The 57,671-nt window shown below is 41.2% G+C and carries 44 protein-coding genes, 9 tRNA genes, 1 rRNA gene, 1 pseudogene and 1 riboswitch (1 of these 56 running past the window's edge); of the genes and pseudogenes, 15 read left to right on the top strand and 40 right to left on the bottom strand.

The annotated features are described in order from the left end of the window. The 6 genes from trpA to thiD all read left to right on the top strand — a co-directional run. On the top strand, window positions 1-572 hold the 3' portion of the coding sequence (gene trpA, locus EFT72_RS10510) for a tryptophan synthase subunit alpha (protein WP_124066865.1). 202 nt of this gene lie to the left of the window's left edge; the window shows 572 of its 774 coding nt (coding positions 203-774); the start codon falls outside the window, past its left edge; the stop codon is at window positions 570-572. 42 nt (window positions 573-614) lie between these two features. Continuing rightward, window positions 615-723, top strand: a riboswitch (TPP riboswitch). A 112-nt stretch (window positions 724-835) separates the two neighbouring features. Beyond that, on the top strand, window positions 836-2,143 hold the full coding sequence (gene thiC / locus EFT72_RS10505) for a phosphomethylpyrimidine synthase ThiC (protein WP_124066864.1): 1,308 nt from the start codon (window positions 836-838) through the stop codon (window positions 2,141-2,143). Between the two features lie 16 nt (window positions 2,144-2,159). After that, window positions 2,160-2,690: an energy coupling factor transporter S component ThiW gene (gene thiW / locus EFT72_RS10500; protein WP_206426638.1), complete on the top strand. Its 531-nt coding sequence runs from the start codon at window positions 2,160-2,162 to the stop codon at window positions 2,688-2,690. A gap of 12 nt (window positions 2,691-2,702) precedes the next feature. Next, window positions 2,703-3,569 carry a hydroxyethylthiazole kinase gene (locus EFT72_RS10495; protein WP_124066862.1) on the top strand — a complete coding sequence of 289 codons (867 nt, stop codon included), beginning with the start codon at window positions 2,703-2,705 and terminating at the stop codon, window positions 3,567-3,569. Continuing rightward, complete coding sequence (gene thiE / locus EFT72_RS10490) at window positions 3,556-4,197, top strand: thiamine phosphate synthase (RefSeq protein ID WP_347561875.1); 642 nt, start codon at window positions 3,556-3,558, stop codon at window positions 4,195-4,197. Before EFT72_RS10495 ends, thiE begins: the two co-directional genes overlap by 14 nt. After that, complete coding sequence (gene thiD, locus EFT72_RS10485; protein WP_124066861.1) at window positions 4,194-5,003, top strand: bifunctional hydroxymethylpyrimidine kinase/phosphomethylpyrimidine kinase; 810 nt, start codon at window positions 4,194-4,196, stop codon at window positions 5,001-5,003. Before thiE ends, thiD begins: the two co-directional genes overlap by 4 nt. A gap of 73 nt (window positions 5,004-5,076) precedes the next feature. On the opposite strand, the gene EFT72_RS10480 is transcribed toward thiD, so the two are convergent. From EFT72_RS10480 to EFT72_RS10470, 3 genes and pseudogenes are all read right to left on the bottom strand, one after another. Then, window positions 5,077-8,142 carry a glycoside hydrolase family 2 TIM barrel-domain containing protein gene (locus EFT72_RS10480; protein ID WP_124066860.1) on the bottom strand — a complete coding sequence of 1,022 codons (3,066 nt, stop codon included), beginning with the start codon at window positions 8,140-8,142 and terminating at the stop codon, window positions 5,077-5,079. A gap of 294 nt (window positions 8,143-8,436) precedes the next feature. Further along, a pseudogene (gene tnpA / locus EFT72_RS10475) lies at window positions 8,437-8,899 on the bottom strand (IS200/IS605 family transposase). 199 nt (window positions 8,900-9,098) lie between these two features. Continuing rightward, complete coding sequence (locus EFT72_RS10470) at window positions 9,099-9,503, bottom strand: hypothetical protein (RefSeq protein ID WP_124066859.1); 405 nt, start codon at window positions 9,501-9,503, stop codon at window positions 9,099-9,101. Window positions 9,504-10,380: 877 nt separating this feature from the next. On the opposite strand from EFT72_RS10470, the gene EFT72_RS10465 reads away from it, so the two are divergent. Together EFT72_RS10465 and EFT72_RS10460 are read left to right on the top strand one after the other, a co-directional pair. Further along, on the top strand, window positions 10,381-10,782 hold the full coding sequence (locus EFT72_RS10465) for a hypothetical protein (RefSeq protein ID WP_124066858.1): 402 nt from the start codon (window positions 10,381-10,383) through the stop codon (window positions 10,780-10,782). Between the two features lie 137 nt (window positions 10,783-10,919). Next, window positions 10,920-11,765, top strand: coding sequence for an AraC family transcriptional regulator (locus EFT72_RS10460; protein ID WP_124066857.1), 846 nt, complete (start codon window positions 10,920-10,922; stop codon window positions 11,763-11,765). On the opposite strand, the gene EFT72_RS10455 is transcribed toward EFT72_RS10460, so the two are convergent. The 14 genes from EFT72_RS10455 to EFT72_RS10390 all read right to left on the bottom strand — a co-directional run bounded on the left by EFT72_RS10455 (window position 11,766) and on the right by EFT72_RS10390 (window position 29,980). Beyond that, complete coding sequence (locus EFT72_RS10455; protein WP_124066856.1) at window positions 11,766-12,902, bottom strand: GntR family transcriptional regulator; 1,137 nt, start codon at window positions 12,900-12,902, stop codon at window positions 11,766-11,768. Window positions 12,903-12,911: 9 nt separating this feature from the next. Next, entirely contained in the window at window positions 12,912-13,607 is a 696-nt protein-coding gene (locus EFT72_RS10450) for an L-ribulose-5-phosphate 4-epimerase (RefSeq protein ID WP_124066855.1), read from the bottom strand. Window positions 13,608-13,631: 24 nt separating this feature from the next. After that, window positions 13,632-15,224: an FGGY-family carbohydrate kinase gene (locus EFT72_RS10445; protein ID WP_124066854.1), complete on the bottom strand. Its 1,593-nt coding sequence runs from the start codon at window positions 15,222-15,224 to the stop codon at window positions 13,632-13,634. Window positions 15,225-15,253: 29 nt separating this feature from the next. Further along, window positions 15,254-16,747 (bottom strand): L-arabinose isomerase, encoded by a 1,494-nt coding sequence (araA, locus tag EFT72_RS10440; protein WP_124066853.1) that lies wholly within the window; start codon window positions 16,745-16,747, stop codon window positions 15,254-15,256. 17 nt (window positions 16,748-16,764) lie between these two features. Next, entirely contained in the window at window positions 16,765-18,282 is a 1,518-nt protein-coding gene (locus EFT72_RS10435; protein WP_243109994.1) for an alpha-N-arabinofuranosidase, read from the bottom strand. 435 nt (window positions 18,283-18,717) lie between these two features. After that, window positions 18,718-20,178, bottom strand: coding sequence for a D-alanyl-D-alanine carboxypeptidase family protein (locus EFT72_RS10430; protein ID WP_124066852.1), 1,461 nt, complete (start codon window positions 20,176-20,178; stop codon window positions 18,718-18,720). Window positions 20,179-20,291: 113 nt separating this feature from the next. After that, window positions 20,292-21,833 (bottom strand): ribonuclease Y, encoded by a 1,542-nt coding sequence (rny, locus tag EFT72_RS10425; protein WP_124066952.1) that lies wholly within the window; start codon window positions 21,831-21,833, stop codon window positions 20,292-20,294. Between the two features lie 140 nt (window positions 21,834-21,973). Next, window positions 21,974-22,582: a regulatory protein RecX gene (locus EFT72_RS10420; protein ID WP_124066851.1), complete on the bottom strand. Its 609-nt coding sequence runs from the start codon at window positions 22,580-22,582 to the stop codon at window positions 21,974-21,976. Window positions 22,583-22,650: 68 nt separating this feature from the next. After that, on the bottom strand, window positions 22,651-23,742 hold the full coding sequence (gene recA, locus EFT72_RS10415; RefSeq protein WP_124066850.1) for a recombinase RecA: 1,092 nt from the start codon (window positions 23,740-23,742) through the stop codon (window positions 22,651-22,653). Window positions 23,743-24,038: 296 nt separating this feature from the next. Beyond that, window positions 24,039-24,929, bottom strand: coding sequence for a S8 family peptidase (locus EFT72_RS10410; RefSeq protein WP_124066849.1), 891 nt, complete (start codon window positions 24,927-24,929; stop codon window positions 24,039-24,041). A gap of 346 nt (window positions 24,930-25,275) precedes the next feature. Further along, a complete protein-coding gene (locus tag EFT72_RS10405; RefSeq protein WP_124066848.1) occupies window positions 25,276-26,544 on the bottom strand; it encodes a diaminopimelate decarboxylase in 1,269 nt (422 codons plus the stop codon). A gap of 142 nt (window positions 26,545-26,686) precedes the next feature. Then, a complete protein-coding gene (gene pyk / locus EFT72_RS10400) occupies window positions 26,687-28,123 on the bottom strand; it encodes a pyruvate kinase (RefSeq protein ID WP_124066847.1) in 1,437 nt (478 codons plus the stop codon). Window positions 28,124-28,138: 15 nt separating this feature from the next. Continuing rightward, window positions 28,139-28,984 carry a rhomboid family intramembrane serine protease gene (locus EFT72_RS10395; RefSeq protein ID WP_124066846.1) on the bottom strand — a complete coding sequence of 282 codons (846 nt, stop codon included), beginning with the start codon at window positions 28,982-28,984 and terminating at the stop codon, window positions 28,139-28,141. A gap of 54 nt (window positions 28,985-29,038) precedes the next feature. Next, window positions 29,039-29,980, bottom strand: coding sequence for a magnesium transporter CorA family protein (locus EFT72_RS10390; protein ID WP_124066845.1), 942 nt, complete (start codon window positions 29,978-29,980; stop codon window positions 29,039-29,041). 242 nt (window positions 29,981-30,222) lie between these two features. Here EFT72_RS10390 and EFT72_RS10385 point away from each other — a divergent pair, with 242 nt between their 5' ends. Continuing rightward, window positions 30,223-34,491: a 2-hydroxyacyl-CoA dehydratase gene (locus tag EFT72_RS10385; protein ID WP_206426642.1), complete on the top strand. Its 4,269-nt coding sequence runs from the start codon at window positions 30,223-30,225 to the stop codon at window positions 34,489-34,491. A gap of 75 nt (window positions 34,492-34,566) precedes the next feature. Here EFT72_RS10385 and yicI read toward each other — a convergent pair whose 3' ends face one another. The 5 genes from yicI to EFT72_RS10360 are packed head-to-tail and all read right to left on the bottom strand — an operon-like array spanning window position 34,567 to window position 42,038. Further along, the gene (gene yicI / locus EFT72_RS10380) at window positions 34,567-36,819 is read right to left on the bottom strand and encodes an alpha-xylosidase (RefSeq protein ID WP_124066843.1); all 2,253 of its coding nucleotides are present in this window, start codon (window positions 36,817-36,819) and stop codon (window positions 34,567-34,569) included. A gap of 35 nt (window positions 36,820-36,854) precedes the next feature. After that, window positions 36,855-38,993, bottom strand: a complete 2,139-nt coding sequence (locus EFT72_RS10375; protein ID WP_124066842.1) for a glycoside hydrolase family 3 C-terminal domain-containing protein — start codon at window positions 38,991-38,993, stop codon at window positions 36,855-36,857. 16 nt (window positions 38,994-39,009) lie between these two features. Continuing rightward, window positions 39,010-39,837, bottom strand: coding sequence for a carbohydrate ABC transporter permease (locus tag EFT72_RS10370; RefSeq protein WP_124066951.1), 828 nt, complete (start codon window positions 39,835-39,837; stop codon window positions 39,010-39,012). Further along, the gene (locus EFT72_RS10365; protein ID WP_124066841.1) at window positions 39,837-40,715 is read right to left on the bottom strand and encodes a sugar ABC transporter permease; all 879 of its coding nucleotides are present in this window, start codon (window positions 40,713-40,715) and stop codon (window positions 39,837-39,839) included. The genes EFT72_RS10370 and EFT72_RS10365 overlap by 1 nt, the downstream gene beginning before the upstream one ends. 3 nt (window positions 40,716-40,718) lie before the next feature. Continuing rightward, the gene (locus tag EFT72_RS10360) at window positions 40,719-42,038 is read right to left on the bottom strand and encodes an ABC transporter substrate-binding protein (RefSeq protein WP_124066840.1); all 1,320 of its coding nucleotides are present in this window, start codon (window positions 42,036-42,038) and stop codon (window positions 40,719-40,721) included. Between the two features lie 184 nt (window positions 42,039-42,222). On the opposite strand from EFT72_RS10360, the gene EFT72_RS10355 reads away from it, so the two are divergent. Continuing rightward, window positions 42,223-44,100: a sensor histidine kinase gene (locus EFT72_RS10355; protein WP_243109993.1), complete on the top strand. Its 1,878-nt coding sequence runs from the start codon at window positions 42,223-42,225 to the stop codon at window positions 44,098-44,100. Then, window positions 44,075-44,869, top strand: coding sequence for a response regulator (locus tag EFT72_RS10350; protein WP_347561874.1), 795 nt, complete (start codon window positions 44,075-44,077; stop codon window positions 44,867-44,869). Before EFT72_RS10355 ends, EFT72_RS10350 begins: the two co-directional genes overlap by 26 nt. Before the next feature lie 9 nt (window positions 44,870-44,878). Here the strand turns inward: EFT72_RS10350 and EFT72_RS10345 are convergent, their stop codons facing one another. Further along, the gene (locus tag EFT72_RS10345) at window positions 44,879-45,730 is read right to left on the bottom strand and encodes a DUF6179 domain-containing protein (RefSeq protein ID WP_124066839.1); all 852 of its coding nucleotides are present in this window, start codon (window positions 45,728-45,730) and stop codon (window positions 44,879-44,881) included. After that, window positions 45,714-46,193, bottom strand: a complete 480-nt coding sequence (locus EFT72_RS10340; protein ID WP_124066838.1) for a DUF6323 family protein — start codon at window positions 46,191-46,193, stop codon at window positions 45,714-45,716. The genes EFT72_RS10345 and EFT72_RS10340 overlap by 17 nt, the downstream gene beginning before the upstream one ends. Before the next feature lie 324 nt (window positions 46,194-46,517). Between EFT72_RS10340 and EFT72_RS10335 the strand changes: the two genes are divergently transcribed. Then, the gene (locus tag EFT72_RS10335) at window positions 46,518-47,948 is read left to right on the top strand and encodes a cell wall-binding protein (RefSeq protein WP_124066837.1); all 1,431 of its coding nucleotides are present in this window, start codon (window positions 46,518-46,520) and stop codon (window positions 47,946-47,948) included. A 99-nt stretch (window positions 47,949-48,047) separates the two neighbouring features. After that, on the top strand, window positions 48,048-48,218 hold the full coding sequence (locus tag EFT72_RS10330; RefSeq protein ID WP_124066836.1) for a DUF1540 domain-containing protein: 171 nt from the start codon (window positions 48,048-48,050) through the stop codon (window positions 48,216-48,218). Window positions 48,219-48,288: 70 nt separating this feature from the next. On the opposite strand, the gene glyA is transcribed toward EFT72_RS10330, so the two are convergent. From glyA to EFT72_RS10305, 5 genes are all read right to left on the bottom strand, one after another. Further along, window positions 48,289-49,533, bottom strand: a complete 1,245-nt coding sequence (gene glyA, locus EFT72_RS10325; protein WP_124066948.1) for a serine hydroxymethyltransferase — start codon at window positions 49,531-49,533, stop codon at window positions 48,289-48,291. Window positions 49,534-49,664: 131 nt separating this feature from the next. Continuing rightward, the gene (gene recJ, locus EFT72_RS10320) at window positions 49,665-51,377 is read right to left on the bottom strand and encodes a single-stranded-DNA-specific exonuclease RecJ (RefSeq protein WP_124066835.1); all 1,713 of its coding nucleotides are present in this window, start codon (window positions 51,375-51,377) and stop codon (window positions 49,665-49,667) included. Then, window positions 51,337-52,446: an MCP four helix bundle domain-containing protein gene (locus tag EFT72_RS10315; protein WP_124066834.1), complete on the bottom strand. Its 1,110-nt coding sequence runs from the start codon at window positions 52,444-52,446 to the stop codon at window positions 51,337-51,339. The genes recJ and EFT72_RS10315 overlap by 41 nt, the downstream gene beginning before the upstream one ends. Beyond that, window positions 52,418-53,194, bottom strand: coding sequence for a SprT family zinc-dependent metalloprotease (locus tag EFT72_RS10310; protein ID WP_243109992.1), 777 nt, complete (start codon window positions 53,192-53,194; stop codon window positions 52,418-52,420). The genes EFT72_RS10315 and EFT72_RS10310 overlap by 29 nt, the downstream gene beginning before the upstream one ends. A 104-nt stretch (window positions 53,195-53,298) precedes the next feature. Next, window positions 53,299-53,922 (bottom strand): cyclic nucleotide-binding domain-containing protein, encoded by a 624-nt coding sequence (locus tag EFT72_RS10305; RefSeq protein ID WP_124066833.1) that lies wholly within the window; start codon window positions 53,920-53,922, stop codon window positions 53,299-53,301. Between the two features lie 76 nt (window positions 53,923-53,998). Here EFT72_RS10305 and EFT72_RS10300 point away from each other — a divergent pair, with 76 nt between their 5' ends. Both EFT72_RS10300 and EFT72_RS10295 read left to right on the top strand, forming a co-directional pair. After that, the gene (locus tag EFT72_RS10300) at window positions 53,999-54,637 is read left to right on the top strand and encodes a hypothetical protein (RefSeq protein WP_124066832.1); all 639 of its coding nucleotides are present in this window, start codon (window positions 53,999-54,001) and stop codon (window positions 54,635-54,637) included. Between the two features lie 2 nt (window positions 54,638-54,639). After that, window positions 54,640-55,326 (top strand): YjjG family noncanonical pyrimidine nucleotidase, encoded by a 687-nt coding sequence (locus EFT72_RS10295; protein WP_124066831.1) that lies wholly within the window; start codon window positions 54,640-54,642, stop codon window positions 55,324-55,326. A 75-nt stretch (window positions 55,327-55,401) separates the two neighbouring features. Here the strand turns inward: EFT72_RS10295 and EFT72_RS10290 are convergent, their stop codons facing one another. The 11 genes from EFT72_RS10290 to EFT72_RS10240 form a co-directional block, all read right to left on the bottom strand. Next, window positions 55,402-56,286, bottom strand: coding sequence for an SH3 domain-containing C40 family peptidase (locus EFT72_RS10290; RefSeq protein ID WP_124066830.1), 885 nt, complete (start codon window positions 56,284-56,286; stop codon window positions 55,402-55,404). A 138-nt stretch (window positions 56,287-56,424) separates the two neighbouring features. Then, window positions 56,425-56,498: transfer RNA gene (locus EFT72_RS10285), tRNA-Arg, on the bottom strand. Window positions 56,499-56,684: 186 nt separating this feature from the next. Continuing rightward, window positions 56,685-56,758 (bottom strand) — tRNA-Arg (locus EFT72_RS10280). A gap of 26 nt (window positions 56,759-56,784) precedes the next feature. Next, window positions 56,785-56,870: transfer RNA gene (locus EFT72_RS10275), tRNA-Leu, on the bottom strand. A 23-nt stretch (window positions 56,871-56,893) separates the two neighbouring features. Further along, window positions 56,894-56,966: transfer RNA gene (locus EFT72_RS10270), tRNA-Val, on the bottom strand. A gap of 67 nt (window positions 56,967-57,033) precedes the next feature. Next, window positions 57,034-57,107: transfer RNA gene (locus tag EFT72_RS10265), tRNA-Asp, on the bottom strand. A gap of 30 nt (window positions 57,108-57,137) precedes the next feature. Further along, window positions 57,138-57,211 (bottom strand) — tRNA-Ile (locus EFT72_RS10260). A gap of 35 nt (window positions 57,212-57,246) precedes the next feature. Then, window positions 57,247-57,319: transfer RNA gene (locus EFT72_RS10255), tRNA-Thr, on the bottom strand. Between the two features lie 6 nt (window positions 57,320-57,325). Continuing rightward, window positions 57,326-57,397, bottom strand: a tRNA-Glu gene (locus tag EFT72_RS10250). A gap of 4 nt (window positions 57,398-57,401) precedes the next feature. Further along, window positions 57,402-57,474 (bottom strand) — tRNA-Asn (locus tag EFT72_RS10245). Between the two features lie 88 nt (window positions 57,475-57,562). Beyond that, window positions 57,563-57,671, bottom strand: a 23S ribosomal RNA gene (locus tag EFT72_RS10240); the annotation flags it as partial.

Genomic DNA, 57,671 nt, shown 5'->3' with positions numbered 1-57,671 from the left:
TTATGGGCACAACAACGGATAAGATTTTTGAATCCATCAAACGCATTCGGGAAAAAACCGATGTTCCTCTTGCCTTTATGACTTATATGAATCCTGTGTTTGTATATGGAAGCCAGCGCTTTATCGAGAAAATGGCAGAATGCGGCATGGATGCCCTTATTGTTCCAGATCTTCCTTATGAGGAAAAAGACGAACTTTTGCCTATCTGCCACAAGTACAAAATCCAGTTAATTTCTCTAATCGCCCCTACCTCAAGCGATCGAATCCACACCATTGCCGCTGAGGCGGAAGGATTTGTCTACTGTGTATCTTCCATGGGAGTAACCGGAGTCAGAAATGAAATCACCACCGACATTGGAGAGATGGTTTCCTGCGTAAAAGAAGTAAGCGACATCCCCTGTGCCATTGGTTTTGGGATCTCCACCCCGGAACAGGCAAAGGAACTCAGTCAGAAAGCAGATGGTATCATCGTCGGCAGTGCCATAGTAAAAATAGCTGCCAAATATGGACATGAATGCATCCCACCGATCTGCGATTATATTCGGAATATGAAGGCTGCTATCGTTCGTTGATCGGTAAAATTCCTTGACAGTCCTAAATTCCAGTGCTACACTTATGCCACAAGAGGGAGCTCGTAGGCGGGCTGAGAGGAAGGAATCAAACTTCGACCTTTATAACCTGATTTGGGTAATGCCAACGTAGGGATTCATATGAGCGGAAGTTTTTTTATGAGCCTGTACCTGTTGGTACTGGCTCTTTTTTGTATGACAAATCATTCCCAATGAATCAACATGCAAGCCCACACGTGATCAGGCAATCATGAGGAGGATACACAATGAATTACACAACACAAATGGATGCCGCAAGAAAAGGAATCCGGACAAAGGAAATGGAACTAGTTGCAAAAAAAGAAGGCTGGGATGTGGAAAAACTGATGGAGCAAATGGCAAAAGGTACCATTGTCATTCCGGCGAACAAACAGCACACTTGTTTAAGTCCCAATGGCATTGGCTCCATGCTAAAGACAAAGATTAATGTCAATCTTGGAACTTCCAGAGACTTAAATGATATGGAAATGGAACTTAATAAAGTAAACGATGCCGTTTTAATGGGTGCAGAATCCATTATGGATTTAAGTTCCTTTGGGGATACCCAGAAATTCAGAAGGAAGCTGACCGAGGAATGCCCTGCTATGATTGGGACTGTTCCAATCTATGATGCCGTTGTTTATTATCATAAACCTTTGAAAGAAATCACATCCGAAGAATGGATTCAGATTGTGGAAATGCACGCCAAAGACGGAGTGGATTTTATGACCATACACGTTGGGATCAACAAACAAACGGCCCATCGATTCAAAGAAGCCAAACGTCTGACTAACATCGTATCGAGAGGAGGGTCAATCATCTTTGCCTGGATGGAGATGACTGGAAATGAAAATCCTTTTTATGAAAACTTTGACCGAATCCTTACAATCTGTCAGGAATATGATGTCACGTTAAGTCTTGGCGATGCCTGCCGTCCTGGCTGTATATCAGATGCTTCCGATATTTCTCAAATCGAAGAGCTTGTTACATTAAGCGAACTGACTCGCCGTGCCTGGGAAAAAGACGTACAAGTCATCATCGAAGGCCCTGGACATATGCCTCTTGACCAAATTGCTGCAAATATGAAAATCCAGCAAACACTTTGTAATGGTGCTCCTTTTTATGTTTTAGGTCCACTGGTTACCGATATTGCCCCTGGATATGATCATATCACTTCTGCCATCGGCGGTGCTGTTGCTGCGGCGGCGGGTGCTTCCTTTTTGTGTTACGTTACACCTGCGGAGCATTTAAGGTTACCAGATTCTAATGATGTAAAGGAAGGGATCATTGCAACAAAGATTGCTGCTCATGCCGCTGACATAGCAAAAGGCATTCCCAATGCAAAAGAATGGGACCGGGACATGAGTGAAGCGAGAAAGCGACTGGACTGGGAATCCATGTTTCAACTTGCCATTGACCCAGAAAAAGCCAGACGGTACCGGGCATCCTCTCAACCGGAAAAGGAAGATACCTGTTCTATGTGCGGTAATTTCTGTGCAGTAAAAAACATGAACCGGATACTCGATGGGCAAATTGTCAATATCTACGAAGAATAAAAAAAGGAGTGCAACTATGTTACACGTATCTGAACAAGTGAAAAGCATCCATCTTCGGAAGCTGACAGCAGGAAGTCTCCTTGTAGCACTTACCGTATCCCTTTCCGGTTTTTCCATACCCGTAGGTGCTTCAAAATGCTTTCCCATACAGCATTTAATCAACATTCTGGCTGCTGTGTTTTTGGGACCAATTTATGGTGTCTCTATGGCTTTTGCTTCTTCTTTGATCCGGAATCTTTTGGGAACAGGCAGTCTCCTTGCCTTTCCGGGCAGTATGGCCGGCGCCTTTCTAGGTGCCTGGTTCTATAAAAAATCAGGAAAATTAGTTTTTGCATACCTGGGTGAAATCATAGGAACCGGGATAATTGGAGCTTTGCTCTCCTTTCCAGCTGCTGCCCTATTTATGGGCAAAGAAGTGGCCGTCTTTTTCTATGTGATTCCATTTTTAATCAGTACCACAGGTGGAACGATTTTAGGGGGCCTTTTCCTTGGCATGCTGAGGCAGATGAATTTATTTACCTACATAACCAGATTAATAAATGAATAGGAGGTATCATATATGAATCCGTCAAGAACACCTCTAATCCACTGTATCACCAATTATGTGACCGCTTGTGACGTTGCCAATACGATATTGGCAGTAGGCGGTTCTCCGATTATGGCAGACCACCCCGAGGAAGCGGCTGTGATCACCTCCCGCTCCGATGGCCTTCTCTTAAATATGGGGACTCCAAATCAGTCTACAAAAGCCGTCATGATACAGACGGGGAAAAAAGCCAACCAAATCGGAATCCCCGTTCTCTTTGATCCAGTTGGCATATCAGTCTCTCCTCTTCGGACCAAATTGGCACTTTCTTTGATTCGTGACGTGAAGATGACTTTGATTCGAGGAAATGCCTCTGAGCTGAAAGCGCTTCTAAGACTTCTCACTGAAGATGGGGAAACATCTCCCACCGCTTCCCAAAAGCATCAGGGAGTTGATGTCTCCGTTCATGACCGGATCAGTTCACAGACGATTGATGCCTATTTAGAAACAACCAAAGCTTTGAGTGCCATGACAGGAGCCGTTGTGGTTATGACTGGAAGCATTGATATCATTTCTACTTGGAAAGAATCCAGACTGGTCTATAATGGCTGTTCGCAGATGTCACAGATCACAGGCAGCGGATGTATGCTAGATGGGGCACTGACCGTTACTGCTGCAAAAATAGCCTCTTCCCACTCATCCGAAGACGCCCAAAAGGAGTTAATGGAAGCCACCGCATACACCGTCTCTCGATACGGTTTATGTGGGGAACAGGCGGCAAAAAAAATGAAAGAAAATGATCTTGGAACTGGGAGTTTTCGTTGCTATTTTCTCGACGCACTTAGCCAGGGAGAAGAGGCTCATTTTCAGAGGGGAGCGCTTAAAATTGAAATTTCATGAAGACATGCTTTTGCTTTATGCTGTAACAGATCCTGCATATGGGGATGGGGTGAATTTCCTGACTCAGATCGAAGAAGCCCTGAAGGGGGGAGCCACCCTCTTGCAGCTTCGGGAAAAAGATTTACCCAAAGAAGCTTTTTTAAAGAAGGCATTTGAAGTACAGGCACTCGCCAGACGGTATCAGATTCCCTTGCTCATTAACGACCGGGTGGATATTGCGCTCCAGTGCAACGCTGACGGTGTACACGTAGGGCAAAGTGATACAAGCGCTTCCGATGCACGCCGCCTTCTGGAACCGGGAAAAATTCTTGGTGTTACTGCCAAAACAGTTGAGCAAGCAAAAAAAGCCTATTTGGCTGGTGCTGATTATATCGGATCTGGTGCCGTATATCAAAGTTCTACCAAACAGGATGCCGGTCTCATCAGTAAGAAAGAACTGACAGATATCTGTCAGTGTGTTCCCATTCCAGTAACTGCAATCGGTGGGATTACGACGGAGAATATTGTTGGTTTAAAAGGAACGGGAGTAAAAGGGGCCGCTGTAATCTCTGGTCTTTTCGCACAAACGGATATCAGAAAAACCGCCCATACTTTAAAAGAACAGATGAAAGAGGTGGTGACCTCATGAGTCTGATTCTCCCCTCTGTGTTAACCATCGCAGGTTCTGATTCCAGCGGCGGTGCTGGAATACAAGCAGATTTAAAGACCATTGAGGCACTGGGTCTCTACGGCAGCAGTGTCATCACTACCCTCACTGCCCAAAATACAACCAAAGTCTATCTAACTGAAACCGTCAGCCAGGATATGCTTTGTTCCCAGCTTGATGCGGTCTTTTCAGACATTATGCCGCAAGCTATAAAGATTGGTATGGTTGGAAATGTTTCTTCGATACAAATCATCACGAAAACACTTACCAGATACAACCAAATCCCAACCGTCCTTGATCCCGTCATGGTTTCCACCAGTGGTTGCAGTCTGTTGAAATCGTCTGCCGTCACAGAACTGACCGCTAAACTATTTCCTCTTGTTACTTTAATTACCCCCAATCTTCCTGAGGCAGAGGTTTTGTTATCCACAAAATCTGGTTTGATCTCCACACATTCCCAGATGGAGGAAGCCGTTTGGGATCTATCCAAGAAATACGGGTCATCTTTCCTTTTAAAAGGCGGTCACAGCAAGCAGGGAGCCAGTGATGTTTTATGCCATCAGGGCAAAGTGACCTGGTTTCCCAGCGAACCCGTTCCCACTATAAATACCCACGGAACCGGTTGTACGCTGTCCTCTGCCATTGCTTGTGGACTTGCAAAAGGCTTAAATCTGGAGGAAAGTATTAAAATAGCAAAAGAATATCTAACCGGAGCACTCCGCGCAGATTTAAACATGGGGAAAGGAAACGGACCTCTTTGGCATGGTTATAAATCATTTTCTGGTTGAAACCTCATCGTAACCATTTAAGTCCTGCGTATGAAGGAAATAACTCTTTCCTACGCAGGACTTTTTTATGTTTCTATTTTTCTCTCTTAGGAACCAATCTTAACCCAAACGTAAACGCTTCCTCATCAAATATATACTTCTTTCGAAGATCTGGTCCACAACTTTCTGACCCAATTCCGTTCTGTCGATAATCCAGACAAAGAACTGTATGATTCGATGGAGTCAACTCATAATTATGCGCTTTTTGGCTTAATTCCTCCTGTGTATAAACGGAGGTATTAAACGAGAACGACTCTTTCGCCACCACAGACAGAGCCAATCTCCTCCCCTTAATGGTCACAAAATCGCAATCACTTCGACTTCCATTCTCTTGCGGTCTTAAATAATCCTCATGCATCTCTTTCACTTTAGCAGAAAACAGTCCATGATAGCTTGCTTTTTTCTTATCCACATAGTTTTCTACTGGTCCCAAACCATAATAGGTGACTTCCTCCATTTCTTTTGGAAGGAAGAGCCGAAGACCAAATCGGGGGAGCTCCGGAAACTCTGGATTTTTTTTCACCTCTATCTTCGTGTCAATGGAACCATCTTTTCCGATGATCCAGTAAGCCTTAATATCTAGAATTCTCTGAATTACGACGGCTGTAATTGACAGTGTGGTTTCAATTGCAAGTTTTCCATCTATTTTCTCATAAACCGTCTCATAACCTCTAGAAATCGTTCTGTCATAGCCAGCAGACATCCACTCTTTCTTTATTCCACTGTCATTATCAGTCGGTGCTCGAAAGATATTGTATTCCATCGGTTGTGTTAGAATACTACCATTATCATAGGTTAAATCTAGAAAGCAGCCAGTCAGCTTATTATAGGTATAGGCAAATGTTTCTCCTTTAATAAAGAGGAAACGATCATCTTCTTCAACCGAAACATCTGCTCTTTTTCCTTGTTCGGAAGTATTCTCCTGTAATAGAGACACAGCCGTCTGATTTCTGCTATCTTTGTTTTCTAGCAAAATCTCATCGAATCCCTGTACATGTCCTGATTTTAACAACTTCGTACATCCTTTTTTCAGATAACTTAGTTTTAAATAACAAGTTCCTTTTTCCGGAACTTCAAAATCAAGGGTCAGTTTTCCTTCTTCATGAGGCTTGATCTCAGGCATCTGAGCTTCCTCTACGACTCCTTGATGGATTCTATTTCCATCACAGGTTACTTCATAGGAAAGGACACAGGCATCCTTTAAGCTGGTGAAATTCAAATAATTATGAAGCAGCAGTTCCTTTTTTGTGGGATCAAAAGCGGTTACCCGGATGGGACGGTTTACATTCTTAAATTCCAAAAGTCCGGTATGAGGTCTGCGGTCAGGATAAACCAGACCATCCATACAGAAATTCTCATCATGAGGGTATTCACCATGATCCCCTCCATACAAATAGATCGGCTTCCCATCTACCGTTCTACCCTGATAGATTCCGTGGTCACACCATTCCCATACGAAACCACCACAAACACAATCATTTTGTTCAAACACCTGGAAATAATCTTCCAGATCGCCAGGTCCATTCCCCATCGCATGACTATATTCACACAAAATTAACGGCTTCCCGGTATTTCTATCTACGTATTCCTTTATTTCCTCCAAGGAAGGGTACATGCGGCTGTAAAGATCTAAATTGGAGAAATCATAGGTTTTATCATTTGCTCGATAGCGCGCCCCTTCGTAATGAGTCAATCGGCTTGGGTCGTAATTCTTGGTAAAATCAAGTGCTGCTTCAAACGTACACCCGTAAGCACATTCATTGCCCATAGACCAGATTAGTACACAAGGCCGGTTCTTATCCCGTCTTACCAAACGTTCTGCCCGGTCTAGAGTAGCCTTAGTAAACGCTGGGTTATCTGCTATTGCACGGTTCCAGCGGTCTCTCCAGATCTCTGCAGAACGAGTTTTCATGTAGATACTATTGGTTCCATGGCTCTCGTTATCTGCTTCATCAATCACATAGAAACCGTACTCATCGCACAGCTGGTAAAACTGGGGAGCATTGGGGTAATGGCTGGTTCGTATGGCATTGACATTATGCTCTTTCATCAAGGTTAAATCCCGTTTCATCTGATCCAGGCTGATTGTAAAACCGGTCACAGGATCGCTGTCGTGACGATTCACACCATGGAACTTAATTTTCTCTCCATTGAGATATACTACTCCATCTCGAATTCCAATTTCCCGTATTCCAAGTCGGTCAACGATGACTTCTTGTTCTGCTTCCAAGATGATGGTATAAAGAAAAGGCTGTTCCGCGTTCCACAATACTGGTTTATCAATGGTTACTTTTAATTCCCCGTTTTCTGGGATACCACTTGCTTTTGCCACCTGTATTCCTTCTGGATTCAATACTGTCATAACAACTGGAACTGGTTTTCCGAAAAAAGTAAAAGAAGTTTTTACTTGTGCCTGCTCTTTGTTCTGCTCCGTATGAATAAAGTAGTCAAAAATCCCCTCTTCTGGTCTTTTTAGTAGATAAACGTCTCGGAAAATCCCGGTCATACGGAATTTATCCTGATCCTCTAAGTAACTTCCGTCACACCATTTTAACACGAGAACAGCAAGTCTGTTTTCTCCTTCCCGAATCATGGAAGTTACATCAAATTCACTGGTAGAATGAGAAACCTGACTGTATCCAATATAGCTTCCATTGAGCCATACATAGAAGCAGGAATCCACACCCTCAAAGTTGAGACAGGCTCTTGGCGCGTTCTCCTCTGGCTCATATACAAAATCACAAACATAGGCACCGCAAGGATTTTCTTCTGGTACATAAGGCGGGTCCATTGGGAAAGGGTAACGGGTGTTGGTATACTGGTGTTTATCATAACCGAAATTTTGAATGCAGCCGGGAACTGGAATCTCATCAAATCTTTCTGTATTATATCCTTCCTGGTAAAACTCCTCTTTCAAATCGTAAATGCTGTTAAAATAGCGAAATTTCCAGGTTCCGTTTAACAGCAAAAGTCGATCGGAACTTTCCCGGTTCTCCGTCAAATCATACTGGGGGGTGGATGTTGGAATATAATATGCTCGGGTTGGCATGGTATTTTCATGCAACAGTTCTAGATTTTCATAATGTTTGGGTACAATCATGGTTGATTCCTCCTTTTTTCACTTATCTTAATTATAGAAAAAACATTTCAAAAAGCCATATCTCCAATTAGACAAAACATGCACAAAATGATATGATTCTACTAGATAGAAAGGCGGGTCCAAAATAGGATACCCGCCTTTCTTTTACTTACAAATCATGACCACCCGTCAAACGGGTGGTTTGTCCTGAGGCTATAAGCCTCTGTTACCGGCCAGCGCCTAAAGACGCTGGCTTTCACTTTGTTCAAGCCTTAACGCCCTTGACTCGTCGCAGCCCTTAAAAGGGCTTTTGTACTACCGGCTACCCTTAAAAGGGTCCTCATACTCTTTGACGCTTAATTTATCCATTGCAATATCGTGACTTTTATTGTTCCTGGATATACTTTCTTATAGTTGCCTCGTTAAGACCCACTGTGCTCACATAATATCCCTCTGCCCAAAAATGTCGGTTTCCAAACTTATACTTTAAGTTTGCGTGCTGATCAAAGATCATAAGCGCACTTTTTCCTTTGAGATATCCCATAAATTGTGATACACTCTGTTTAGGTGGAATGCTTACAAGCATATGAATATGGTCGGGCATTATATGACCTTCCAATATTTCTACACCTTTGTATCCACATAGTTGTTTCAGAATATCTCTAATACTTTCCTTGTACTGGTTGTAAATTATTTTTCTCCTGTACTTTGGTGTGAACACTATGTGATACTTGCACATCCATTTGGTATGTGCCAAACTGTTTGCCTTATTGGCCATTAAAATCACCTTTCCTTTCGTTATAAATTGGCTTGAACAACCTTATTATAACGGAAAGGTGATTTTTTTGTGTAACAAACACCGCTCACCCGCATAACGGGTGGTTTATATTTCGCACGCTTCGCGTGCTCAACAGGGTCACGACCCACAATAAAAGGAGCCAGAGATTCCGGCTCCTTAGGTGTTTTTTATCTTTATATTAATGATGATAAGATCTTTTTAATCTTCCACTAGATGTCACGCGATAATATAAATAGCCTACGTCCTTTCCATCTTTAACTATATATACGTGCAGCTTATTGTGATCATCATCATCGTAATACTCAGGTACATAGTCATAAGTGCTAGTATCACCATTCATACGTTCAAAATTTATATCATGAAGATCAACTTCATATTGACTATATTCATCGTTATAAGATACTACTATATGCCCAGATATACGACATTTTGGATTGTGTCCGCTACGTTTTTCTACTCTATCTTGGCTTGTTATATAACAATGGAAGTAATGACTATGACTAGCCCTAGCAAATGCGGTAGAACTTGTCATAGCAAGCATTAAACATACTGCGATAAAAATACGAATTGTTTTTTTGTTCATTTTAACTTCTCCCTCTCTTTATTAATATCGTTTATGAATATCTCCCCCCTAATGAAGATATTATTTGTAATTATTATAGGGAATAAATTACTAAATATATTTTCTCACTTTTTGCAAAAATGGTCAACCTATATTCCTTTTTTACTGACTTTATCCATCGCATTATTCGGCAAAAATCGACTCATTATATGTTGCTTTCATATTTACTAAATAAAATTAAAGTACTTAAAATATAAATTTATTATTAAAATTAAATACAAGCGATCTAGTAGATGTAGCAAAAACATCTATTGATAATGTTTTTGTGGGAAAACAGTACTTAGTTTTGAAAGAATACACCTCCGGTAAAAGCGGAATCTTGTTTACGACCTATAAAGGAGTGGATGAAGTTTTAAATATCGATGGAATAAGATCCTGGCAAAATTGCAAATTAAAAGCAAATTCCCTTGGCAAAAGATATAACCCAACATTTATTTTGTCACACTTACGCAAGTGATCTATACAAAGCAGGTGTTGTAATGCAGTCAAACAATAGAATCATACCCTTCAAACCATTAGACAAAACATGCACAAAATAATACTTTTCAATTCAGGCAATAAAATAAGAACATTGGTCATTAGTAAAGTTAATTATTGGAATATCTGATCTCTCAAATTATGTCGAAATATGCGATAAGAAAAGTGAAAAAAAGCAGACTATTTGTTGACTTTATATATAGATAGTGAGAAAATTAACAAGTAATTAAATACCTAAATAATTGCTGAGAATATCTTTGTTAGGGGGAAGATATTCGTAATTTCAGTTATTTATTAACTTATTAGTTTATTAAAAAGAAAGGTATGAACTATTTAATATTTAAATCAAGGAGATGTTAAAATGAATAAAAAAATAATTCGTATATTTATTGCAGTATGTCTAATACTCGCTATGACAACAACCACTGCTTTTGCTTCATCAAGCCATTCTATGTACTTTCACTACAACATATCAGATCGTGATAGAATAGTAGAGCATTGCGATATATCGCACAAAAATGCATATCTTACAGGTCATGTTAATGTTGTACGAACAGGTAGTACATATACACTTGAACTCAAAGACGTAAACTTCCAAGGCTATAAGGCGGATGCAAGTCAATATTCTTATTCCTATGAATTTTATGATGATGAACATAGAAAACTATATCTATATATATTAAGAAATGGGGAAGATATCGGTAGTATACACTTTCTTCTTTCGTCTACTGGGCATCTCAGAAAAGTTTACCATAACTATTAAAATATAATTATTATTTACTTAAGGGGCCTAATCGGCTCCTTTTTTAACATTTAACCCTTCGATAAAAAATCATGACTTATTAGACAATTACTACACAAACTGGTACAATAAGAAAAAACGCAAAGGAGCTTCCGGTCATGTATACAAATACCGGCTACATGAGCTTACAAGAAGACGAGTTATTAAATGAAGAGATTCCTCTTCGAGTCAACAGTTGTGGCGTATACCGCCTTATGACTCTGCCACTAATGTCAACCCTCCGGCCCATGGGGCGTCCTGATTACCAGATCTTATATATTGCCTCCGGAAAAGCATGGTTTACCCTTGAGGGGCATTCGGTTGAGGTTCCCGCTGGAAATATGGTTTTATATCTTCCAGAACAAGCGCAGCAATATGCCTATTATTTAATTGACAAACCAGAAGTTTACTGGGTTCATTTTACAGGAAGCGATGCCAAAAAGCGAATGAAAGAAGCTGGATTTGACAATAGCAGAATCTTAAACACAGGGATATCTTCCAAATATCAAGAGGTGTTCTCAACCATAATTCAGGAACTACAGCTTCCTCGGTCCTGTTCAACAGACCTTGCCTCTCTTTCACTCCTGCAACTTTGCTTCTATCTCAAACGAATGAAAGAAGAAGGAGGGTTTCAGAAAAACCAAAGTCAGAAAGAGATGGAACTGGCCGTCCGTTACTTCCATGAAAACTTATCCGAAGAGATTGAGATTGAAGACTATGCAAAAAAAATTCATATGAGCACCTGTTGGTTTATCCGTAATTTTAAATCCTATACGGGAATGCCACCACGGAAGTATTTAACCTCCATAAGGATTAAGAAAGCCAAAGAATTATTAGAAAGTACGGATTATAGTGTCGGTGAAATCGGAGGAATCGTAGGGTATAATAATCCCTTTTATTTCAGCCGTATATTTAAAAAAATTAATGGAAATTCCCCCGCTCAATACCGAAAAGCGGCAAGGTAATCACACCTTGTCGCTTTTTGATATCGTTTCTATTTTGCTAGGTCTTCTGTCTTTGCAAGAATCCCGAACAACAAGGACAGGTTTTAATATCCGTTCTACCTTACTTTCCTCATCAGGAATTCCATTCAATTTCTCTAACAGAAGTTCTGCTGCCATTGCTCCAAGCTGTTCTTGGGGATGGGCAATGGTCGTCAACTTAACTCTTCCGTTTTCCGCCAAGACAGAGTTGTCATAACCAGTAACCGAGATATCATCGGGCACCTGCAACTGGTATTTTTCTAAAGTATTCATAACTTCAAAAGCAATCTGATCGTTATAGCAGACGATTCCATCAATGGGCTGTCCCTCCTCCAGCATGATTTTTAAAATCTGGGAAGGTTTTGATGCACGGTCCTCGGTATGAAACCAGATTACCATATCCGGATCATAAGAAAAACCTGCTGCCTGAAGTGCACTCACATATCCCTTATGCCGATCCCTGCCCTGACTGTCATCCGCTTTAAATATTCCGACAATATGTTTGTGTCCCAGCTGTATTAAATGACGAGTCACCAAAGAACCGCCCAAGCAATCATCCAAACGGATATGTGGCTTTTCCTTCATCTGTACATAATAACCCTGAATAAATACATAAGGAATCTGATAAAAATCAAGCTTGTCATAAATCCCTTTATGGCGGCAGAGGATCTCGCTTTTGCTTGGTTCGATGATCAGTCCTTCTACATCTTTATTTAGGATCTCCTCCAGGCATTTGCTTTCCCGAAACCTGCTGTTTCCTGTATTTTTTAAAATAATACTGTACCCTTTTTCTGTGAGTACACGATCAATTCCCTGAATAAGCCTTGGAAAGATGTAATCGGACAGATATGTGGTAATTACTGCTATATTTCCAGAGCCTATTTTGGAGCCATCTCTTTTGGAGACAAAGGTTCCACGACCATGTTCTGCTTTTATAAACCCTTCCTGTTCCAAAATAGACAGTGCTTTTCGAACCGTATGGCGACTGACATGAAAAGCGGCCGAAAGCTGGTTTTCAGAAGGCAGCTGATCTCCAGGTTTTCTTTCCCCCGAAACAATCTCTTTTTTCAGTTCTTCCATTAATACGTAATACTTTGTTTTTCCACTGTCCGACACCATTTGGTCTCCTTACTCTTTTTTCTGACCGTAATACGCATCCGGTCCATGCTTTCGCATAAAATGTTTGTCCTGTATACACTGAGGGGCTGGCCTTACAGAGGAATTTAAAAGTTCCGTCATCAAATTCATTTTGGCAATCTCTTCCAAAACTACCGCATTATGAACCGCATTGGATGCATCCGTTCCCCAGGTAAATGGACCATGATTTTTACACAGTACCCCCGGAACATGCATGGGGTCTAAATCCCGAAACGTTTCTATAATTACAGTTCCTGTATTTTTTTCATATGCCTCATCAATTTCCTCTTTTGTGAGACTTCTCGCACAAGGAATTTCCCCGTAGAAATAATCTGCATGAGTCGTCCCATAACAAGGAAGGGCTCTGCCTGCCTGTGCCCATGAGGTTGCCATCGGGGAATGGGTGTGGACAACCCCTCCTATCTTTAAGAATGCCTTGTATAGCTCTAAATGCGTGGCCGTATCAGAGGAAGGCTTTAACGCGCCTTCCACCTGATTTCCAGAAAGATCCATAACTACCATATCTTCGGGTTTTAACTGATCGTAATCCACTCCACTGGGTTTGATCACAAAAAGTCCTTTTTCCCGGTCAATTCCGCTGACATTTCCCCAGGTATAGGTGATTAGTCCTCTTCGGGGGAGTTCCATATTGGCATCATAAACAATTTTTTTAAGTTCTTCTAACATAATACTTCCTTTCTCCTTAGTGACCTACAAACTGTCTACCGCGGCTCGTTCCACCACAAGCCCCCGTTTATACCGTTTCATAAACTCTGCATATCCAGCTTCATCTTCCGGATCCGGTTCCAGTATGGTTCCTGTCATATCCCGGAAAACGTGATTCCTTAGGTACTGTTCTAGAGACTCTTCCTCTCCTTTGCGGATCATGTAGGAAGCCAAAAGTGCCGCCCCCCAGGCTCCCCCTTCTCCTGCTGTTTCCATAACAGATACCGGAACCCCCATAGCTGCCGCCATCAAGCTCTGCCCTACTCCCTGCGTTTTAAACAGTCCACCGTGACCAAGCAATACATTGAGTTTCACGCCTTCTAAAAACAGGATCTCCATCCCTGTTGCCAGAGTTGCAAGAGAGGAATACAAATGAGTTCTCATGAAATTAGCCAAATTAAACCGGCTGTCTGGAGTCCGGACGAAGAGAGGTCTTCCCTCCTCAAAATGAGTGATGTGTTCTCCTGAAAGGTAGCAACAAGAAAACAAACCACCTCCATCTTTTTCCCCTTCTAACGCCTTCTGATACAGCGTGGTAAAAAGATCATTCTTATCTACCTTCACCCCAATGGCTTCTGCAAATTCCTCAAACAAAGATACCCATGCATTTAAGTCAGAGGTACAGTTGTTGCAATGCACCATGGCTACTGGATCTCCAGCGGGAGTGGTGACCATGTCGATTTCCTGATAAACCTTGGACAATGCTTTTTCCAGTACTACCATGGCAAACACACTGGTTCCTGCCGATACATTTCCAGTTCTCTTGCCTACGCTGTTGGTTGCAGTCATACCAGTCCCTGCGTCTCCTTCAGGAGGGCAAAACGGAATTCCAGGCTGCAATTGACCTGTGGGATCAAGAAGTAGCGCTCCTTCTTTGGTCAACACCCCTGCCGGTTCCCCTGCCGTTAAAACCTCTGGCATGATATCCCGTAACTTCCAGGGAAACTGTTTGGAAGAAATCAAGTCATCAAACTGTTTCACCATATGGGCATTAAACTCTTTCTTTTCACTGTCCACAGGGAACATGCCAGCACAATCTCCGATTCCCAGTACCCGTTTTCCAGTCAGTTTCCAGTGTACATATCCCTCTAGTGTAATCATATAATCAATTTGTGACACATGAGCCTCTTCATTTAAAATTGCCTGATACAGATGTGCGATACTCCATCTTTGAGGAACTTGGAAGGAAAACAGTCGGGTCAATTCTTTTGATGCTTCTTCGGTAATGGTATTCCTCCAGGTACGAAACGGGACCAGTAAATCACCTGATTTATCAAAAACCATGTACCCATGCATCATAGCGGAAAAGCAAATTCCACCGATGGTCGTTAAGGTTTCTCCATACTGTTCTTTGACGGAATCTGCCATCTCCTTATAGCTGTGTTTGACGCCTTTCCAAATATCTTCCAGAGAATACGTCCAGATCCCATCCTCATACCGGTTCTCCCAGTCATGACTGCCAGAAGCGATGGGATTGTGATTCTCATCCACAAGAACTGCTTTAATCCGGGTCGAACCAAGCTCAATCCCAAGCGCTGTATTCCCTTCCCGTATGGCTTTTCTAATATTCTCTTTCATTTTAACCCCTTCTTTTTAAGTACCGTCGATTAACGATACACCACAGAGTTCCACTTGAGCGTATTCTTAAAATCACGAATGTTCGTTTCTTCATCAATAAAGACCGCTTCTATTCCCATGGCCTCTGCCCAGTCTCCCATCTGTTCTGGTGTTAAATCATATGTAAATGCCGTATGGTGGGCTCCTCCCGCTAGAATCCAGCTTTCTGCTCCTGTGGTAAGATCAGGCTCTGGAGTCCAAAATGCAGTGGCAACCGGAAGTTTTGGCATAGGCTTCTCCGTCTTTTTACAGTTGACTGAGTTAATAATCAGCCGGAATCGGGTCCCTAAATCAATCAGAGACGTAGCAATTCCTTTGCCCTCTTTTGCAGTGAATACCAACCTGGCTGGATCTTCTCTGTTCCCCATAGACAATGGATTGACTTTTATACCGATCCCTCCTTCTGCAATGGAGGGACATACTTCCAACATATGAGATTGTAAAATCCCTTCTTTCCCAGGAACTAGATTATAAGTGTAATCTTCCATAAACGAAGTTCCCTTTGCATCTTTCATTCCAGCCGTCATAGTCTTCATTAGTCGGACCATAGCTGCGGTTTTCCAATCCCCTTCTCCGCCAAATCCGTACCCTTTTTCCATGAGCCGCTGGATTGCAAGTCCAGGAAGCTGTTTCAAAGAGCCAAGATCGCCAAAATGAGTTACGATGGCATGATAATTATGTTCGATTAAAAACTGTTCCAACCCCAGTTCTATCTGCGCCTGGACGGCAACATGATTTTTAAATTCTTCGCTATCCCGTCCCTCCGGCAATAACGCATACTTGCTATAATATTCCTCCACCAAAGCAGAAATTTCTCCTGCCTTTATCTGATTTACACAATCTGCAATTTCATTCACCGGATACGCATCAATCTCCCAACCGAACTTTAGCTGGGCTTCCACTTTGTCCCCTTCGGTAACGGCTACATTTCTCATATTATCCGCAATCCTTAAAACTCTCATGCTCCGGCTTTCTACCACTCCAACTGCAGTACGCATCCAGGATGCGATTCTTTGTTTCACCTTGTCGTCGTTCCAGTATCCTGCAATTACTTTACGTTCGATTCCCATTCGGGTCACCATATGACCGTATTCCCGATCTCCATGGGCAGATTGATTTTCATTCATGAAGTCCATATCAATGGTATCATAAGGGATCTCCCGGTTAAACTGGGTATGTAAGTGAAGCAGAGGCTTTCTGTACTCCTTAAGTCCCATGATCCAAGACTTTGCTGGTGAAAAAGTGTGCATCCAGGTGATTACCCCTGCGCAATTTCCATCTTCATTCGCTTCATGAAATAGCGTTCGGATAGAAGAACTGTCTATCAGGACTGGTTTTAAGATAACTTCAAAGGGGAGTACCCCAGAAGCATTGAGTTCTTCTACTATGATTCTTGCATGTTTTGCCACATGAGTTAAGCATTCCTCCCCATAAAGATCTTGGGAACCAGTTGCAAACCAAAATTGATACGGTTTTCTTTCCATTCAAATACCCCCTTTTCTTATTTTCCCAGACGGATTACATTCCAAGATGCTTTATGGAGCATACTCGTCATCATTCCTCCGTCAAGTTTAGACTGGTTGGTCTGACGAGGTGTTACCTTTTCTCCCAAAGGCCCGTTCTCAGCCTTTAGATCATCATTTTCTAGTACGATATGTTCCAATACCCGATACCCTTCAAAGCTTCTTACATCAACGGACATCTCTGCATCCTCTTTGATGGATCGGTTCACAGCAAATACCGTTACCTCTTCCTTTTCTTCATTGAATACAGAAACAGATTCCACTGCTGTAACATCTACATGAGTCGCTGTATCAAACTTTGGTGTACTGATAACCGGAAGCAGTGCAGTTCCTCTTCCATAGGTGGACGCATGCATAAATGGATAAAAGATTGTCTGTTTCCACGCCGAACCGCCTCCAGCGTCAGTCATAATGGGGGCAATTACATTGACAAGCTGAGCCAGACATGCCATCTTCACCCGGTCTGCATGTTTTAAGAGAGTAATTAACATAAGTCCTACTAACAATGCATCCTCAAAATTATAAATATCTTCTAACATAGGCGGAGCAATCTGCCATGGATGTTTTTCTGTGATTTCATCATCCTTTGCATTGGAATGATACCACACGTTCCACTCATCAAAGCTGATATTAATGTCTTTTTTGCTTCTCTTCTTTGCTTTCACGTAATCACAGGTTGCAATTACTGTTCTTATAAACTGATCCATATCATCGGAGCAAGCAAGGAAGTCCTGACTATCCCCCTTTTGATTGCCGTAATATTGGTGCATGGATATGTAATCCACTTGGTCATATGTATGCTGAAGTGTAACCGCCTCCCAATCTGGGAACGTCGGCATGGTTAAGGATGAGCTGCCGCAGGAAACCAATTCTATGGTTGGGTCAATGAGTTTCATGGCTCTTGCAGTTTCTTCCGCAAGTCTTCCGTATTCCTCCATTGTTTTATGTCCCAGCTGCCAAGTTCCATCCATCTCGTTCCCCAGACACCATGTTTTTATGTTTAATGGATCTTTAAATCCATGACTAATTCTCATATCACTATATTTGGTATTTGCCGGATGATTGCAATATTCCAGTAGGTTGCATGCATCTGCAATTCCTCTGGTCCCCAAGTTGACTGCCATCATCACATCAGAGTCCACACTTCTTGCCCATCTGGTGAATTCATTTAATCCAACTTTATTCTCTTCAATGCTTTTCCATGCCAGTTCCAACCGTCTTGGCCGTTCGCTGACTGGTCCCACACTGTCCTCCCAGTTAAAACTAGAGACAAAATTCCCACCTGGATATCGGATAATCGGAACATTTAACTCACGAATCAATTCCTTTACATCTTTACGAAAACCAAATTCATCTGCCAAGGCATGGTCTGGAGCGTATATTCCATCATAAACGGCACGGCCAAGATGCTCAATGAAGGAACCGAAGATCCTCTCATCAATTTCTGAAATGCGGTATTCTTTGTCAATCACCATTTTCACTTTATTAACTGCCATTTGTATAACCCAACCTTTCCTGTAATATTATTATATAGATTTCTTAATCATCCTTTGGTTACTCGAATGATTGAGAATGCTTCTAACTATAATTTATAACTTGTACGCACCAATACACAAGTTGTTTTTTTTATTTTTATGAAAATTATGGATTTTTTAATAAAATACTTTCCTAACGTAAGAAGAGAGAACGCACAAGAGAAATTTCAAATTATTTTTATTTCTATCTTTTTTTCACAATCATATTTTTTTAATTCGACATTATGCATAATTTTCTTTTTAAATTTTATTCATGTTTGTTAACACTTTTTGCTTCGTATCGGTTATATTATTAATTGTAACCCCCCCAATACATTATATAGTTTTTGCTACACCCCATAAGAAACGAAATACCTTCTCCGAAAAAAGACCAGCTTCCCCAGCTGGTCTTTTTCATTATTTTATTTTCTTGTTCTTGTTCTGCTTCCCGTTGCGGCGTTTTTTTAACATTTGTTCAAATGCATCTGCCTCACCGTTCTCTTTTAATCGTCTTCTTCTTTCTTCCCTGCGACGAGCTATCTCCTTTGTTTCTTTCTTTCGGTGAAGCAAGACAGTTCCAGTTCCTACTGCCACCAATGCCAGTAAAACAGCTACAATAAAAAAGGCCCTTGCTCCTACCCCTTTTAAAGCCGAATTTCCCTCCTCTTTTTCACCCATATCCGGTGTTGTTTCCATATCTTTTGAATCCCCTGTACCTGTACCTGTGACTGGTACGTTACTTACAGACTGTTCTTTTTTTGATAATAGATATACTTCACCAACGTTTCTGTCATTATACGTGTATTGAATGAGAGCAACCGCTCCATCGGGGCTTTTCTTTGGTAAATCTGTTACAACAGATTTATCCAGTTGAGAGAATTTAGCCTCTTGAGGTATGGTAACCACTTTGTCTGGTTCCAATAAAAGATCCGAAGACGGATACGTTTTTCCGCCAATGGTAACAGAGCCTCCTTCTTTGCTATAATCCTTTTCATTCCCAATTATAGGAAGATTTTCAAACCGGTTAAAACCAAATTCCAGAAGAGTTTTTCCGTCAACGAAATACTGTCTTGGGCTTCCTTTTAAAATAACAGAGATCAACCGTCTTCCATCTTGTTCTGCATAGGTCACCAGCGTATTCCCTGCTTTAATTAAATATCCAGTCTTTCCCGCAACCGCAGGCGGAAAGTAATACTGACTCTTCTCATCCGTTGTTTTGACCAGCCGATGCTCATTATAAATGGTCAATCCGTCTGGATTATTCACAGTAGGAGGAATTTTATGACTGATGGCAGAACCAATCTCCACTAGCTTTTTATTGCGGTAAGCTGCTTTTGCAATTAAGGCCATATCATACGCGGTTACATACTGAGTGTCTCCGTTTAATCCAGAAGGATTATCAAAATGACTTTCCCCACATCCAAGTTCTTTGATTTTTTCATTCATCATACGAACGAATTCTTCCCTGCTTCCCGCCACGTGTTCTGCCAGAGCATTCGCCGCCTGGTTACAGGAATGAAGGATGAGAGAATAAAGACAATCTTCCACAGAAAGGGTATCTCCATCCGTTACATTCAGTTTATTTCCGCTTCCTTGCTCTACATTATAGACAGAGTCCTTAGAAAAAGTCACCATATCATCGAGACTGCTATTCTCCAATACAATAAGCGCAGTCAGTAATTTGGTGATACTAGCCGGCGGATAAGCGGCGTGTATATTTTGGCCAAAAATAACCGTTCCTGAATCAGCATCAATTACAATCCCTGCTTCTGCCTGGATTCCTGTATCAGACGGCCAATCTGGTTTTGCATATACGGTCATAAGAAATAACTGGCTGATTAACAAACAGCTTATCATTATTTTTATCTTCCGTTTCACGTGTCTTTCCTCCTGTCATGAATGGGTCGCTTTTCCTATTAAAAAATGCCCCAACACCGTGTAAACACTAGATTTATACGGTTTTAGGGCATTTGTTTCCTACCTAACAATGATTACTTCGCGTAATCAGTAACTCTGGATTCACGGATCACATTAACCTTAATCTGTCCCGGATATTCCATCGAGTCTTCAATTTTCTTTGATATGTCGCGAGCCAGCAAAATCATACCATCATCATTTATCTGGTCCGGTACTACCATAATCCGAACTTCGCGTCCTGCCTGAATTGCAAAGGACTTGTCCACTCCCTTAAAGGAATTGGTTATATCTTCTAACTGTTTTAATCTGTTTGTATACGTCTCCAAAGTTTCTCTTCTTGCACCAGGTCTTGCTGCAGATATGGTATCAGCTGCCTGTACCACGCAAGCGATCAAACTCTGTGGCTCTACATCTCCATGATGAGATTCTACGGTGTTAATTACGATAGCCGATTCTTTATATTTCTTACACAGCTCTAATCCAAGCTGAATATGAGAACCTTCCATCTCATGATCCACAGCTTTTCCTATGTCATGTAACAAACCAGCACGTTTTGCCATACGGATGTCTAGTCCGATCTCTCCAGCTAACAAACCGGATAATTGAGCTACTTCCATGGAATGCTTCAATGCATTCTGCCCATAGCTTGTTCTGTACTTCATCTTACCAAGTAAGCGAATAAGCTCTGGATGAAGTCCGTGAATGCCCACTTCAAGAGCAGCGGACTCCCCTTCTTCACGCATGTTAGTTTCAACTTCTTTTTGAGCTTTTTCCACCATCTCTTCAATTCTTGCTGGATGGATTCGCCCATCAACAATCAGACGTTCCAGTGCGATCCTGGCAACTTCTCTACGAACCGGATCAAATCCGGATAATACAACAGCCTCTGGGGTATCATCAATAATAAGTTCCACTCCCGTAAGCGTTTCTAATGTACGGATGTTACGACCTTCTCTTCCAATAATCCGGCCTTTCATCTCATCATTAGGAAGCTGGACTACAGAAACTGTGGTTTCTGCCACATGATCAGCTGCACATCGCTGAATTGCCGTTACCACATATTCCTTGGCTTTTTTATCAGCTTCTTCTTTGGCTCTGTTTTCAAGTTCTTTAATTAATTTCGCAGTGTCATGTTTTACATCATCTTCAACAGATTTTAAAAGATATTCTTTTGCCTGTTCGGAGGTAAGTCCGGAAATTCTTTCCAGTTCCTGGATGCCTTTTTCATAGAGCGATTCCACTTCAGAATTTCTCTTATTCAGAGCTTCCTCTCGAGCAGCAAGACCTGCTTCTCGTCTTTCCATAGTCTCAGACTTCTTGTCCAAGTTTTCTTCTTTGCCTAATACTCGTCTTTCATAGCGTTGGAGTTCAGATCTTCTTTCTCTGGTTTCTTTTTCCAGTTCATTCTTCGTCCTTAAAGACTCTTCTTTTACTTCGAGGAGAGCTTCACGCTTCTTTGTCTCAGCGGTCTTTAATGCTTCATCTATTATTTCCCTAGATTTTTCTTCTGCAGAGCCAATCTTACTCTCGTAGGTATTCTTACGATATGAGATGGCAGCATTCCAGGTAATAAAAGCAACTACTACTGCTGCTACGATTGAAATCAATGCAGCCATGAATACTTCAAACACAGGAGCACCTCCTTATTTTATTTTCATTGTACAACAATACAACACTACAATTTTAAACTGTTTTATACATTATGTCAAGTATTTCCCCTTCGTTTCCGGTATACTTATACACATTTTCCTTATTGTCAGTCATCGCAATCAAATCTTGCCATAACTCTAGCCACTGTTTCGTAGGAATATCCCTTTCTTCCAAGCGCTGCCATCATTTTACTTCGTTCTTTGGCATCTGATTCTTTCTCTTTAAAATGCTTCTTCGTTAGATAGGCAAGGACCTGTGCTTCCTCATCCACTGGCTGTTCTTCCATAATCTCTTGAATCATCTCTTTATCCAGCCCTTTTTTCTGCAATTCGTACTGGATCTGCCTTTTGCTCCTTTTTGCCGAATGATATTCCACGTATCTCTTTCCATAACTTTCATCATTGATGAATCGATGATGATTCAAAAAATCCATGGTACCATCAATCACTTCCTGGGGGTACCAGCCATCTTTTAACTTCCTTCTTAGCTCCTGTTCGGTTTTATCTGAGGATTTTAATAGATAAAAAACCCGTTCTCTCGCTCTTTTTCTCAACACATCATCTATAATCTTCTGGTAAGTCTCCTCTGTTATAAACTTTCCTTCTTCTACCCCAAACTTTTTTAATTCCCCTCGATAAAGAACAAGAGTAAAGTCCTCATCAAGGATGACTTTACTCCTGCGTTTATCAATGGGCACAATCTCTGTCACTGTCATATATGCCTCTGATTCTATATTTTTTGTCTCGTGTTTCCATAATCGGTCTTTATGACCTGCCTCTGGAATTAAGATTTATCCTGGTTCGTCTTTACCACTTCGACTTTACTCTCGGTCTTAATTCGTTTGCTATCCTTTGTCTCATCTTTTCCCGCATCCTTTTCTGTATGAAGACCATACTTCGTTCTTACTTTATTCTCAATCTCTATGCATACAGCTGGATTGTCTTGAAGATAAGTCTTAGAATTCTCTCTTCCCTGACCGATCTTAGTGTTGTTATAAGCAAACCATGCTCCGCTTTTTTCCACAATATTCTCTTTTACTGCAAGATCCAGAATATCGCCTTCCCTCGATATTCCCTTTCCAAACATAATATCAAATTCTGCTTCTTTAAACGGAGGTGCTATCTTATTCTTTACAACTTTAACTCTGGCTCTGTTTCCAACCATCTCACCACTTTGCTTTAGTGTCTCTATCCTACGGATATCCAAACGAACAGAAGCGTAAAATTTAAGCGCACGGCCACCTGTCGTGGTCTCCGGACTCCCGAACATTACACCGACCTTCTCACGAAGCTGGTTGATGAACAATACGATACAGTTTGACTTGCTGATTACTGCCGTCAGCTTTCTCAGCGCCTGAGACATAAGCCTTGCCTGAAGGCCTACGTGGGTATCCCCCATATCTCCTTCAATCTCTGCCTTGGGAACCAGTGCAGCAACAGAGTCGATAACCACGATATCCACAGCACCAGAACGAACCATAGTCTCGGTGATCTCAAGTCCCTGTTCTCCGTTATCTGGCTGAGATATGTATAAGTTGTCAACATCAACACCTATGCTTCTGGCATAGACAGGATCAAGGGCATGCTCTGCATCAATAAAACCCGCAATACCACCACGCTTCTGGACCTCTGCAATTATATGAAGAGCAACCGTCGTCTTACCACTCGATTCGGGACCATAAATTTCTACGACTCTTCCTTTTGGGATTCCACCTAATCCAAGGGCTATATCCAGGCTTAATGCCCCTGTAGGTACGGTCTCCACATTCATGTTGGTTCTTGAATCTCCCAGTTTCATCACAGAACCTTTTCCAAATGCTTTTTCTATCTGGGTTAAAGCCGCGTCAAGTGCTTTTAACTTATCATCTTTATTCATAACTTCCTCCAGCACGAACAAATGTTCTTTTTCTATAATCATAATAGTATATTTTTGTAAAAAAGTCAACCTTAAATTTCATCTCCCGCAGGCATACGCATCACACTCCTGTCCTATTCTGAAATAAAAATCATAATCCTCTGGTAATTATCTGGCGAAATGCCTTATGCTGACAAATGGAAGAAGACCAGAAAGTCCCCTGAATCCAAGTCAACTATACCATAAGAGGGGAAACGCTGCAAGCATTTCCCCATCCTATATCTTCCTTTTTCTTTCTTCTTTTATACAGAGTCTGTCTAAATCAAAAGCTGTTCCACATCAAGCATTCCCCAGCCTTGTTGATTGATCGGCAAGCCACGGTCTAGGGCTCTTTCCCTCAACAAAAGTTTTACATCTCGGTTACTTAAAAAAGGATACTTTTGCAGTAAGAGTGCAATTGCCCCTGAAACCATAGGCGTTGACATAGACGTACCGCTTTTGGTCTGGTATTCTCCTGCTTCATTGGAACAGCTGATAATCCCTGCTCCAGGTGCGATGATTTCTGGTTTACATATACAAGCACCTGTGGGACCTCTGCCTGAATAATCTATCATACGATTACCCATTACATTGACTTCTTTATAATCATCAGAGCAGCCCACCGTAATCACCTTACGGCTGATTCCAGGTGTTGTAATCGTATTCATACCCGGCCCCATATTCCCTGCTGCCACACAGACCACCAGTCCATCATCCCAGGCTGCATTTACCCCTCTTACTAAGACGGAATTTTCCGTCATACCTTTTCTCGAAAAAGAACCAACCGATATATTCACAATTCGAATGTCATACCGGTCCTTATTGTCTCGGATCCATTTTAGTCCAGACAAAACATCAGAGGCATACCCATTCCCTTTTTTATCTAAAACTTTTAACATAATGATATGACACTCTGGTGCCACTCCCATATACATTCCATCAGAAGCATTTCCACTGCCGCCAATAATTCCGGAAATATGGGTTCCGTGACCATTATCATCATAAGGCTCCTTTCTTCGGTGTACAATATCTACAAAAGCAGCCACTCTATGTTCAAAATCTTCATGAAGATAAATCCCGGTATCCAGCACTGCTACTCCGACTCCCCTACCCGTATATCCCATACGATAGGCGCTATCACAGTGTATCGCTTTTCTCACCTGATCCACAATCGACTACCCAATCCTTTTTTATTAGGATATTCCGGTTTCCCTCCCATGGTTTCATTTATCAGCAAATTTGTAGTTATGTTTTTTAAGGCATCAAACTAGATATTAAGAAAATCTTCATAATCTATTCAAATAATATACAAACTTTTCCAGATCCAGTGTGTTATACTAGGTACATAAGAAATGCACAAGTAATAGTAATAATATCCTTTCACCCTTTTTGAAATCCGAAAATCCTAAGAAAAATCTCCCTGTGTTTTATGACACAGGGATTTTTCTATTTAAATAAAACAAAAGAGCTGTCTTTAAATTCCAAAAACAGCTCTCATCTTTTATTCGGTCCTACTTACTTTCCGCCATCCATCACATCGCAAAAATCAAATGTTGCAAAATAATCCTTTGAAGTCTCTGCCCTGCGAATCATCTGAGCCGAACCATCTTCTTTTAACAAAATCTCGGCTGATCTTAATTTCCCATTATAATTATATCCCATAGAAAAACCATGAGCACCCGTATCGTGTATAAAAATCAAATCGCCGACCGCTATCTCTGGCAGCATCCGGTCAATGGCAAATTTATCATTATTCTCACAAAGAGAACCTACTACATCATACTTATGACTACAGGCCTCATCCTCTTTTCCCATAACAGTCAGATGATGATAAGCACCGTACATAGCTGGTCTCATTAAGTTAACCGCACAAGCATCAACTCCAATGTATTCCTTGTGGGTATGCTTTTCATGTATTGCCTTCGTCACCAGGCCCCCATAAGGTCCTAACAGAAAGCGCCCCAGTTCTGTATAGATCGCCACTTCCCCCATCCCCTCTGGAACCAACACTTCTTCATAGACCTGTCGAACGCCCTCTCCAATTGCGAAGATATCATTGGATTCCTGGTCAGGACGATATGGGATTCCAATTCCCCCAGATAAATTAATGAATGCGATCTCTACTTGTGTCTCTTTTTTCAGCCTTACTGCAAGCTCAAACAAAACTTTAGCAAGGAGGGGATAGTATTCGTTGGTTACTGTATTACTCGCTAAGAATGCATGAATCCCGAATTTTTTGGCGCCTTTGCTCTTTAAAATTTTAAATGCCTCAAAGATCTGTTCCGTGGTCATACCATACTTCGAATCACCCGGATTATCCATAATATCATTGCTTATTTTAAAAACTCCACCTGGGTTAAATCTGCAGCTGATGGTCTCTGGTATGTGTCCGATGGCTTTCTCTAAATAATCAATATGAGTAATATCGTCTAAATTAATAATACCACCGATCCGGTCTGCAAACTGAAACTCCTCCTCCGGTGTATCATTGGAGGAAAACATAATATCAGAACCAGTAAAGCCAAGAGCCTCCGACATCATAAGTTCTGTCAGTGAGGAACAATCGGTTCCACATCCATAATCCTTTAAAATATTTAAGATAAATGGATTCGGTGTGGCTTTTACTGCAAAATATTCCCGAAAGCCTTTATTCCAGGAAAATGCTTCATTTAATTTTCGGGCATTCTCCCTAATTCCTTTCTCATCATACAAATGAAATGGGGTTGGATATTCTTTCACAATTTCTTCTAACTTTTCTTTGGTGGCAAATGGTCTTTTCTCCATTGTTTTCCTCTCCTTTCGTAACGCTTACATATACAAAAAAGCCTGTCTCTGGTCCCTGAGCTGGTAAGCTTCATTGTACCGAGGATAGACTCTTTTGTCCACTACTTTTTGTATAAATATTCAACTTTGTTGCAATAATTTATTAGTCTACAGTTACCACTCGCATAATATTCGTATGTGCTGCTGGCTCATGTTTTCTTGCCGGGCTAACGACTCCAGCGGTTACTACAATCGTATCATTTTCCTCAATGATGTTTCTTGCTTTTAACAATTCCAATGAGGAATAAATTAACACGTCAGTAGATTCTGCACGTCTAGCCTGGAATGGAATTACCCCCCAGTATAACTGCATCTGACGAAGAGCAGAAGCACTTGGAGATAATCCAATGATCATACTCTCAGGTCTCCATTTAGACAGCAGTCTGGTCGTAAAGCCAGTGATGCTAGGAGCAACGATTGCTTTCGCTCCAAGATCATGTGCCGTAGCCACGGAAGAATAGCAAACCGCATTGGATACATTCTGAGTGTTGAATGCAGAAACCTTACGCTGTCTGTAGCAGGTATAATCCAGATGTCCTTCTGTTTCTTCCACGATAGAAGCCATCATAGAAAGAGCTTCAACTGGATATTTACCCATCGCTGTCTCACCAGATAACATCACTGCGTCGGTTCCGTCATAAACCGCATTGGCCACATCTGTAACTTCTGCTCTTGTGGGGCGAGGGTTGCGGATCATTGAATCCAACATCTGAGTAGCTGTAATTACAGGTTTACATGCCTCATTGCACTTATCTATGATCTGTTTCTGAATAAAAGGAACCTTCTGAGCTGGGATCTCAACCCCCATATCGCCACGGGCAACCATGATTCCGTCACTGGCTTCGATAATTTCATCAATATTCTCAATTCCTTCTGCGTTCTCAATCTTTGCGATCACTGCAATGTTAGATCCATATTCCGCTAAGATCTCTTTGATCTCATTCACTGCAGATGCAGTTCTTACAAATGAAGCAGCAATAAAGTCGAATCCCTGCTCAATACCAAATTTGATATCCGCTTTGTCTTTATCGGTAAGAGCTGGCAGTCTCACCTTAACATTCGGTACGTTAACGCCTTTTCTTTCCCCAAGTTCCCCGCCATTGATAATGGTACAGATGATTTCGCTGCCTTTGACTTCCAAAACTTCCAGTTCAATCAAACCATCGTCAATGAGAATCCGGTTCCCTGTGGTTACATCTTCGTTTAATCCGCCATAATTGATGTGACCCTTTTTATCATTTCCAACAATCTCTTCTGTTGTCAGGATATAAGTCTCTCCTTCTTTCAGAGCGATTTTCTTTCCATCTGTCAACATACCAGTACGAATCTCAGGACCTTTAGTGTCAAGAAGGGCTGCAATCGGCAGTCCAAGTTCTTCCCGGATGCTTTTTAATGCATTAAGGCGCTCTTTTTGCTCCTCATAATCACCGTGTGAAAAATTAAATCTGGCAACATCCATACCATGTTGTGCAAGTGCTTTCATCAGTGTTTGATCGTTCGTGTTAGGTCCCATTGTGCAAATAATTTTTGTTCTTTTCATTGTCATCCTCCGTAGCTAATTGTTTGTATCACCGGTTGTGGGGTGGTCCGATGTTACATGTTTATGTGTATACAAATGCTCCGAACAGTATTCATAACTGCCTTCGCATTTTGAGCAATACCTAAATTCCAAGCCCGGGGAGTCCTTTTCGGTCCGTCCGCATACGGCACACTTATGGTGTGTTCCTCCCTGTGGCATACTCTTCATCTGTTTGCGGAAATCGTGCTTCCTTTTTATTTCCTTTGGATGAAACCGGTTTCCATTTCTTGTTAAAAAGAAGAAGATAAAAAAGTTGAGCAGTGACATTAATATCGTAACTCTCGTTGCCATATTACCATTAATAAGTTCATAAAGGAAATAGATCCCATTAAAAATCGCCAGCCATTTTGCCTTCACCGGTATCACAAAAAATAATAGAAATTCCAAATCTGGAAAGGTCGCTGCAAATGCAAAGAACAGAGAATAATTAAGAAAAGCTGTTGTTAGATATACTCTTTGTCCCATAAAGATGTAAACAATCATTGCGGCAGCCACATGACCAATTACTCCCATAAAGAAATAAACATTAAATCGAAAGGAACCCCAGACTCTTTCTAAGTTTCCCCCCAACATATAATAAAGATACATACTGATCAGACTCATGAAAAGTCCTCCGCCTGGCGGATAGATCATAAATGTAACAACTCTCCATACCTGTCCTGCAAGAATCTTCTGGGCATCAAGTGCCAGATACTGCATATAAAAACCCGGTGCAAACAGTTCCATTAAAAGTCCCACACCGTACATGCCAATAATATAGTACATTAGATTTGGAATCGCATATCGTCTAAATCTACGTTCCAGATTATAAAAAAATCTCATATTTTCACCCTTTTCTTATTGCATTGATGCATAATTAGAAGGTTCCTTGTTACTCTAAAATAAATCTTTTTTTGAAAAGATCCATGCTACAATCAGTGTGAGTACCAATGTCAATCCCAATACAATGGAAAATCCATGAGGGTTATTTGCAAAAGGCATACCCGAGGAATTTACATTCATTCCATAAAAGCTAGCAATCATCGTTGGAATGGACATGACTATGGTAATGGTAGCTAAAAATTTCATCACAATATTTAAGTTATTGGATATAACAGAGGCGAATGCATCCGTGGTTCCACTTAAAATACCACTGTAAATATTTGCCATCTCGATCGCCTGTTTGTTCTCGATGATAACATCTTCCAAAAGTTCCGTATCTTCCGGGTACTTTTTAATCTTTTCATTTCTCATGAGTTTTTCCAATACCACCTCATTGGAACGCAAAGATGTGGTAAAGTACACGAGACATTTCTCTAGTTCCAAAAGTTCTATTAACTCTCGGTTTTTGGTGGACTGATGAAGTTTATCCTCAATCACAACGCTTTTTTTGTCAATCACTCTTAGATATTGCAGATACAATGAAGCATTCTTATAAAGAATCTGCAGGATAAACCGGGTCTTCATATACGTGTGAAAATCCCTTACCCTACCATCCATAAAAGCATTTAGGACTGGAGTATCCTCTAAGCATACCGAGATAATTGCCTCATCCGTCGTAATGATACCAAGAGGGATTGTTACATACCATTCCTTTGAATTTCGTTCCTCGACCGTTGGTATATCGACTAAAATCAAGGTATAGTGATCCTCTATCTGGATACGGGAACGTTCTTCCTCATCTAGCGGAGCTCTCAAATCATCTGGATCGATGCGATACGTCTTTGAGATTTCTAAGATCTCCGTAGCAGTAGGGTTTGTTAATGCAATCCAGGAACCTGGAGAAAGCTCATCCTTTTGGTGAATTAGGCCGTCTTCTGTTTTATAAATCTGAATCATAGCGCTTCTCCCTTTCCCTGCACAATCATTATGCATACTTTGGCGGACTTTGACTTATACATTATAATTTCCCTGACCATTTTTGTCAAATGAAATGAAAATGGAATTTGTAAACTTACACAAATTTTACTAGTTTTAACATATTTTTAGCATACCTAGATAATTGTATTATTTCTTATTCTATGTTAAACTGATCTCCGGTGAGTCAGCAACTTACTTCTAGACTAAAGGAGGCAGGGGTAATCCCCGCACATATGAATACATACAACACATTAGGAATCGACATCGGTTCCACTACCGTAAAGATAGCAATCCAAGACGGGAACAAAGAGATTTTGTTCGCCGATTATGAACGTCATTTTGCGAACATACAGGATACACTTGCGGAACTATTAAAAAAAGCTTACGAAAAATTAGGACCCATGGATTTACTTCCCGCCATTACAGGCTCAGGGGGATTAACTCTGTCCAAACATTTAAATATGCCATTTGTTCAAGAAGTTGTCGCAGTCGCGTCTTCATTAAAAGATTATGCCCCACATGCGGACGTAGCAATCGAACTCGGTGGCGAAGATGCAAAAATAATTTATTTTACTGGAGGAATCGACCAGCGCATGAACGGGATCTGTGCCGGAGGTACTGGTTCCTTTATTGACCAGATGGCTTCTCTCTTACAGACAGATGCAAAAGGATTAAACGATTACGCAACCAATTACAAAGCGATTTACCCCATCGCAGCCAGGTGTGGAGTCTTTGCAAAAACAGACATTCAGCCTCTTATTAATGAAGGAGCTACAAGAGAAGATCTAGCTGCCTCTATTTTTCAGGCAGTGGTAAACCAGACCATAAGCGGTCTTGCCTGTGGCAAGCCCATACGGGGTAATGTAGCCTTTTTAGGAGGACCACTTCATTTTCTTCCTGAACTAAGAAATGCATTCATCCGAACCCTTCATTTATCTGGTGATGCGATTATCGATCCTGAACAGTCCCATCTGTTTGCGGCGATTGGTGCTGCCATGAAGGCAGGAGAATCTCAAGAGATAAAACTCTCTCTGGAGGATATGATAACCCGATTGTCTACAGGCATTCAGATGGATTTTGAAGTAAAACGCATGGAGCCTTTGTTTGCTGATCAATCCGAATATGATTCGTTTCTAATCAGGCACAATAGCCACTGCGTAAAAAAAAGTGAATTGGCCTCTTACCACGGGAAATGCTTTTTGGGAATTGATGCAGGTTCTACCACAACCAAAGTGGCAGTTGTAGGAGAAGACGGCACACTGCTTTCTAGTTTCTACAGCAGCAACAATGGAAATCCCTTAAAAACTGCAATCATTGCAATAGATAAAATCAAGAAAGAATTATCGGATGACAGCGAGATCGTATGGTCCTGCTCCACTGGATATGGTGAAGCTTTGTTAAAAGCAGCATTCCTGCTTGATGAAGGGGAAGTAGAAACCATTTCTCATTACTATGCAGCCGCCTTTTTTGAACCTGAAGTGGACTGCATCTTAGATATCGGTGGACAGGATATGAAGTGCATTCGTATTAAGAACAGTACCGTTGACAGCGTCCAGCTCAACGAAGCCTGCTCATCCGGATGCGGCTCCTTTATTGAGACTTTTGCGCATTCTATGAACTACAAAGTGGAAGATTTTGCTTCCGAGGCTATTTTTGCCAAAAACCCTACGGATCTTGGCACCCGATGTACCGTTTTTATGAACTCCAATGTAAAGCAAGCTCAAAAAGAGGGAGCTGACGTTGCAGATATTTCCGCAGGGCTTGCTTACTCTGTCATCAAAAATGCCCTTTATAAAGTAATAAAGATCACAAGTGCAGCAGATCTTGGTCAACATGTTGTGGTTCAGGGCGGTACCTTTTACAACAATGCTGTCCTTCGTAGTTTTGAAAAAATATCCGGTTGTGAAGCAGTTCGTCCCGATATTGCCGGAATTATGGGAGCATTTGGTGCAGCTTTGATTGCAAGGGAACGTTATGACGGTTCAAGAAAAACGACCATGCTTGATCTTAATCAGATCACTGGTCTTCACTATGAGACTTCCATGGGCCGGTGTAAGGGCTGTACCAACAACTGTGTATTAACGATCAACAAATTTGATGGGGGAAGAACCTACATCACTGGAAACCGCTGTGAAAAAGGTCTTGGAAAAGAAAAAGCTAAGAGTGAAGTTCCAAACCTCTTTGAATACAAATACCACCGTATGTTTGATTACGAGCCACTAAGCCGGGATCTTGCCGAACGGGGAATTATCGGAATACCCAGAGTTTTAAACCTATACGAGAACTTCCCGTTTTGGGCGGTATTCTTTAAAGCCTTAAAATTCCGGACCGTGCTGTCCCCCCAGTCAAGTAAAAAGATCTATGAACTTGGCATTGAATCCATCCCCAGTGAATCGGAATGTTATCCCGCCAAACTGGCACATGGCCATGTTGAATGGCTGATTAAACAAGGGATTAAAACAATATTTTATCCCTGTATCCCCTATGAGAGGAACGAAACCCCAGATGCAGGGAATCATTATAATTGTCCCATTGTTACCTCTTACGCGGAGAATATCAAAAACAACGTAGAAGGTATAAAGACAGAAGAGATCCGGTTTCTCAATCCGTTTATGGCATTTACCACGGAAGAAATCTTAACCAAGCGCCTGATGGAGGTCTTTGCCAAAGAATTTAATATTCCCTCCTCCGAAGTTGCCGACGCTGCAAAAAAAGCATGGAGTGAGCTGTTAACGGCACGAACGGACATGGAACGAAAGGGAGAAGAAACCTTACAATGGCTAAAGGAGAATAACCGCCACGGGATCGTTCTGGCTGGCAGGCCTTACCACGTTGACCCAGAAATCAACCACGGGATACCCGAATTAATCGCTTCCTATGGATTTGCAGTACTAACTGAGGATTCCGTCTCTCATCTTTCTAAGATTGAACGGCCCACAGTGGTAACAGACCAATGGATGTATCATACAAGACTCTACCAGGCTGCCACTCTCGTTAAAGCAGAGCAATGCCTGGATCTGATCCAGCTTAATTCCTTTGGATGCGGACTGGATGCCGTAACTACAGATCAGGTAAACGATATCCTGACCGGTTCCGGCAAAATATACACTGTATTAAAGATTGATGAAGTCAACAATTTAGGGGCTGCCAGAATCCGAATTCGTTCGCTTATCGCCGCATTAAAGGTTCGTGACAAGCGTCATTATGAGCAAACACCGACCTCCAGTGCCTACCACCGGGTGATGTTTACCAAAGAAATGAAAAAAGAGTATACCATTCTCTGTCCTCAGATGTCACCAATTCATTTTGATCTGGTGGAACCTGCGATCCGTGCGTTCGGATACAAGTTAGATATATTGCAAAATGACAACCGATCTTCCATTGATATTGGTTTAAAATATGTAAATAACGATGCCTGCTACCCCTCTTTGATTGTTGTTGGACAGATTATGGATGCCCTGTTATCCGGAAAGTATGACCTAGACCGGACTGCTATATTCATGAGTCAAACTGGGGGCGGCTGTCGGGCTTCGAATTACATCGGCTTTATCCGAAGGGCTTTGGAACGGTCTGGCATGGGACAGGTACCAGTAATCTCTGTCAATGCCAATAACATGGAGACAAATCCTGGATTTTCCATTACTTTGCCCATGTTAACGAAAGCCATGCAGGCCATAGTATACGGAGATCTCTTTATGAGAGTGCTCTATGCCACCCGTCCCTATGAAAAAATACCTGGCTCTGCCAACTCGCTCCATGATAAATGGAAAAAGCAGTGCATCCAGTCATTGTCGAAAAAAGCCCCTGAACTAATGACGTTTTCAAAGAACCTCAAGGGGATTGTCAGAGATTTTGACAACCTGGCAAGAAATCCAGGGAAAAAGCCTAAAGTAGGAATTGTAGGAGAAATCCTAGTTAAGTTCTCTCCACTGGCAAACAATCACATTGTGGAACTCCTTGAATTAGAAGGTGCCGAAGCGGTGATGCCAGATCTCATGGACTTTTTACTGTACAGCTTCTATAACAACAACTTTAAGGCAGAAAAACTAGGTGGTAAAAAATCCTCCGCTCTGTTAGCAAATATGGGGATAACCTTGTTGGAATCCTTCCGCAAAACAGCCAAACGAGAGCTTACAAAAAGTAAACACTTTATGCCTCCTGCTCCCATTGAAACACTTGCTGATATGGCAAAAGACTTTGTATCTATCGGGAATCAGACCGGGGAAGGATGGTTTTTAACCGGAGAGATGCTGGAACTGATCCACAGTGGAACCAATAATATCGTATGCACCCAGCCCTTTGGCTGTCTGCCCAACCACATTGTAGGAAAAGGCGTGATTAAGGAATTAAGGAAGGAATATCCGGATTCTAACATCATTGCCGTGGATTACGATCCAGGTGCCAGTGAGGTCAATCAGCTAAACCGGATTAAATTAATGCTTTCCACTGCGCAAAAAAACCTGCAAAAGGAAGAAAACACCGTTCTATAACAAAAATAAGGATTGGAATCCCCCTTAAGGATTTCAATCCTGATTTTTTATTCTGTATTAAGATAACATAAGACTTTATGAAACCACAACCGTTTGCTTTTCCTCTCCAAGAACCTCATAGGACCAGTTTTCATTTCTTCCTTCCACATGAAGAGTTATAATGTCCCCAGCCCGTCTGGCTTCTGCCGTCATAACGATAGTTCCATTTAAATCCGTAACAGAGGCCTCACCCACTGCTCCATCCTCCAATGGAGAAATATAAAAAGTTACCCCATCGCTGTAATCATAATCCGGTTTGATCTCACAGTTTCCAACTGCCAGAATCGAATTGGGTCGTAACAATAGTGGCATGGTTAAATAATCATGATGTTCCTTCTTCCATCTTCCTCCTTCTATCATCTGATGTGTCAGTATATTATACCATTTCCCCTCTGGCAGATAATATTCCACTTCTTTGCTTTCCTTAAATATCGGTGCCACCAAAAGACTATCCCCCATCATATACTGCTTATCCAATGGCTCACAGGTACGGTCATTTGGAAATTCCACAAACATAGGACGCATCATGGGAATGCCAACTTCATGGGACTGCACCGCCTGATGGTAAAAATAAGGCATTAGCCTGCATTTCAACTTTACAAATTTGCGTAATACATCACAAGCCTCCTCATCAAATAGCCACGGCACCCGGTAAGAAGAAGAACCATGAAGACGACTATGAGAACTCATAAGGCCAAACTGACACCATCTCTTATACACATCCGCAGGAGCCGTGCTTTCAAATCCACTGATATCATGGCTCCAGAAACCAAATCCTGCACAGGAAAGAGATAATCCACTGCGTAGGGTCTCCGCCATGGACGGATAATTGGCAGAACAGTCTCCCCCCCAGTGAACAGGGAATTTCTGTCCGCCTACGGTTGCGGAACGGGCAAATACCACCGCCTCCCCGGTTCCACGTTCCCTCTCTAACAGTTTAAATACGGCCTGATTATAGAGATATGAATAGTAATTATGCATTTTTACCGGATCTGATCCATCAAAATAGGTAATATCCTTAACTGGAATTCGTTCTCCAAAGTCCGTCTTAAAACAATCAACCCCCATATCAAGAAGTGTTTTTAATTTTGACTGATACCAAACAACCGCCTCTGGATTGGTAAAATCCACCAGTCCCATCCCAGCCTGCCAAAGATCAGACTGCCATACGTCTCCGTTTGTTTTTTTTACCAGATATCCGGACTCCATCCCCACGGCAAACAGCGGTGATTTCTGACCAATGTAAGGATTTATCCATACACAGATCTTTAGTCCTCTCTCATGATAGCGTTTTAACATGTCCTTTGGATCGGGAAATGTCTTAGGGTCCCAGGTAAAATTGCACCACTCATAGGCTTCCATCCAGTAGCAGTCAAAATGGAACACATGCAAAGGAATTTTACGCTCTTCCATTCCCTTAATAAAGCCGGAAATGGTAGCTTCATCATAATCCGTGGTAAACGAGGTAGACAGCCACAGTCCAAAGGACCATGCCGGTGGCAGTGCAGGCTTTCCAGTCAATTTCGTATACTTTGAGATGGTGCCTTTGGGCGTACTTCCATTGATAAAATAATAATCAAGTCGTTCCCCTTCTACCGAAAACTGAACTCGCTCCACCTTTTCGCTGGCAATCTCATAGGAAGCATCCCCTTCATTGTCTAACAGAACTCCATACCCTTTATTGGTAATATAAAAAGGAACGTTTTTATATGCGATTTCGCTGGCAGTTCCTCCATCCTCATTCCAAATCTCTACTACCTGCCCATTTTTTACAAACGGGGTGAAACGCTCTCCTAATCCATATACCAGCTCATCTAAGTCAAGCGCCAGCTGTTCTACCATATAGCTACGCCCCAACTCTCGGTTGGTCATGTGAGCCATGTTGTGGTAACTCGTACTGGTCAGTTCCCGATTCCCGTCATAAAAACCAATTCTCCATGCATCCGGACGTTTATCAATTACGGCTTTCGTTCGTCCCGTCTGATACACGATAGTTTCATCTGTCTCATCGATAATTACCTTTGGATTGTCTTCTAACACCTCTGCGAATGGTCCGTGATAGAGAGTCCCCTCAAAATGACGCACCGAGACTTTGATCACATCTTCCATTGGACTTGAAAGATGAACCGTCAACATCCCTGCGTCTAGACAATCCCCTCTTGATTTTATATGTCTTCCAGGAACGTATAGCGTCAGTTCGCTGCCGTTTATTCGTTTATCCGCATATTCTACCGCATAAAGTGGACTTATCTCCTCACGAGTCCTCCAATAACCATTGGTAAACTTCATCTCTCTTCTCCTTTTCTCTCCATAATTTTAGAATCTTATATTTCCCCTTCTGGAACGGAAACCTCCTGATTCAACCGAATATCTCCCACGGAACTTCCGACACAGATCGCATACTTGTCTTCCGGCACATAAAAGGCTGCCCGTTTTTCACTATAATAAGAAAATGCCTTTCTACTTAGATAAAAATCAAATCTTTTTCTTTCCCCAGATTCCAGAATCACCTTTTGAAACGCCCGCAGTTCCATTGCCGGTCTTTTGATTCTCATGCCTTTTGCTTTCACATAAACCTGTATCACTTCCGCTCCAGCACAGCTTCCAGTATTTGTAACTTCCACGCTTCCTCTCCATCCCCCATCTTCTGGAACCACATTTAAATCATGATAGGAAAATTTAGTATAAGATAATCCATGACCAAACGGGTAACGAACCTCTTTTTTCTCTGTCTCATAATACCGGTATCCTACCAATACGCCTTCCTGATACCAAACCGTATCTCCCCCAGGAAACGCTCCGATCGCATGGGCGCTGCAATCCTCCAGAGATTTTGGTATGGTAAAGGGCAGCTTACCAGATGGATACCCCTTTCCCAACAGAACCTCTGCCATGGCATTCCCCCCTTCCATTCCGTTATAGCTGGTGTAAACGATGCCCTTTGCTCGGTCTGCAAATGCTTCCATCTCTACCGGTGAGCCTGCAATCACAACAAGAACTGTATTGGCATTGGCATCTAGTACTGCTGATATCAATTCTTCCTGCCCATAAGGCAGCTTCATATCCTTACGGTCACATCCTTCTTGATCAAATTCATGATTTAGTCCGCAAAACAAGATCACATCATCGCTCTTTTGAGCTAATTTTACTGCTTCCAAAATCATAGCATTTCTCTTCGATTGCAGTTCATCAGCCATGTCATCTTGAACTGCTTCTTTGTAAATCCGATCCTCCAAACTGGAAAACTCCCAGTTCTCTTCTTCCTCTGTTTTGGATGCCTGGCTGCAATAACCTGGGGCATACTCGATGACAACATTTCCACCAAGCTCCATTTTAAGCCCCATAAGAGGGGAAATCTCATACAAAGCTTTAATCGCGGCACTTCCTCCACCATTTGAATGAACTTTCACCGCGTTTTCTCCAATAACGGCCAGTTGCTTCTTTCCAGTTAAATCAAGAGGAAGACGACCCTCTTCATTTTTAAGTAGCACAATTGCTTCTCTTGCGCATTCTAATAAAGTCTCCTGATTCTTACGGCTGTTATAGGTTCCCGGCCTCCGGGTTCCGTCAAGCATATGGAGTCGGTTCATTAATAATAGAATATTCTTTACCTTTTCATCAATCAAAACCTCTGCAATCTCCCCTTTTCTTACCTTTAAAAGAAGGGGATTTGCCATATAATATTCATCAAAGTGTTCTGTCACAGACATCTCGATGTCCAGACCGTGTTCCGCCGCCTGTACCGTATCATGAACTCCTCCCCAGTCAGAGAGGACCACACCGTCAAATCCCCACTCGCCCCTTAGAATTTCACAGAGCAGCCTTTTGTTATGGCAACAGTGTTCTCCCTGATAGCGATTGTAAGCCCCCATCAACGTCCTTACCTTTCCCTCCTTTACCGATGCCTCAAAGCCTGGAAGATAAATTTCCCGTAGTGCACGTTCCTCTACTTTGACATCCACGTCAAGCCGCCTAGTCTCTTGATTATTCAGAGCAAAATGCTTGACACAGGCCGCCACATCCTGCATTTGTATACCCTGAATCAGTGGAACTGCCAGTTTTGAAATCAGATAAGGATCTTCACTCATATATTCAAAATTTCTTCCACATACCGGCGTTCTGATGATGTTAATCCCAGGTGCCAGTATGACATCTTTCCCACGTCCCCTTGCCTCTTCTCCAAGAACTTCCCCAGCCTTTCTGGCACATTCCGGATTCCAGGTAGAAGCAAGTGCACTATTACTTGGTAAATAGGACACATAATCATCGGTAGTCCCTTTGGGTGCCCAGTTCTCATCCTGAAATTCTTTCCTTACACCCATGGGACCATCTGCCAGCCACAGGGGGGGAATAGAAAGCCACTCCACTCCTTTTGTATGAAAAATCCCCTGTCCGTGAATCATGCCGATTTTTTCTTCCAGTGTCAGTTTTTTCACCAGTTCTTCGATCTGATACCGTTCCATTTTTACCTCCTGTCTGCTATCCCTTAACCGAACCTGCAGATACGCCTCCTACAATATATTTTTGCCCTATGATAAATACCAGCAGCACCGGAGCCAGAGTCAGAATGATATCTGCTGCTACTAGGTTCCAAGAATGTTCAAATGCCCCAAAAAAGTTATACACAGCCAGAGTCATGGGCCATTTCCTAGAATTATTTAAGTAATACAACGGCATGGTAAAGTCATTCCACACCGCCATAAAATCGAGAATAAATAAGGTTGATACGATTGGCTTTAGCATTGGAGCAATGACTCTTACAAATAACTGGTGGGGGCCACACCCATCAATCACTGCAGCTTCGTCGACTTCCCTTGGTATGGTTTCAACAAAACCAAATGCCAGAAACAGACTAAGGGGAATATTAATGGCGGCATAAAGAAGAATAATTCCAAACCTGGTATTCACCAAATGTAAAGCCTGCATAACCTTCATAAGTGCAACATTATTTATGGGCATGGCAATCCCGGAGATTATAAAGTAGTAAAGGAATCGGTTCACGCCCTTCTGATTTCTTGCAATTACAAAAGCAGCCGCTGACACCACAATCACGATGATGGTAACACTGCCGGCCGCATATAAAAGACCGTTTAAAAAAGAAGAGAACAGCTTTCCCTGCTGAATTACCTTCCCATAGTTTGCAAACATCCACTTCGTAGGGATTGACAATGTCATTCGGTTTGCTTGCGCCGAAGTTTTAAACGAATTCAGAAACAAGACAGCCAGAGGAAGAAGCACAATCAAACTAATACATACCGTTACCACATTGCCAATGATACCCCTCATGATTTTCCCAGTTTTCCCCATCATACTTCCACCTCCTTATGTTCCATGGATTTGATGATAAAGTATAACAATGCTAGAACTACAAAGAAAAGGATGCTTGATAATGTGGTTCCCATGGCCAGATTTCCCTTTGAAAATTCCTTGTAAACAGCTGTATTAATCACACCTGTTGCATTGCCAGGTCCACCGTTTGTCAGGGAATAAATCATATCAAATACTCGTAAGCCATAGGTTACGTTTAGTATGGTCACATTGACAAGAACCGGTTTTAACAGTGGCAATGTGATACTCCATAATTTTTGGAAAAAGCTGGCACCGTCCATACTAGCCGCCTCATAATATTCCGGGGAAACCGATAATAGCCCTGCGATTACCACCACCATGATATATCCCATGCCCTTCCACGTATCTACCATCATGACAGTGGGAAAAACAAGACTTAAATCCGTCAGCCAGCTTTTTGCCAGTCCACCCAGTCCCATACTTCTTAACATATGATTGAAAAATCCGGTTGTGGGATGTAACATACTTTTAAACACGAGACCGACTACTAGGTAAGACATCACCTGAGGTGAAAAAATAATCATGCGGTGAAAATTCTGAAACCGAATGAATTTCTGGGTCAAAAGAAGCGCCAAAGCCAATCCAAAGATGGTTTTCATGATAGTTGTGAAGACGGTGAACCAGATTGTGTTCCCTATGTATTTTAAATATTCGGAATTCCCCTGAAACACTGCTTTATAATTACTAAATCCTACAAAATTAATCTCATTGCTAAAATTATTCCAATCCGTAAAAGAATAAGCGATTCCTAAAACCCCAGGAACAAAACACAGCAAGAAATAGAGAAAAGCAGCTCCTGCAGCAAAATACCATGGATATAATTTTTTTTTATTCATAATTTATTTCACCCAGCCCGGATCCTTTTGTAGTTTCGCTTGTTCTATCCGTCTGTCCATTATGGTTTTCAGTACCTCTTCTGGCGTGGAAGCTCCCGTATACATTGCCTCTAAATCTTTCCCCACATCCATCCACTGACTGTCAATGTAATTTACAGATGTCTGCACCACGTTTGCTTTTTTTAAAGAATCTAAAAAATCTTGGTCCTCCTTTGTATATTTGCTTTTGATCTCCGGCCAGCACAGTGCACTCAATTCTGGCTGTCCATCCAGCCTCTTTTGTAAATTTTCTGGTCTTGCTAAAAATTCAAAGAACTTCTTTGCTTCCTCTGGATATTTGCAATCCTTGTTAATAAAATATGCGTTACTTGCAGGATTTACCCCAACGATCTGGTTATCTCCCCATGGCATAATAAAAGCACCTAATTTTTCTGTCGCCTTAAATTCTGGGTACTCTTTTTCAATCTGGACGCGCATACCCAATTCTGCAATGGTCATAGCACAGCGCTCTGTTGCCATCGCTTCTTTTGAATTTTCCCATGCATTGCTTAAATAATCCTCTCCAAAATACCCGGCTTTCGCACATTCATCCAGTTCTTTTAAGATAGTTAAGAGAGAAGGAATCTCATCTAAATCAATTTTATTTGCATTTAATTTCTGATAGATATCCGGGTCCTGCTCCTGCCATAATCCTCCGGTTTCAAACAATGGAAGAACCTGATGCCAACCATTGGTAGTGGCTTCATAGACAGGCGTATAACCGGCATCCTTAATTTTCTGGCAGTCATCTTTCCATTCGTTGTAAGTCGTTGGTATTGAAAGTCCTAAGGATTTAAAAATGTCCTTATTGTATAAGTAGAAGTACATCTTCGCCCCCGGAAAGGTGATTCCATAAACCTTATCCTCTACGCTTACGGCTGCAAGTGTTGTTTTTTCTATGCGGTTTACCCATGGCTGGTTCGTTAGTTCCACACAATACTGATCCATATGAAGGCTGGAAGCCAAACCAATGGGAGTATCCACACAGATAATATCAGGTGCCTCTCCAGAATCTAATTTCACCTTGATCAAATCCCGCCACTGCGCATCTGGTGATATCTGAAAATCAATTTTAATTCCAGTCTCTGCTTCAAAATCCTTGGCAATCTGCTGCACGATTCCAGACGTTGGAAGTCCGCTCTGGTGACTGCCAAACGTCAGTGTCACCTTCTTATCCTCTTCTGTTCCCGCTGCCATCTTTTGTGAAACACAACCTGTAACTAAACTCATTGCCAATCCTGCTGCCAGTATACAGCCAATGAATCTCTTTCCATTCTTTTTCATGCCTTGTTCTCCTTTTCAGCTATTTTTATTTATCGCACGTTCCAGTTCTTGAACAAAATGTAATTATTATGTAGTAATACTATCATAACACGATTATATCTTGTGAAAAATAGACAATTCATAACTTACAATTGCATTTTTTTGAACTGTTTTGTATAATACACTGCATAGGAGGGTGACATCCATGAAAAAAAGGATGAAGCGTTATTCTCAACACATATATCTTTTCGTGATTTACGGGTTTTTAATCCTCTGCCTTATGAGTGTTTTTTTTCTTTTTACCTATGATCACTACCAAAAAAATGCACGGGAGGAAGCTGCGAAAGATTTGAATAATATGTGCGCTTCTGTAAAAAACTCGGTTGAACTTCAACTAGACAATCTCTCTACCATATCCATGAACCTTGTTTATTCCAATGCCATTAAAACAAATTTTAGGGAATTTTCTGAACTTTCCCAAAAAAGATACATCACTCCAAGAGAGATGGTAGCCTCTCATGATCATGTAAAAGCCATACAAGACGTCATCACGGCTATGATCGGCGCTTATCAAAGTGCGGCTTCCATCAATCTATATACCTTAGACGGCTCCTGTGTGGAGTCCGGATACACACAGAGGACTACTTCTGTGAATCTAGAAAAGAAAACATGGTATCAAGATACCATGCTCTTAAACGGTTATAAATTCATTACCCCTCCCATTGTAAACAAAGACCTTCCAGCCAAGGGCGAGAACCAGGAGTCCCAGAAATTCATCTCTCTTGTCCGTCTTTTTTTGGATTCTTCTGGTAAACCAGAGGGCATTGCAGAAGTGGTTTACGACTGTGGAAAAATCTTTTCTCTTGCCTCCCAGTTAGAGAACCAGAATCCAGACAGCACCATTTATATCTATAATTCGAGACAAGAACTGGTTTATCCTTATAACTCACCGGCACCAGAGACAGATTTTTTTAAAAAAGTTCAAAGTACTGGACTTCCAGAGCAGACTTCCCGCCTGTTGCAAACCAGCGAGAGAATCTCTTATCTGCTTACCTGGCAGAGCATTAGAGCCTATGATTGGACCGTTATTATGGTAAGGCCAAAAGCAGCGGTTTACAAACAATTGCAGAACTTACGGCTGATTTTTTTGCTTATTGGAAGCCTGTCTATCTTACTTACTCTGCTTATCTGTTTTACCATATCAAAAAAACTTACAGCTCCACTTCAAAAGTTAACAAATGCTGCCAATAAGATCACCATCAACCGGGTTCTTGACGAAACAAAAGTAAATCTCACTTCCGCAGACAGCCAGATTAAAGAAGTCTCCCAGCTCTGTGAATCCATCCGTATGATGTATGAAAAACTACGGTTCACTACCCAGGAAGCCTTGCTCTCCCGCACCGAAGAAACCCGAGCCAAGCTCCAAGCCACACAGTCACTGGTCAATCCGCATTTTCTTTATAACTGCCTTACCAATATGAGCGTGATGGCAGAGGAAGGCATGAACGATGACATCAGTCACATGTGCCTGGCTCTCTGTGATTACTTTCGATACATATCAGCTTCCAAGGAGATATTTGTCCCCATAGAAGAAGAATTTTTTTACACGCGCCGATACTTAGAGTGCATGCAACTTCGGTTCATTGAGGAACTTGATTATACGTTTGAAATGACAGAAGAATCCAAAAAACTTTACATCCCCAAACTAATCACACAACCAATTGTGGAGAATGCTTTTAAATATGCCTTTCAGATTCCGCCCCCCTGGAGGCTTCATCTTACCTCTACCATAGAGGGGGAATCCTGGATTATAAGAATTGAAGATAACGGTGGAACTTTAAATGAGGAAAGAAAAAATGAACTATTAGACCAATACCAAAATTTAGATCTCAAAGAAGAATTAAAGTCCATGGAAATTGGTGGACTCGGACTGAAAAATGTTTATCTGCGGCTCAAATTGCTCTATGGAGACAAAGCAGTGTTTTCCATTGATCAGCTTAAGCCTGGGAAAACAATTTTTATTCTAGGCGGTCCCTTATACCGCTCAAGGGAGGAATATGATGAACAACATCTCAAATTATAACTATATCGTAGTGGAAGATGAATCTTTGATTCGACAAAATCTGGTTAAAAAAATAACATCATTAAACCTGCCTTTTTCCCTGGCAGGGGAAGCTTCAAACGGAATGGATGCCCTCGTTCTTGTGAAAGAACACTTCCCTGATCTGGTCATTACGGACATCCGTATGCCTCAATTCGATGGACTAAAACTCGCCCATTATCTTCAAAAAAACCATCCCAGTACTAAAATCATTATTTTAAGCGGATACAGTGATTTCTCCTATGCGCAGTCAGCGCTCCACTATGGAGTTTCTGATTACTTGCTTAAACCAGTGACTTTAGAATCCCTTTTGGAATCCTTATCTAAAATCATGATAGCCATGGGCTCTGAATATCGCAATTTAGACTCATATTGCTCAAGCAACAGCAAACTAGACCAGAAGTCCATCTACAACCTGTTTGAAACCTATCTGAAGGAAAATTATAAACAGGATATTTCCTTTCAGGAGCTGGCGGATAAGTTTGGATTTACTCCGGAATATCTGGGTAAAATATTCAAAAAAAATACGGGAGAATCTCCACTCAAGTATTTAACAAAATTGCGTCTGAATGAGGCAAAACGACTTCTATTAAACAAGCCGGAACTTGAAATCCATATGATTGGAGAACTGGTTGGATACAAAGACGGATTTTATTTCAGCCGGGTTTTTAAAACCTATACGGGAATTCAACCAAGTGAATTTCGAAACCAAATCCCCAAAAATGAGTCTCTTGATCCCCCCTCTTTCTGATCCCTCCAGTCATAGAGCAAGCAGGACATTAAGACATCCATTCTCCCCTGCATTTTTTAGTTCAAAGCTAAAATTATGCAAATCAGCCTTTAAATACTCTGCTAATTTAGAATCTCCATTGAAGCCAATGTCCATCAGTTGATCGGTAAAAAAACAAAGGTTCATCTCCAATGAATCTACCGTATTGTGATTTACAAAATCCTTTAACCGTTCTATTTCAAGATGCGTATATCTGCGGATATCGGCGTTCTTACCAGCGATCCGACAGCCCAGCAGATTCCTGAACACAATTCCTGTAAGATTGAAAAAAAGTTCTTCATAATCCGGATAACAGGCCCTTAGCACATGCTGTATAAATTCATCTGGCAATTTTCCAAGAAATAACTGCTCAAGACCAATATTCTTAATATAGAGGTCGACTGCATCCACTCCGCAGAATTCATCCACTGATTTTAGAACCGGATAATCTAAGGTAAGAATATGATTTTGAGGTTCAAATCGAGGATCATAAGAAAGGAAGAAAGAAGGAATCCCAATCGCAAACGTATCATAATAACATCTGTTTCCATAAGAACTGAACTCTGTTATGATTTGGTTATACCGGTCCTTTGCCTCCCTCATTTTTTCAAGCACCAGTTCATATCCCCGGTCATATACCATTCTCCCATTCAGGCAGCCTTCCTTAAAAAGTTGTTCCTTATGGCACTCCTGCTGCTCATATTCATGGATGCAATATAAAACGGCTTCCATTAGTTGACTCGCCCTCTCATAGGTGATGGATGTACTTTCTTTGCTTGTATACTTATCAGTTAAATACGCAACAATCTGTATCAACTCTTCCATCTTAATATCCATCTTCATCCCCATCACCACCTTCAACTTTTTCCTCATATTGCCCATGTCCAAAACGGGATCTCCTTGCAAGCCCTTCTAACCCTGTCTCCTCCATATAGTCAAGACTTCCCTGACCGATTCCATCGTACAACATTTTCATCCGTTCAATCAATTCATCATCTGTAATTTCATCCATAAATTCATTTTTATAGTAGTAAAATATCTCCTGTAGACGTCCCAAAGTATCCACATAATTATCCTGATATAGATAAGGAGAATCACAGAATGCTACAATCAGTTTTGGAAGAATTCCATCTCCAAATTCCACACGCTGCTGTTGTTTTAAAGCCTCTGTCCTCTCTCTTAATAGAAGTGCTGACTCTTCCTGCGTTAATACCAATCCAAATTTTTTTGAATATTCATTGAGGTCACTTAAAGTAACAAGCTGACGGCTCTCATCAAACGACACCAACCAATTTTTATAATCCATACACTCACTCCTTTCTCTGATAGATCCTAAGTCTACGCTTGTTATCCTATCATTACAAGACTTGAAAAAATATTATTTTTGTGCTATAATAAGTGCATAAGAGATAGGAAAAAACCTGTCTCTTTTTTTTTGATTTTATTCTATTATGATTCGAAATACGGATTATTTCATTACATAATTCTTAAGAAATGCAGTATTTCTTACGCATTCTTACGCATTTTTAACTTCCCTTGACCCTGGATCTACTCCATGGTTTAAAGTCGAGACATCAGCAGGTAACACTGACTGAAGGAAACATGAGGGCGTTATGAAAGGAGACTGTATATGAAAAAACAGAAAATGAAATGGATCATCCCTTGCGCTGCTGCGCTTTTTACCATAGGTGCTTCTATGACATCGTTGGCAGCGCCAGGCTGGGCACAGGAAAATAATTCCTGGGTATACTACGATAATTATGGGGATTTAACCACACAGTCCTGGAGGAAATCGGGAAACAGTTGGTTTTATCTGGATTCAGATGGAGAACTTGCAACCAGTCGGATCATCGAATATGATGATAGTTACTATTATGTGAATTCCGCAGGTGCTATGGTTACCAATGAATGGAGATCCATTCCATCTGACTATGAGGATGAAGACTCACCGTATACCTATTGGTATTACTTTGGTGGGAACGGCAAAGCCTATAAATCTCCTAATTCCGGCAGAACTTCCTTCCGTTCTATACCGATTTCAACGGGTACCTCCTATGATTATGCCTTTGATTCAGAAGGGCGTATGTTGTATGGCTGGGTAGATGGAGAATCAACCCGAATTACCGGTGAGGATGCCTGGAAAGATGGCGTATACTACTGTGGCAATTCCGATGATGGAGCGCAGTCTAAGGGCTGGAAGCACCTTAAAGTGGAAGATGACGAGAATGACACCTATAATTTTGATGGGGCTTACTGGTTCTATTTTAAATCCAATGGGAAGAAAATGGAAGATGCGAAAAAGACCATCAATGGCAAAAAATATCGGTTCAATGAATACGGTGCCGCTGAATCAGAATGGTATGAAATTCCATCTGGAACTACCTCAACGGCTTCCACTGCAAGTTCTCCCAACCAGTACTATAATCTACCGTCTCAGTGCTGGCTTGCCAAAGGCTGGTTTAAAACAGTTCCCAGTGAGGAGATTGATGAAGAAGGCTATGACGATGGAACTGAATACTGGTTCTATTCTGACAACAGTGGAGACCTAGTCACCAGCCAGATCAAATCCATCAATGGCATAAAATATGGCTTTAACGAATATGGAGAAATGCTTCACGGACTCTATAAACTTAACTTCGATAGCGATAGAAGGATTATTTCCTATGAAGAAATTGAGTCAGAGGATGATCTTCCAGAAGCCGATGAAGATTGTATGGTATTTTACTTTGGAAATTCTCCAAAAGAAGGTGCCATGGAAACTGGAAGAACTACCCTTAAAATCGATGGTGAAAAATACACTTATAACTTCCGTCGAGCTGGCAGCTACAAAGGTGCCGGATATAATAAAATCAACGATGATCGGATCTATATTCACGGTCGTATGCTAGAAGCTGATCGTTACGAAAGGTACAGGGTCGTAAATTACAATGGAAACGATTATTTAATTAAAACTTCTGGTAAAATCGTAAAAAACAGAAAGAATGTCAAAGATGGCGATGATAAATACTATATTACCGACAAAAATGGCATTATCATTGATTCCAGTTATGAAAAGTTTTAATGATTATTATTAATTAAAAAAAGATAATATTCCCATAATAATTCGATCCATGTATGCTAACAATAATAGAGGAGCCAATCAACTAAGGAGGGTTTATCTATGTTAGTAAACGGAAAAAACGAATGCATTCAATGTTCCATTAACAACTGCTCGCATCATGCAAAAAGTGAAAATTATTGTACTTTAGACAAGATTATGGTCGGCACACACGAACAGAATCCGACAAAAAAAGAGTGTACAGACTGTGAATCTTTCCGAAATCAGGCATAATTTTTACAGAGCTAAAATATAAAAACAGCTGTGTCATCGTTGAGATGATACAGCTGTTTTTATATTAATTCTAATACAACGGATATTTATTGCAAATTTTTGTTACTTCACTTCTTATAGAATCTGCTTTGTTCTCAAAGTCAACGGCAGTCAACCAGATGCACTCTGCAATCTTTTCCATATCCTCTTCCTTTAAGCCTCTAGAAGTAATGGCAGGCGTTCCGATCCGGACTCCAGAAGTAACAAAAGGACTTCTCGGATCATTTGGTACTGCATTTTTATTTAGTGTAATAAAGACTTCATCGCATCGGTTTTGAAGCTCTTTTCCTGTAACTTCCAGCCCTTTTAAATCAATTAACATCAAATGATTGTCCGTACCACCTGTTAAAATATGAAATCCCTGCTTGATCAATGCCTTGGCAAGTGCTTTTGCATTTTTAACTACCTGTTCCTGATAAGCCTTAAATTCTGGCTTTAAAGCTTCCCCTAAGCAGACTGCCTTTCCTGCAATCACATGTTCCAGGGGGCCTCCCTGGGTTCCTGGGAATATTGCTTTATTAAAATTAAACTTATCTGCTGCTTCCTGATTTGCTAATATCATACCTCCTCTGGGACCTCTTAGGGTCTTGTGAGTGGTAGTAGTCACGACATCTGCATAAGGAATCGGGCTTTCATGAAGCCCGGCTGCAACGAGACCTGCAATATGTGCCATATCTACCATCAGATATGCGCCTGCTTTGTCAGCGACTTCTCTGAATCGTTTAAAATCTATGGCTCTTCCATAAGCACTGGCACCTGCAACGATCAGTTTCGGCTTATGCTCCATTGCAAGGCGTTCCATCTCATCATAATCTAAGTATCCCTCATCGTTCACACCGTAAGGTACGATATTGAAGTACATACCGGAAAAGTTAACAGGACTTCCATGGGTTAAATGACCACCATGATCGAGATTCATTCCCATCACGGTATCTCCAGGTTTTAACATAGCAATAAATACGGCCATATTCGCCTGAGCTCCAGAATGAGGCTGAACATTTACATAATCACAGCCAAATAATTTCTTGGCACGATCTATGGCAATTGTTTCTACAATGTCCACATCTTCGCAACCGCCATAATAGCGCTTACCTGGATACCCTTCCGCATACTTATTGGTAAGAACCGTGCCCATAGCCATCATGACTGGTTCTGAAACAATGTTTTCTGATGCGATCAGTTCCAGATTATTTCTTTGACGTGCACATTCTTTTTCAATGGCCTCTCCAACTTCCTGATCAAAACCAGTGATAAACTCCATTACCTCATTTACCATGTCCATTTCCTCGCTTTTCCTAATTTTTGTACCTCATTATTTTTTCCATTTTGCTAGATTATATAGCATACTTCTTTCCTATGTCAAGTTTTTCTCATTATTGATTTTATACAATCCATTTCATTCTGTACTTATCCGCTTATTTTATAATTGCGAATCACAATCTGAAGCGTTTTATTCCCATTGTATTCATTGACATCTGGATAATAAATTGCATCTAGGTTTCGTCTGTCACCAAGTTCTTTCAAAAAAGCATCTCCATCGGTAAATAGTACCCCAACTAACGGCGTTCCTTTGGCAGAAGCAAGCGAAAATTTAATTACATTTCGATTCTTTCCTAACACCCGAAGGCTTCTTATGTATAACCCTTTTTGAGCAAACAGCGGTTTCTCATTCCCATGTCCATAGGGTTCTAAAAGTTCCAGCTCTGTGACGAAAGATTCACTTATGTAATCCAGAGGCATAGCTACGTCGATCCAAATATTCCGGACGAAATTATCTTCCGTTAACTCTGCCTGCTGATTTAAACAGATGCGAAGTTTATCTATATTCTCTTTTTGAAGAGACAATCCTGCTGCCATTGGATGCCCACCAAATTTCAAAAGAAGATCCTTTACCTTGTTCAGTCCATCAAACATATGATAGGAATCTATGGAACGACCAGAACCTTTCACATTCACTTCCCCATCTGTCAAAACGATTGCTGGTTTTTCATAGTTTTCTCTCAACCGACCCGCTATGATTCCAGCTAAGGATTCATGACAGTCTGGAAGATAAACCACCAAAACATGGTCTTTAGCATACTTTTCTTCTACCTGTTCTATGGCTTCTTTCGTTCCCTGTTTTGTCATTTCTTTCCGTTTATCATTCAGATCTTTTAGTTCAAGCGCCAGCTTTTTAGCTTCTTCTTCCTTCCGGCTAAGTAACAAAGTTAATGCCAGCTTCGCAGTCATTAGGCGACCACCTGCATTCAAACAGGGGCCTATTACAAATCCAACCTGATAGGCATTGATATTGTTTGGATCCAGATTATTGGCTTCAATAAGTTTAAGCAGTCCCAGACTTTTTGTTTTACCAATCCTTTTTAGCCCTTCTTTAACAATAATTCGATTCTCATCCTGAAGCTTCATCACATCACCAACCGTTGCAATGGCTGCAAATTCTAACATCTCCAGCCATTTCTCCATGGGGATGTTACAGGCTTCATACAGTGCCTGCACGAGTTTAAAAGCAACCAAACCTCCACAGATTTCTGGATATGGATATTGGCATGCCTTTTGTTTTGGATTGATAATCGCATCTGCGGGAGGGAGTATCTCCTCCCCCTCCTCTTTTCTAATGTCATGATGATCCGTTACGAGTACCGTTAGTCCCAGTTCTTTTGCCAGTTTAATCTGGTCCACTGCAGCAATTCCATTATCACAAGTTAATATGGTATCCACTTGATCTTTAGCCGCTGCCATAACGATGGATTCATTCATTCCATACCCATCTTTAATCCGATCTGGTATTTCATAGTCTACCACAGCCCCTGCTTCCTTTAGTGCCTGATACAACAAATACGTGGAACAAATCCCGTCAATATCATAGTCTCCTACAATACGAATCCGTTTGGATTCTTGAATTTTTTTCAACAATGTCTTAACTGTAACATCCATACCCTTTAACAAATGTGGACTATAGAGATCCTCGATGCTGCCATGTAAATACTTTTTCACCGATTCATTCCCGATCACATCTCGGTTTCTGATGACTCTAGCTGTAACCGGCGAGATATGATGGCATCTGCCTATCTCATTAAAATCAGCGCGTTTTGTCTGAAGCATCCATCTCTCTGCTGCCATGATTAATCATCTCCTTAAATGCTTCTTCAAATGCCTTATCTTCTATGTCTTTGATATCTATCTTTTCTATTACATCTTTTAATGCCTTATCACCTGCCAGTTTTTCCGGAACTTTTCCTTCTTTTCTATCTTTCGCCGCATTTAATCGGTTCATCAGACCAGTAATGGAATAGAGAATGGACGCAAAGTCCCCCCGATATGCCTGTTCACAATTGGATTTGACCCTAAAATTCTCACTACCAATTTCCCGAAGTAAGTATTTTTCATCATCAATTATGGACTGAAGCCGAACTATGAGCTCGTTTACCGATCGGGTCAGTATTCCAATCTCATCCTCGGAACGATAGGTAAGATGTACGTTCAAATCTCCATTGGCTGCCCGTCTGGTTCCTTCAACCAGAGCTTTCACTGGTTTATCAATTGCTATGATAATATAAATCACCAGAAGAGAAATTACCGTTCCCACCAGACCTACCATCAATATTTTCAATCTAGCCAGACGCTCATACAAATGATCGCCTTCCCTGCTTGCCGCCTCAGACCCCTTCCGGTTAAATTCCACCACCTTTACAAACTCATTGCTGGATTTATCAAATAATTGCTGGGATTGTCCTATGATTAACTCTGTTGCACTTTTGGTATCGTTTGCCCGGCTTAACTTTAAAAGCCCGTCACTGCATTTTAAATACTTCTGCCAATATCCTTTTGCTTCCTTCATCTGCTGCCTGTCAGATTCGTCTGTAATATAAAACTCGTAAGAAGAGAACTCCTGTCTGATCTCTTCTTTATTATGTTTCATCTCCTTTTCCAACTGATCCTTATATTCATCATCTGTTGATATCACATGATTATATTCTTTCATTCGATAGTCAGACGTAATTGCATTCAATTTCTCCGCAATGATAATCGCGGGTATCCAAGTCTGTGATATCTCCGTACTGGCATCGTTTATTTTTTTTGCAGTAATGACGGATTCCGCCCCAATAACAACTAATCCCAAGATACTGATTGCTCCCAACAGCAGAAGTTTTGTTTTAATTTTAATATTTCTGATAGATTTCACTTTCATAACTCCTTAATGTTCTCCTTCTTGACCGGTAATCCGGGATTATTTTCTCCACAGTTTTCCAAAAATCAATGGAATGATTCATATGTGTTCGATGAGCCAGTTCATGTATCACCACATAATCCGCCAGTTCTTCTGGTAACAAAACCAGTCTCCAATTAAAGCTTAGATTCCCAGATCCACTGCAGCTTCCCCAACGGGTTGCCTGATCTCGTATGGTAATCTTTCCATAATCAATCTTCATGATCCTTGCCCAGTGTTTTGTTTTATCATATAGATAATCGACTGCCCGTTTCTGATACCACTGAATCAGCAATTTTTTTAAAGCAGAACTTTCGACCTCATGGAGATCTAACCCGATTGGACCTGTTATTATAAGCTGTTTTTCTGTCTCCTGCACTTGAAAACTTAATTGATTAAATTCCGAATTTACATGCAGCGTCCGGTTTTTTCCAAAGAGAAGTACCTCTGAGCTATCTTTCCACTGAAACGAATTGGCTCTTATCATGCTTTCCTTTGCCTTTTTTTGTTTCTCATAAACCCAACTACTGTGATTCTTTATCAATTTATGACCATACACCTCTGACTGGCTTATGGGGATCCTAACTATAACATTTCCTTCTTTAGATACCTGCAATGCTCCAGTCCGCCGATTGGATCTTATGATTTCATAGGTACATTCCGTTCCATCTTCAAAAGATAATATCCCAGACATCCCTATCATACTTTCCCTTTTCTTCCCTGTAATCATAAAATCCACTCCTAACCACTATCTATACTTATCTTACTGTCAAAAAGGTTCTGTTCCCAATTATAACGAAAAATGTCGAAGGAAACAATAGAAAACTTTTTATATCATTGAGAACTTTCTGCCATGCTCTCCAATTTTTTAAAGTCAGTGATGAAATAACCTTCTTCTTTTTTTAGTATGCCCTCATCACAGAATTTTTTGATAACAAATAAAACATGCCGATAACTGATATTCATGTATTCGGATAGGTCTGTGTGGGGAATCTGATATCTCCCATCTTGCTGGTGCGAAAGGATAAATGAGGCGAGTCGTTTCTCTAGAGAATAATTTAAATATTCACTGAGTCGAACGCTTCTTGCCATCAATTTTCTGGAAATATAAGCTGCGAAATAAAAAGAGACCATCGCATCTTTTTTACACATCTCTTTCAAATCTTTTAAATCAAATTCCAGACAGGATAACTCTTCTACAACCTTATTCTCTTTAATATAATCTTCTTGACAAAATAACGACAGCTCCCCCAGCCAGTCATTGGTTCCTACAAAATCAAGAATCGACCTTCTTCCATTCTCATGATCAATATATATCTTTACCATTCCAGAAAGAATCAGATAACAGCTGCTGATGGATTCGTCCACCAAAAAGATATTTTGTCCTTTTTTAAAACTACGTTCCCTTCCTTTTAGGTACAGGCTTTCCGGTATTCCACACTTATCATATATTTTCATGAACAATCCCTCAGTATGAGATTTCTCATAGTCATCTCATTTATTGTTATGGTATCATATTCTGGAGGTGAACACAATGCACAAGAAAAACATCGGTTTTATATTCTATTCTGTCCTTGCATTTTTATTATTTGGATTTGGAATCTCTCTTCAATTAAAAGCAGCCATCGGGCAAAGTGTCCTAAATGCACTTGCGATTACTTTAACTGCTTTGTTTCCCTTAAAAGTAGGAACCATTCTTAACGGAATCAATTCTCTGTTTTTTATTACCTATTTACTTTTACGGAAAACCCAATTAAACTATAAAGATGGCATCCAAATTCTTGCTACCCTGACAAATGGCTGGGTCATTAATTTCTTTGTCTATCAGGTACTATCTACATTTTCCGCAGAAACCTATGTTTTTCGGGTTATCTTGTACCTTTTGGGGCTTTTGATTGCCTCTGTAAGCCTAGGGGCGGTTCTTGCAATTGGATTTATCAAATTCCCTTTGGAGAGTCTCTGTCTGACCATCAACGAGAAGTATCACAAAAAATTTACGGCTGTCCGTATGAGTTTTGATGTCATATTTCTAGTATTGGCACTGATTCTTACCTTAACTACACATATATCATCGCAGATCCGGGAAGGAACGGTAATCAGCATTTTACTCCTATCTCCCCTTCTTGGAATTTGCTACAACTTTTTTCATAACTATTGGAATACGGAGGATTAACCATGTATCAAACCTACCTACTAGATCTTGACAATACTATCTTGGATTTTAATGCCGCAGAAATACGGGGCTTTCAGAAAGTGATTGAATTTTATGAAATAAAATATATCCCTGGTCTGTTGGAACAATATAAAAAAATAAATCGGAACCTATGGAATCAATTGGAGCAAGGAACCATACACCGGGAAGAACTATTCTTTACACGTTTCAAACTTTTTTTTGAGGAACTTGGAAAAGAGATAGACGGGAAAGAGGCAGAGCTTTTCTACCGGGAGCAATTAAGCAACAGTCCAGACTTAATGCCCCACGCAAAAGAGGCCTTGACTCAATTAAAGCAGCAGGGGAAAAAGTTATACTCTGCCTCTAACGGAGTTTACTCCACTCAAGTACAAAGACTCAAACAAGCGGGAATCTACCAATTGTTTGATGGAATGTTCATCTCGGAAGCCATTGGAAGTGAGAAACCGGATGTAAACTTTTTTGAACACTGTTTTACACATATTATAGATTTTAAGAAAGAGGAAACGCTAATGGTAGGAGACAGCCTGACGTCTGATATTCAAGGTGCCATTCATGCTGGTATCGATTCCTGCTACTTTAACCACTTTCACAACTCAACTTACGCAGACTCGTCTGTCTCAAAAGCTACATATAACATCAAGGAACTACCTGAATTGCTCCATTTGTAATACTATCCCTCTCGTGCCAACTCCACATTGGCTGAGAGGGATTTCTCTATTGAAATACGCCCATTCAACCATTGGCTAAAATATACTTCCAGAAGCATACCAATGTTTGATTAGATCGGGTCTGTAATCTTTTTTATTTGGATCTAAACTGTTTATGACAACACCACTTTGGCCAAGATATCCGGTGGAATGGATATAAGAACCATTGCCTAGATACATTGCGATGTGACCAGGGAAATACATTAAATCACCTGGGAGCATCTCTTCTTTCCTGATTTCATGTACCGGATATCCTGGCTCAATTCTGGCATCCCGAAAGATAAGGATTCCACTTAGAAAATAACTAGCAGAAGTTAATCCTGAGCAATCCATTCCTAGTGATGATTTTCCCCCCCATCGATACTGAGTTCCTAGATATTGTTTTGCTGTATCTGTAACCGCTTTGCGAAATACCTCTTCGTCAACAATCTTTTTCTGGGGAAGCCTCCCTGTCCACAAGCCTGATTGGGAAAACTCTTTTTCTCTTAAATACTGGTTTTTTATATAACCTTCACAACCGTCTAATAACAAAGCCTTTGACCAACCCACTTGTTCTGATTCTAGCACGCGTAACAAAGCTCCCCTTGGCAAAGAAATAAGTCTAATCCCCTGTACCGAAGGGATGGAAAGCACATCGCACAACATGCCATCGGTTACCATAAGATCTTGATTCTCCCAGTCTACCGCTGCAGATAGACAAACGATTTTAATTTCCTCTTTTTTCACATAGCCTAAATAGTGATACCATGTCATCACTGGATAAAAACCATTTGTCTCCTCTCCTATTATTTTAACTTCCATACCGTAAAGAAGTTCATCTGCAATGGCGGATATGATACCTTTATCTTTCTGTAACTTAGTTTCTAAAGGACGATCCCATACTGTTACTATGGGCTTTACAGCGATTCCAAAGCATTCCATGCATTTCTCCTTTCTAGGCTTCCTGCAAAGCAGTGTAGGAATCTTACCTATACAATTATACTATGGTTTATTCAAACAAAAAATCCAGCTCGAATATCCCAAAGGATAATCGGACTGGATTTATGTCACTTTTTTCAATGCGTCGGACAAGATTCGAACTCGCGGCCTTCTGGTCCGTAGCCAGACGCTCTATCCAACTGAGCTACCAACGCATATATATTAGTTCTTATTGTTACTATACACCTTTTTTCTTTATTTGTAAAGTTATGGAAATAATAAGGACTCTGATATGTTATAAATTAATTCAGGCGGGTATAATATTAGTCAAATACGAAAAAGGCACCCTTTACAGGATGCCTTTCTTTTTACAAACCCTTGTAAAACAAAGGTTTTCCCTACGTGCGTGAGAAGATTCGAACTCCCGACCCCTTGGTCCGTAGCCAAGTGCTCTATCCAGCTGAGCTACACACACATATAACGAATTGCCGATTAAGGCAATGCCGGCGACCGGAATCGAACCGGTACGGGAGATTAGTCCCGCAGGATTTTAAGTCCTGTGCGTCTGCCAGTTCCGCCACGCCGGCATTCTCATGATTTCTCATGGAAATGGGACCTATAGGGCTCGAACCTATGACCCTCTGCTTGTAAGGCAGATGCTCTCCCAGCTGAGCTAAGATCCCATAAAAATATAGTAAGCGCAATAATAAGACTTACTTACTGGTTTTTTGTCTGTATCATAATACAGAACGACCCGGATGGGATTCGAACCCACGACCTCCGCCGTGACAGGGCGGCGCTCTAACCAGCTGAGCCACCAGGCCAGATTATCAAATATTTAGTTCAGTGTTTAGTGGACCTTCGGGGACTCGAACCCAGGACCGACCGGTTATGAGCCGGTTGCTCTAACCAACTGAGCTAAAGGTCCTAAATATTATAATCTGATGCATATTCAGTTGTAAAAGCCGATGATCGGACTCGAACCGATAACCTGCTGATTACAAATCAGCTGCTCTGCCAATTGAGCCACATCGGCGATTAATGACCCCAACGAGATTCGAACTCGTGTTACCGCCGTGAAAGGGCGATGTCTTAACCGCTTGACCATGGGGCCAGCGCTCCCCGAGTAGGACTTGAACCTACGACCCAACGGTTAACAGCCGTTTGCTCTACCAACTGAGCTATCAAGGAATACTGCTTTACTACATATAGAGGTACATACCCTCAAAACCACACATTGTTATATATCTATTCATCCGTAATCTCTACCTAAACCAACTTGGTTAAGCCCTCGACCTATTAGTGACAGTCAGCTACACATGTTGCCATGCTTCCACCTCTGCCCTATCTACCTCGTCGTCTTCAAGGGGTCTTACTCTTGCGATGGG

The sequence above is a fragment of the Clostridium sp. E02 genome (genome assembly GCF_003833015.1).
Classification (GTDB): domain Bacteria; phylum Bacillota; class Clostridia; order Lachnospirales; family Lachnospiraceae; genus Lacrimispora.
The sequence above is the reverse complement of the archived record's forward strand: the minus strand, read 5'-3'. Positions and strand labels throughout refer to the sequence as shown.

Excerpts from the sequence above, each read along its gene's own strand:
- EFT72_RS10330 (WP_124066836.1), top strand. The coding sequence starts at position 48,048 with ATGTTAGTAAACGGAAAAAACGAATGCATTCAATGTTCCATTAACAAC.
- EFT72_RS10455 (WP_124066856.1), bottom strand. The coding sequence starts at position 12,902 with ATGGTGTCGGACAGTGGAAAAACAAAGTATTACGTATTAATGGAAGAA.
- thiW (WP_206426638.1), top strand. The coding sequence starts at position 2,160 with ATGTTACACGTATCTGAACAAGTGAAAAGCATCCATCTTCGGAAGCTG.
- EFT72_RS10355 (WP_243109993.1), top strand. The coding sequence starts at position 42,223 with ATGAAAAAAAGGATGAAGCGTTATTCTCAACACATATATCTTTTCGTG.
- EFT72_RS10465 (WP_124066858.1), top strand. The coding sequence starts at position 10,381 with ATGAATAAAAAAATAATTCGTATATTTATTGCAGTATGTCTAATACTC.
- recJ (WP_124066835.1), bottom strand. The coding sequence starts at position 51,377 with ATGGCAGCAGAGAGATGGATGCTTCAGACAAAACGCGCTGATTTTAAT.
- araA (WP_124066853.1), bottom strand. The coding sequence starts at position 16,747 with ATGGAAAGAAAACCGTATCAATTTTGGTTTGCAACTGGTTCCCAAGAT.
- EFT72_RS10290 (WP_124066830.1), bottom strand. The coding sequence starts at position 56,286 with ATGGAATGCTTTGGAATCGCTGTAAAGCCCATAGTAACAGTATGGGAT.
- EFT72_RS10445 (WP_124066854.1), bottom strand. The coding sequence starts at position 15,224 with ATGAAAGAGAATATTAGAAAAGCCATACGGGAAGGGAATACAGCGCTT.
- thiD (WP_124066861.1), top strand. The coding sequence starts at position 4,194 with ATGAGTCTGATTCTCCCCTCTGTGTTAACCATCGCAGGTTCTGATTCC.
- EFT72_RS10365 (WP_124066841.1), bottom strand. The coding sequence starts at position 40,715 with ATGAATAAAAAAAAATTATATCCATGGTATTTTGCTGCAGGAGCTGCT.
- EFT72_RS10375 (WP_124066842.1), bottom strand. The coding sequence starts at position 38,993 with ATGGAACGGTATCAGATCGAAGAACTGGTGAAAAAACTGACACTGGAA.
- EFT72_RS10390 (WP_124066845.1), bottom strand. The coding sequence starts at position 29,980 with ATGATTCAGATTTATAAAACAGAAGACGGCCTAATTCACCAAAAGGAT.
- glyA (WP_124066948.1), bottom strand. The coding sequence starts at position 49,533 with ATGGTAAATGAGGTAATGGAGTTTATCACTGGTTTTGATCAGGAAGTT.
- yicI (WP_124066843.1), bottom strand. The coding sequence starts at position 36,819 with ATGAAGTTTACCAATGGTTATTGGAGGACTCGTGAGGAGATAAGTCCA.
- EFT72_RS10480 (WP_124066860.1), bottom strand. The coding sequence starts at position 8,142 with ATGATTGTACCCAAACATTATGAAAATCTAGAACTGTTGCATGAAAAT.
- EFT72_RS10350 (WP_347561874.1), top strand. The coding sequence starts at position 44,075 with ATGATGAACAACATCTCAAATTATAACTATATCGTAGTGGAAGATGAA.
- EFT72_RS10405 (WP_124066848.1), bottom strand. The coding sequence starts at position 26,544 with ATGGAGAAAAGACCATTTGCCACCAAAGAAAAGTTAGAAGAAATTGTG.
- EFT72_RS10335 (WP_124066837.1), top strand. The coding sequence starts at position 46,518 with ATGAAAAAACAGAAAATGAAATGGATCATCCCTTGCGCTGCTGCGCTT.
- rny (WP_124066952.1), bottom strand. The coding sequence starts at position 21,833 with ATGGCTGCATTGATTTCAATCGTAGCAGCAGTAGTAGTTGCTTTTATT.
- recA (WP_124066850.1), bottom strand. The coding sequence starts at position 23,742 with ATGAATAAAGATGATAAGTTAAAAGCACTTGACGCGGCTTTAACCCAG.
- EFT72_RS10460 (WP_124066857.1), top strand. The coding sequence starts at position 10,920 with ATGTATACAAATACCGGCTACATGAGCTTACAAGAAGACGAGTTATTA.
- pyk (WP_124066847.1), bottom strand. The coding sequence starts at position 28,123 with ATGAAAAGAACAAAAATTATTTGCACAATGGGACCTAACACGAACGAT.
- EFT72_RS10305 (WP_124066833.1), bottom strand. The coding sequence starts at position 53,922 with ATGAAAATATATGATAAGTGTGGAATACCGGAAAGCCTGTACCTAAAA.
- EFT72_RS10450 (WP_124066855.1), bottom strand. The coding sequence starts at position 13,607 with ATGTTAGAAGAACTTAAAAAAATTGTTTATGATGCCAATATGGAACTC.
- EFT72_RS10360 (WP_124066840.1), bottom strand. The coding sequence starts at position 42,038 with ATGAAAAAGAATGGAAAGAGATTCATTGGCTGTATACTGGCAGCAGGA.
- EFT72_RS10470 (WP_124066859.1), bottom strand. The coding sequence starts at position 9,503 with ATGAACAAAAAAACAATTCGTATTTTTATCGCAGTATGTTTAATGCTT.
- EFT72_RS10345 (WP_124066839.1), bottom strand. The coding sequence starts at position 45,730 with ATGAAGATGGATATTAAGATGGAAGAGTTGATACAGATTGTTGCGTAT.
- EFT72_RS10315 (WP_124066834.1), bottom strand. The coding sequence starts at position 52,446 with ATGAAAGTGAAATCTATCAGAAATATTAAAATTAAAACAAAACTTCTG.
- EFT72_RS10435 (WP_243109994.1), bottom strand. The coding sequence starts at position 18,282 with ATGGCAGTTAATAAAGTGAAAATGGTGATTGACAAAGAATACCGCATT.
- EFT72_RS10310 (WP_243109992.1), bottom strand. The coding sequence starts at position 53,194 with ATGATTACAGGGAAGAAAAGGGAAAGTATGATAGGGATGTCTGGGATA.
- EFT72_RS10340 (WP_124066838.1), bottom strand. The coding sequence starts at position 46,193 with ATGGATTATAAAAATTGGTTGGTGTCGTTTGATGAGAGCCGTCAGCTT.
- EFT72_RS10395 (WP_124066846.1), bottom strand. The coding sequence starts at position 28,984 with ATGAGATTTTTTTATAATCTGGAACGTAGATTTAGACGATATGCGATT.
- EFT72_RS10300 (WP_124066832.1), top strand. The coding sequence starts at position 53,999 with ATGCACAAGAAAAACATCGGTTTTATATTCTATTCTGTCCTTGCATTT.
- EFT72_RS10295 (WP_124066831.1), top strand. The coding sequence starts at position 54,640 with ATGTATCAAACCTACCTACTAGATCTTGACAATACTATCTTGGATTTT.
- thiC (WP_124066864.1), top strand. The coding sequence starts at position 836 with ATGAATTACACAACACAAATGGATGCCGCAAGAAAAGGAATCCGGACA.
- EFT72_RS10495 (WP_124066862.1), top strand. The coding sequence starts at position 2,703 with ATGAATCCGTCAAGAACACCTCTAATCCACTGTATCACCAATTATGTG.
- EFT72_RS10370 (WP_124066951.1), bottom strand. The coding sequence starts at position 39,837 with ATGGGGAAAACTGGGAAAATCATGAGGGGTATCATTGGCAATGTGGTA.
- EFT72_RS10420 (WP_124066851.1), bottom strand. The coding sequence starts at position 22,582 with ATGACAGTGACAGAGATTGTGCCCATTGATAAACGCAGGAGTAAAGTC.